The organism is Streptomyces sp. MS06 (assembly GCF_047200655.1).
Classification (GTDB): Bacteria; Actinomycetota; Actinomycetes; order Streptomycetales; family Streptomycetaceae; genus Streptomyces.
In genome coordinates, this window is sequence record NZ_JBJZOJ010000038.1 from 1 (window position 1) to 56,556 (window position 56,556).

At 73.5% G+C, this 56,556-nt stretch carries 45 protein-coding genes and 3 pseudogenes (1 of these 48 only partly in view); 24 read left to right on the forward strand and 24 right to left on the reverse strand.

All coding sequences use genetic code 11. The annotated features are described in order from the left end of the window. Positions 1–43 precede the first annotated feature (43 nt). Positions 44–1,339, reverse strand: a complete 1,296-nt coding sequence (locus tag ACL02U_RS20650) for a glycoside hydrolase family 26 protein (RefSeq protein ID WP_412792347.1) — start codon at positions 1,337–1,339, stop codon at positions 44–46. A 210-nt stretch (positions 1,340–1,549) separates the two neighbouring features. Between ACL02U_RS20650 and ACL02U_RS20655 the strand changes: the two genes are divergently transcribed. Then, positions 1,550–2,881, forward strand: a complete 1,332-nt coding sequence (locus ACL02U_RS20655; protein WP_412792348.1) for an ATP-grasp domain-containing protein — start codon at positions 1,550–1,552, stop codon at positions 2,879–2,881. 195 nt (positions 2,882–3,076) lie between these two features. Here ACL02U_RS20655 and ACL02U_RS20660 read toward each other — a convergent pair whose 3' ends face one another. The 3 genes from ACL02U_RS20660 to ACL02U_RS20670 all read right to left on the reverse strand — a co-directional run bounded on the left by ACL02U_RS20660 (position 3,077) and on the right by ACL02U_RS20670 (position 5,505). Continuing rightward, positions 3,077–4,387, reverse strand: coding sequence for a chaplin family protein (locus ACL02U_RS20660; RefSeq protein ID WP_412792349.1), 1,311 nt, complete (start codon positions 4,385–4,387; stop codon positions 3,077–3,079). 106 nt (positions 4,388–4,493) lie between these two features. Continuing rightward, positions 4,494–4,721: a chaplin gene (locus ACL02U_RS20665; RefSeq protein ID WP_412792350.1), complete on the reverse strand. Its 228-nt coding sequence runs from the start codon at positions 4,719–4,721 to the stop codon at positions 4,494–4,496. Between the two features lie 373 nt (positions 4,722–5,094). Continuing rightward, on the reverse strand, positions 5,095–5,505 hold the full coding sequence (locus ACL02U_RS20670) for a rodlin (protein ID WP_412792351.1): 411 nt from the start codon (positions 5,503–5,505) through the stop codon (positions 5,095–5,097). A gap of 254 nt (positions 5,506–5,759) precedes the next feature. Between ACL02U_RS20670 and ACL02U_RS20675 the strand changes: the two genes are divergently transcribed. After that, entirely contained in the window at positions 5,760–6,170 is a 411-nt protein-coding gene (locus ACL02U_RS20675) for a rodlin (RefSeq protein ID WP_412792352.1), read from the forward strand. A gap of 378 nt (positions 6,171–6,548) precedes the next feature. Beyond that, positions 6,549–6,956, forward strand: coding sequence for a rodlin (locus tag ACL02U_RS20680; RefSeq protein ID WP_412792353.1), 408 nt, complete (start codon positions 6,549–6,551; stop codon positions 6,954–6,956). A gap of 73 nt (positions 6,957–7,029) precedes the next feature. Here the strand turns inward: ACL02U_RS20680 and ACL02U_RS20685 are convergent, their stop codons facing one another. The 3 genes from ACL02U_RS20685 to ACL02U_RS20695 form a co-directional block, all read right to left on the reverse strand. Further along, positions 7,030–8,580, reverse strand: a complete 1,551-nt coding sequence (locus ACL02U_RS20685; protein WP_412792354.1) for a YfbK domain-containing protein — start codon at positions 8,578–8,580, stop codon at positions 7,030–7,032. Positions 8,581–8,913: 333 nt separating this feature from the next. Continuing rightward, positions 8,914–9,774, reverse strand: a complete 861-nt coding sequence (locus ACL02U_RS20690; protein WP_412792355.1) for an ABC transporter permease — start codon at positions 9,772–9,774, stop codon at positions 8,914–8,916. Then, positions 9,771–12,419, reverse strand: coding sequence for a CocE/NonD family hydrolase (locus ACL02U_RS20695; RefSeq protein WP_412792356.1), 2,649 nt, complete (start codon positions 12,417–12,419; stop codon positions 9,771–9,773). Before ACL02U_RS20695 ends, ACL02U_RS20690 begins: the two co-directional genes overlap by 4 nt. Here ACL02U_RS20695 and ACL02U_RS20700 point away from each other — a divergent pair. Continuing rightward, entirely contained in the window at positions 12,414–12,722 is a 309-nt protein-coding gene (locus tag ACL02U_RS20700) for a hypothetical protein (RefSeq protein ID WP_412792357.1), read from the forward strand. The two genes, ACL02U_RS20695 and ACL02U_RS20700, sit on opposite strands and share 6 nt — an antisense overlap. A 90-nt stretch (positions 12,723–12,812) precedes the next feature. On the opposite strand, the gene mmsA is transcribed toward ACL02U_RS20700, so the two are convergent. From mmsA to ACL02U_RS20715, 3 genes and pseudogenes are all read right to left on the reverse strand, one after another. Further along, positions 12,813–14,315, reverse strand: coding sequence for a CoA-acylating methylmalonate-semialdehyde dehydrogenase (mmsA, locus tag ACL02U_RS20705; RefSeq protein WP_412792358.1), 1,503 nt, complete (start codon positions 14,313–14,315; stop codon positions 12,813–12,815). A gap of 14 nt (positions 14,316–14,329) precedes the next feature. Next, the gene (iolD, locus tag ACL02U_RS20710) at positions 14,330–16,213 is read right to left on the reverse strand and encodes a 3D-(3,5/4)-trihydroxycyclohexane-1,2-dione acylhydrolase (decyclizing) (protein ID WP_412792359.1); all 1,884 of its coding nucleotides are present in this window, start codon (positions 16,211–16,213) and stop codon (positions 14,330–14,332) included. Positions 16,214–16,337: 124 nt separating this feature from the next. After that, positions 16,338–16,559: pseudogene (locus ACL02U_RS20715) on the reverse strand (5-deoxy-glucuronate isomerase); the annotation flags it as partial. A gap of 503 nt (positions 16,560–17,062) precedes the next feature. Between ACL02U_RS20715 and ACL02U_RS20720 the strand changes: the two are divergent. The 4 genes from ACL02U_RS20720 (at position 17,063) to ACL02U_RS20735 (ending at position 19,025) form a co-directional block, all read left to right on the forward strand. Beyond that, positions 17,063–17,263: a helix-turn-helix transcriptional regulator gene (locus ACL02U_RS20720; RefSeq protein WP_412792360.1), complete on the forward strand. Its 201-nt coding sequence runs from the start codon at positions 17,063–17,065 to the stop codon at positions 17,261–17,263. Positions 17,264–17,371: 108 nt separating this feature from the next. Beyond that, positions 17,372–18,028, forward strand: coding sequence for a GNAT family N-acetyltransferase (locus tag ACL02U_RS20725; RefSeq protein WP_412792361.1), 657 nt, complete (start codon positions 17,372–17,374; stop codon positions 18,026–18,028). Positions 18,029–18,538: 510 nt separating this feature from the next. Further along, positions 18,539–18,670: a hypothetical protein gene (locus tag ACL02U_RS20730; RefSeq protein ID WP_412792362.1), complete on the forward strand. Its 132-nt coding sequence runs from the start codon at positions 18,539–18,541 to the stop codon at positions 18,668–18,670. Positions 18,671–18,785: 115 nt separating this feature from the next. Further along, positions 18,786–19,025, forward strand: coding sequence for a heavy-metal-associated domain-containing protein (locus ACL02U_RS20735; RefSeq protein ID WP_412792363.1), 240 nt, complete (start codon positions 18,786–18,788; stop codon positions 19,023–19,025). 691 nt (positions 19,026–19,716) lie between these two features. Here ACL02U_RS20735 and ACL02U_RS20740 read toward each other — a convergent pair. The 4 genes from ACL02U_RS20740 to ACL02U_RS20755 form a co-directional block, all read right to left on the reverse strand. Next, positions 19,717–21,006 carry a citrate synthase gene (locus ACL02U_RS20740; RefSeq protein WP_412792364.1) on the reverse strand — a complete coding sequence of 430 codons (1,290 nt, stop codon included), beginning with the start codon at positions 21,004–21,006 and terminating at the stop codon, positions 19,717–19,719. Between the two features lie 273 nt (positions 21,007–21,279). Beyond that, positions 21,280–23,544, reverse strand: a complete 2,265-nt coding sequence (locus ACL02U_RS20745) for an ATP-dependent RecD-like DNA helicase (protein WP_412792365.1) — start codon at positions 23,542–23,544, stop codon at positions 21,280–21,282. A gap of 106 nt (positions 23,545–23,650) precedes the next feature. Further along, positions 23,651–23,857, reverse strand: coding sequence for a DUF397 domain-containing protein (locus ACL02U_RS20750; protein ID WP_412792366.1), 207 nt, complete (start codon positions 23,855–23,857; stop codon positions 23,651–23,653). Positions 23,858–23,864: 7 nt separating this feature from the next. Then, complete coding sequence (locus tag ACL02U_RS20755; protein ID WP_412792367.1) at positions 23,865–24,716, reverse strand: helix-turn-helix domain-containing protein; 852 nt, start codon at positions 24,714–24,716, stop codon at positions 23,865–23,867. Positions 24,717–24,948: 232 nt separating this feature from the next. On the opposite strand from ACL02U_RS20755, the gene ACL02U_RS20760 reads away from it, so the two are divergent. The 5 genes from ACL02U_RS20760 to ACL02U_RS20780 all read left to right on the forward strand — a co-directional run bounded on the left by ACL02U_RS20760 (position 24,949) and on the right by ACL02U_RS20780 (position 29,822). After that, positions 24,949–25,356, forward strand: a complete 408-nt coding sequence (locus ACL02U_RS20760; RefSeq protein WP_412792368.1) for an ATP-binding protein — start codon at positions 24,949–24,951, stop codon at positions 25,354–25,356. A 33-nt stretch (positions 25,357–25,389) separates the two neighbouring features. Further along, positions 25,390–26,286, forward strand: a complete 897-nt coding sequence (locus ACL02U_RS20765; RefSeq protein WP_412792369.1) for a hypothetical protein — start codon at positions 25,390–25,392, stop codon at positions 26,284–26,286. Between the two features lie 50 nt (positions 26,287–26,336). Continuing rightward, the gene (locus ACL02U_RS20770; RefSeq protein ID WP_412792370.1) at positions 26,337–27,239 is read left to right on the forward strand and encodes a ribokinase; all 903 of its coding nucleotides are present in this window, start codon (positions 26,337–26,339) and stop codon (positions 27,237–27,239) included. Positions 27,240–27,734: 495 nt separating this feature from the next. After that, positions 27,735–28,781: a LacI family DNA-binding transcriptional regulator gene (locus ACL02U_RS20775; protein WP_412792371.1), complete on the forward strand. Its 1,047-nt coding sequence runs from the start codon at positions 27,735–27,737 to the stop codon at positions 28,779–28,781. Between the two features lie 240 nt (positions 28,782–29,021). After that, complete coding sequence (locus ACL02U_RS20780; protein WP_412792372.1) at positions 29,022–29,822, forward strand: sugar phosphate isomerase/epimerase family protein; 801 nt, start codon at positions 29,022–29,024, stop codon at positions 29,820–29,822. Between the two features lie 44 nt (positions 29,823–29,866). Here the strand turns inward: ACL02U_RS20780 and ACL02U_RS20785 are convergent, their stop codons facing one another. Beyond that, positions 29,867–30,259, reverse strand: coding sequence for a hypothetical protein (locus tag ACL02U_RS20785; protein ID WP_412792373.1), 393 nt, complete (start codon positions 30,257–30,259; stop codon positions 29,867–29,869). Positions 30,260–30,477: 218 nt separating this feature from the next. Here ACL02U_RS20785 and ACL02U_RS20790 point away from each other — a divergent pair, with 218 nt between their 5' ends. Then, a complete protein-coding gene (locus tag ACL02U_RS20790; RefSeq protein ID WP_412792374.1) occupies positions 30,478–31,539 on the forward strand; it encodes a MerR family transcriptional regulator in 1,062 nt (353 codons plus the stop codon). Between the two features lie 92 nt (positions 31,540–31,631). On the opposite strand, the gene ACL02U_RS20795 is transcribed toward ACL02U_RS20790, so the two are convergent. Then, positions 31,632–35,351: an ABC transporter ATP-binding protein gene (locus ACL02U_RS20795; RefSeq protein ID WP_412792375.1), complete on the reverse strand. Its 3,720-nt coding sequence runs from the start codon at positions 35,349–35,351 to the stop codon at positions 31,632–31,634. Positions 35,352–35,552: 201 nt separating this feature from the next. On the opposite strand from ACL02U_RS20795, the gene ACL02U_RS20800 reads away from it, so the two are divergent. Continuing rightward, positions 35,553–37,970, forward strand: coding sequence for a glycosyltransferase family 39 protein (locus ACL02U_RS20800; protein WP_412792376.1), 2,418 nt, complete (start codon positions 35,553–35,555; stop codon positions 37,968–37,970). On the opposite strand, the gene ACL02U_RS20805 is transcribed toward ACL02U_RS20800, so the two are convergent. After that, the gene (locus ACL02U_RS20805; RefSeq protein ID WP_412792377.1) at positions 37,940–39,691 is read right to left on the reverse strand and encodes a thiamine pyrophosphate-binding protein; all 1,752 of its coding nucleotides are present in this window, start codon (positions 39,689–39,691) and stop codon (positions 37,940–37,942) included. The genes ACL02U_RS20800 and ACL02U_RS20805 overlap by 31 nt on opposite strands. Before the next feature lie 5 nt (positions 39,692–39,696). Further along, a complete protein-coding gene (gene speB, locus ACL02U_RS20810; protein ID WP_412792378.1) occupies positions 39,697–40,668 on the reverse strand; it encodes an agmatinase in 972 nt (323 codons plus the stop codon). Between the two features lie 258 nt (positions 40,669–40,926). Between speB and ACL02U_RS20815 the strand changes: the two genes are divergently transcribed. Together ACL02U_RS20815 and ACL02U_RS20820 are read left to right on the forward strand one after the other, a co-directional pair. Then, a complete protein-coding gene (locus ACL02U_RS20815) occupies positions 40,927–42,573 on the forward strand; it encodes a PucR family transcriptional regulator ligand-binding domain-containing protein (protein WP_412792379.1) in 1,647 nt (548 codons plus the stop codon). A gap of 91 nt (positions 42,574–42,664) precedes the next feature. Further along, complete coding sequence (locus tag ACL02U_RS20820) at positions 42,665–43,459, forward strand: phosphatase (RefSeq protein WP_412792380.1); 795 nt, start codon at positions 42,665–42,667, stop codon at positions 43,457–43,459. Between the two features lie 217 nt (positions 43,460–43,676). On the opposite strand, the gene ACL02U_RS20825 is transcribed toward ACL02U_RS20820, so the two are convergent. The 3 genes from ACL02U_RS20825 to ACL02U_RS20835 form a co-directional block, all read right to left on the reverse strand. Continuing rightward, complete coding sequence (locus ACL02U_RS20825) at positions 43,677–44,552, reverse strand: acyl-CoA thioesterase (RefSeq protein WP_412792381.1); 876 nt, start codon at positions 44,550–44,552, stop codon at positions 43,677–43,679. A 35-nt stretch (positions 44,553–44,587) separates the two neighbouring features. Next, positions 44,588–45,745, reverse strand: a complete 1,158-nt coding sequence (locus ACL02U_RS20830) for an acyl-CoA dehydrogenase family protein (protein WP_412792382.1) — start codon at positions 45,743–45,745, stop codon at positions 44,588–44,590. Between the two features lie 196 nt (positions 45,746–45,941). Next, entirely contained in the window at positions 45,942–46,556 is a 615-nt protein-coding gene (locus tag ACL02U_RS20835) for a TetR/AcrR family transcriptional regulator (RefSeq protein ID WP_412792383.1), read from the reverse strand. A gap of 97 nt (positions 46,557–46,653) precedes the next feature. Here ACL02U_RS20835 and ACL02U_RS20840 point away from each other — a divergent pair, with 97 nt between their 5' ends. From ACL02U_RS20840 to ACL02U_RS20855, 4 genes are read left to right on the forward strand one after another with little or no spacing between them, the layout of a single operon-like run. Then, the gene (locus ACL02U_RS20840; protein WP_412792384.1) at positions 46,654–48,285 is read left to right on the forward strand and encodes a carboxyl transferase domain-containing protein; all 1,632 of its coding nucleotides are present in this window, start codon (positions 46,654–46,656) and stop codon (positions 48,283–48,285) included. Between the two features lie 11 nt (positions 48,286–48,296). Next, positions 48,297–50,321 (forward strand): acetyl/propionyl/methylcrotonyl-CoA carboxylase subunit alpha, encoded by a 2,025-nt coding sequence (locus ACL02U_RS20845; protein WP_412792385.1) that lies wholly within the window; start codon positions 48,297–48,299, stop codon positions 50,319–50,321. Continuing rightward, positions 50,318–51,259, forward strand: a complete 942-nt coding sequence (locus tag ACL02U_RS20850; RefSeq protein WP_412792386.1) for a hydroxymethylglutaryl-CoA lyase — start codon at positions 50,318–50,320, stop codon at positions 51,257–51,259. Before ACL02U_RS20845 ends, ACL02U_RS20850 begins: the two co-directional genes overlap by 4 nt. Positions 51,260–51,264: 5 nt before the next feature. After that, entirely contained in the window at positions 51,265–52,425 is a 1,161-nt protein-coding gene (locus ACL02U_RS20855) for an acyl-CoA dehydrogenase family protein (RefSeq protein ID WP_412792387.1), read from the forward strand. 99 nt (positions 52,426–52,524) lie between these two features. Here the strand turns inward: ACL02U_RS20855 and ACL02U_RS20860 are convergent. Next, positions 52,525–52,741 (reverse strand): annotated as a pseudogene (locus tag ACL02U_RS20860) (ABC transporter substrate-binding protein); the annotation flags it as partial. Between the two features lie 112 nt (positions 52,742–52,853). On the opposite strand from ACL02U_RS20860, the pseudogene ACL02U_RS20865 reads away from it, so the two are divergent. Next, a pseudogene (locus ACL02U_RS20865) lies at positions 52,854–53,003 on the forward strand (SIP domain-containing protein); the annotation flags it as partial. Between the two features lie 113 nt (positions 53,004–53,116). On the opposite strand, the gene ACL02U_RS20870 reads toward ACL02U_RS20865, so the two are convergent. After that, positions 53,117–53,695 carry a TetR/AcrR family transcriptional regulator gene (locus ACL02U_RS20870; protein WP_412792388.1) on the reverse strand — a complete coding sequence of 193 codons (579 nt, stop codon included), beginning with the start codon at positions 53,693–53,695 and terminating at the stop codon, positions 53,117–53,119. An 87-nt stretch (positions 53,696–53,782) separates the two neighbouring features. Between ACL02U_RS20870 and ACL02U_RS20875 the strand changes: the two genes are divergently transcribed. Together ACL02U_RS20875 and ACL02U_RS20880 are read left to right on the forward strand one after the other, a co-directional pair. Further along, a complete protein-coding gene (locus ACL02U_RS20875) occupies positions 53,783–54,229 on the forward strand; it encodes an anthrone oxygenase family protein (protein WP_412792389.1) in 447 nt (148 codons plus the stop codon). 237 nt (positions 54,230–54,466) lie between these two features. Then, a complete protein-coding gene (locus ACL02U_RS20880) occupies positions 54,467–54,892 on the forward strand; it encodes a DUF4267 domain-containing protein (RefSeq protein WP_412792390.1) in 426 nt (141 codons plus the stop codon). A gap of 180 nt (positions 54,893–55,072) precedes the next feature. Here ACL02U_RS20880 and ACL02U_RS20885 read toward each other — a convergent pair whose 3' ends face one another. Next, positions 55,073–56,556: the 3' portion of a beta-N-acetylhexosaminidase gene (locus tag ACL02U_RS20885; RefSeq protein ID WP_412792400.1), read on the reverse strand. It continues 58 nt past the right edge of the window; only the last 1,484 of its 1,542 coding nucleotides appear in the window; its start codon lies beyond the right edge, outside the window; its stop codon occupies positions 55,073–55,075.

Here is a 56,556-nt window from a genome sequence, read left to right on the forward strand (position 1 = left end):
CCCCCCCCCCCCCCCCCCCCCCCCCCCCCCCCACCGGGGGGCGCTACCGGCTGCGCGACCACCAGTCGAAGCGGACGCACAGTCTGCCGCCGAGCCAGTACTCGACCCAGTCGCCGAGGTTCAACGGCGAGCAGTCGGCGGGGGGCTCGGTCGGTACCGGCTGCGGGGTGGGCTGTTCCGGGGCGGTGGGCTGCGGGGTCGGCACGGGCGCCGGCTCCTCGCCGCGTCCGAAGAGCACCGACCGGTACACCTGCGAGGCGCGGGGGTTGCTGTGGCACTGCCAGACGCCGTGCGGGCAGTAGTCGGTCAGCGTGTTGTAGACCGGCCGGTGCTCGTCCATCCAGGCGAGCATGCGGCGCATGTACTCGGGGTTGTCGCCGTTGCGGAACAGGCCCCATTCCGGGTACGAGACGGCCTTGCCGTGGCTCTTGGCGAAGTCGACGTGGGCCTGCAGCCCGTAGGGTTCCCGCACCTGCTCGTCGAACGACATGCCGGACGGCTGGTCGTAGGAGTCCATGCCGATGATGTCGACGGTGTCGTCGCCCGGGTAGCACCGGGTCCAGGGGACCGCGTCACGGCCGCGGCTGGGGGCGAAGTCGAAACGGAACCTCTGGCCCGGCACCGCGCGCATGGCGGTGACGATGCGGTTCCAGTAAGCCTTCCACGCCTCGGGATCGGGCCCGCACCGGTGGGTGTAGGTGGTGCCGTTCATCTCCCAGCCGAGCACGATCACCGTGTCCGGCACCCCGAGCGACACCAGTCGTTCCGCGAGCCGGCGGAAGTGGTGGTCGAACCGTCCGTCGGCACCCTGCCGCAGCAGCCGCCGCACCTCGGTGTCGGGCACGCCCTCCTCGTTGCGCTCCAGCATGGGCACGTTGAGGACGAGCATCCGGTCGGCCCGCTGCCGGCGCCAGTTCGCCCACACGTCCAGGAAGCCGGGAGGGCCCTCGATGTTGTGCCAGCGGTCGCCGGGCAGGTAGGTGTGGCCCACGCGGATCTCCGCGCCGCCCAGCCAGCGGCTGAGCTCGGCCATCCGGGCCACCCCGCGGGGGCCGTAGTCGAGGTAGGCCCCGAAGGCCGGGGAGGCCTCACTCTGCTCACCGGGCGTCGGCGTGGCCGGCTGCGGACCGGCGTCCGCGGTGGGCGGGGCGTTGGGAACGGGCGGAGCCGTCGGGAGTCCGGTCGCCGGGGCGGGGGCGGGGGGATCGGCGGACCGGCCCCCCTCCGCTCCCACGCCCGCGGCGAACCCGGGTCCGGAGGCCAGGGCCGCCGACGCGGCGACCGTGACCGCGACGAACGCCAGTCGCCGGGACCGGGCGCGTCGCTGCTGTGGGGCCATGACTTCTCCTCTCTCCACTCTCGAGTGCCGTTTCCGCGCTCGCGCGCCGACACCGCTGCATGACTGACGTTCAGTCACTCAGCCACTCAGTCATACGAAAAGGAAATACGCCACCGACGACCGCCGCCGCCGTGGCTTTCGAGTGGCCCGCTCGCCCGCACAGGTGACGCCCCGCCGGGGAACCGTCACCGAGGAACCGACCGAGGAATCATGCCCGTGCCGCCACTCGACACCCGCGTCCCCGCCGTGCTGCTGCGCGTGGACCGCAACCCCTTCCACCACGGGACGCTGGGGGCCGTGCGCTCGCTCGGCCGGGCCGGAGTGGAGGTGCATCTGGTCGCCGACTGCGCCGGGAGCCCCGTGGGCGCCTCCCGCTTCCTGCACCGGACGCATCCGGCGCCACGGCCCGGCGCGGCCCCCGCCGAGATGGCCCCCGCTCTGCTGCGGATCGCCCGCCGGATCAGCCACCCGCCGGTCCTGGTGCCGCTGGACGACGCGAGCGCCGTCGCCGTCGGCCGCCTGCACTCCGAACTGGCGCCCGCCTTCCTGCTCCCGGACCAGCCACATGCACTCCCCGAACGCTGCGCGGACAAAGCGGAGTTGGCGGAGATCTGCGCGGCCGCCGGGGTGCCGCACCCGGTCACCCTGGTCCCGGACAGCGCCGAGCAGGCCGAACGGGCCGCCGGACGGCTGGGCCTGCCGGTGGTCGCCAAGTGGAGCCGACCCTGGCTGCTACCCGCCGGATCGGGCCTGCGCAGCACGGCGCTGCTGCGCTCCCCGCAGCAGGCCCGAGCCCTGTACCTGCGCGGCGCGGAGGCCGGAAGTGCGCTGCTGCTCCAGGAGTTCCTGCCGCCGGGTCCCGACCGGGACTGGTTCTGCCACGGCTACGTCGACCGCTCGGGCACGGTGCGCGCCGGCGGACAGGGCCGCAAGCTGGCGGCGTGGCCGCGCGGCGCGGGCCTCACCACGGTCGGCGAGTGGGCGCCCCAATCGCAGGTGCAGGTGCTCGCCGAGCGGGTCACCGGACGCCTGGGCTACCGGGGCGTGTTCGACCTGGACTTCCGACGCTGCGGCAGGACGGGGCACTACCGGCTGCTCGACTTCAATCCCCGCCCCGGCGCCCAGTTCCGCCTGTTCTCCGACACGGCGGGGCTGGACGTCGTACGTGCTCTGCACCTGGACCTGACCCACCGGCCGGTGCCCGAGGGGGCGCCGCGGCCCGGTCTGCGGTTCGTGGTGGAGAACTACGCGCCCCTGGCCGCGCTGCGGCCGGGACGCGGGGAGCGCGAGGCTGCCTGGCGGGCGGCGGACGACCCGGCGCCCGGGCGTGCCCTGCGGTGGTTGTGGGCCCGGCACGTGACGGGCCGGTTGCTGCGGCGCCTGCACCTGGCGGGTACGGGGCCGGCGCCGCTGCCGGAGGTGCGTGCGCACGTGGTACGCCAGGCCTCCGGGCCTCCGGCCGAGTCCGGTCCCGGTCAGGCGGAGGCGGTGCGCCGCAGCGGCGGCGGTCCGGGCGGCGAGGACCGAGCGGGCCACCACTGAACGCGGCGGCCACCGAGGTGCGGGGCCGCCATGGTGTGGGGGTCGGCCTGCCGGCGCGGGGTCGGTCTCGAGTCCCGGCCGGCGGCGGTGCGGGATGCCCACCCGCACCGCTCGCGCGGCCCGGGGAGCCCCGGACTCGGAACACGGAGATTCCGGGGGTCCGGGGCCGCGGGCCGGGTGTTCGGCGCCGTCGTACTACCGGCGGGACGCGGCTCGGCCTCGCCGGTACAGGAAGACGCCGCCGACGATCATCGCGGCGCTGGCGCCCGAGGCGGCCAGCATGGCCTCGCTACCGGTCTTCGGCAGCGAGGGCGGCTGCTCCGAGGGAGGCGTGGTGTGCCCACCACCACCCGGAGGCGGCGTGTGCCCACCACCACCCGGAGGCGGCGTGTGCCCACCACCACCACCACCCGGAGGCGGCGTGTGCCCACCACCGTGACCACCACCATGGCCACCACCGTGACCACCACCATGGCCACCACCATGGCCACCGCCATGGCCACCACCGTGACCACCACCGTGACCACCACCATGGCCACCACCGTGACCACCACCATGGCCACCACCATGGCCACCACCATGGCCACCACCATGGCCACCACCGTGACCACCACCGTGACCACCACCGTGGTCGCAGGACTCGTCACCCCCGCCGGAACCGGAGCCGGAGTCGTCCTCCGAGCCGTAGCCCGAACCCTGGTCGGAGTCGTCGTCCGAGCCGTAGCCCGAACCCTGGTCGGAGCCGTGGTCGGAGTCGCCGTCCGAGCCGTAACCCGAACCATGGCCGGAACCGGAACCAGAACCGGAGTCGTCCTCCGATCCGTAGCCCGAACCGTGGTCGGAGCCATGGTCGGAGTCGCCGTCCGAGCCGTAACCCGAACCATGGCCGGAGCCGGAGCCGGAGTGGTCCTCCGAGCCGTAACCGGAGTCGTCCTCGGAGCCGTAGCCCGAACCGTGGTCGGAGCCGTGGTCGGAGTCGCCGTCCGAGCCGTAACCCGAACCATGGCCGGAACCGGAACCGGAACCGGAACCAGAACCGGAGTCGTCCTCCGAGCCGTAGCCCGAACCGTGGTCGGAGCCGTAGCCCGAACCGTGGTCGGAGCCGGAGCCGTAGCCGGAGCCGTAACCGGAGTCGTCGTCCGAGCCGTAACCGGAGTCGTCCTCGGAGCCGTAGCCCGAGTCCTGGCCCGAGCCATGGCGGGCGTGGAACCAGCCGTACATGTCGGTCCGGTGCGTGTCGTACGTGCCGTGACTGCCGGGCATGCCGGCGCACGCGGTGCCGAAGGCCGGGTCGAGCGCGGCGACGGCCTGGATCGCCTGGGCGCAGACGTCGGCCGGTGTCTCGGCGGGCATCTGGGCCCTGTCACCCGACAGGGCGCCGGGTGATCCGTTCGCCGAGCCGGTTGCGAGCGTGTCGGCGACGGCGGAACTTCCGTAAAGGGACAGAATGCTCGTCGCGGCGGCTGCCGCGGCCACGACCATTCCCCTGCTCAGGGTCTGTCGCATATCTCGTGGTCTTCCTGCTTGGAGAAGTGGGAAAGGCCGGCCTTGGCTCGGGAGAGCGGTTGTCCAAGGCCGGCCTCGAGACAGCCGTGAGGCTGGTGATGTCCCGTCAGTGGTTGACGCAGACGTTGCCGAACGCCGGGTTCAGGGCGCCGATCAGGTTGGCGCTGTTGCCGCAGACGTTGATCGGGATGTCCACGGGCACCTGGATGAGGTTTCCGGACAGCACACCGGGCGAGCCGACGGCGGCGCCCTCGGCACCGGCGTCGGCGAAGGCGGGAGCAGCACCGCCGAGGGCCAGGACCAGGCCCGCGACGACAGCAGCGCTCTTCTTCATGGAATTTCCCTTCTCCGCGGTCATGCCCCTATGTCGGTCGGAACCGAGCGAGCGCAGTCGGAGCGGCTCGCACCATGACCTGCAGGCTGCAAAACGAGAGATAGACAGCGAAGGAAACTCCGGAACGCGAGTCGCGGGGGAATTCACTCGAACGCCCTCAGCGTATTCACGCAGGAAGCCCAGAGGAGAGGAAACACTTCGCCTGGGCGGCGGGAAAATCTGGGAACCGGGGTCACCGGACTTTTTCTCCGAGGCACCTTCTCCGGGGTGCACCGGAGGAGTCCGGAGTCATTGCGGACCTGCCGCGCGCGCCCGGGCGCCCCGCCCGACGGAAGGCGGGAAGGCACCCGGGCGCGTGGGGCGGTGCGGCGGCTCAGCCGTTGCGCACTCCGTTGCCCGACAGGGCCGAGATGTCGTCCAGGATGTGCGACGCCGGCTCGTCACCCTTGGCCTGGGTGGAGTTCTCGGCGCACTGCTGGTTCTGCGGGGCCGACAGGACCGGGACGTCCTGGACCGCGATCGGGACGAGACCGGCGAGCGAACTCACGTTCGCCTTGGCCGGGATGCCGGCGCAGAGCTTGTTGGCCGTGCCCTGGACCAGGGTGGCCTGCGGGCTCATGTCGCCCGTGGTCATCGAGTTGCCGAACTCCTGCGAGGCGCCGTTGCCGCTCGCGGACGTGGTCTCTTGGTCGTCACCGATGGCAAGCGCCTGCGGCGCGGCCGCCGTCGCGACACCGACGACGGAAGCGGCGACCGCCGCCGCGGCCATTGCCTTCTTCAGCATTTCGCTTTCCTTTCCGGGCCCTCGGGCCAAGACGCGTGTTCCTGCCTCGCATCAACCCGCTGCGCCCGGATTGGTTGCGGGGCTTCACCCGATCGGATCGTGTGCGCACGCGTGATTCACGGAAAGGACGGCGGTGGGGAGCACGCGTCCCTCTGCGGTGTGCGCCATCGGAGTGAATGGCAGCAACCAAGCCCGCGCGGCGCAGTTGTCCAGAGTGCTCCGGTGGACGGGGTTTCTCCAGAAGGGACAAGCAAGTGATCAAGAAGGTACTGGCTTCCGCCGCGGTCGCCGCTTCCGTCGTGGGCGCCTCTGCCGCCATCGCGCCGCAGGCCCTGGCCATCGGCAACGACAACGGCACCACGTCCGCCAGTGGCAACGGCGCTTCGCAGTCGTTCGGCAACTCGGCCACGTACGGCAACATGAGCCCGCAGATGGCGCTCATCCAGGGCTCGCTCAACAAGCCCTGCATCGGCCTGCCGGCCAAGGCGAACGTCGCTTCCCTCGTCGGCGCGACGCCGATCGCCGTCCAGGACATCCCGATCCTGTCGGCCCCGCAGAACCAGCAGTGCGTCGAGAACTCCACCCAGGCCAAGGGCGACGAGCCGCTGTCGCACATCCTGGACGACATCTCGGCCCTGTCGGGCAACGGCGCCGCCAACCGCTGAGGTTCCGTCGGTCGTCCCGGTTGACGCCGGGACGCCGGTGGTGAGCCCCGCGCCCCTGCGGCCCGGGGCTCGTCCTCCGCGCCCCCCCCACGAGCGGGCGGCCGATGATTCGGCGGCCCGCTCGTGCGTGGTGCGGCGGCCGCGCCCGTTCGGGTACCGGACGGCAGCCGCGGCCCGGACCGGACAGCGCGCCGGCAGGAACCGCTCCCGGACGGGACCCTGCTCCGGGGAGCGTGCCGGAGTGCCGCGCAGGCTCGCGATCCGGAGTGGAATGCGCTGCTCCGAACGGGTCAAAGGCCGCAACCACGGCCAGGGCCCACGCGTTGACGATCACGCAGGTCCTCCCCCCGGGAGCCCGCCTTTCGAAAGGGAATGAACATGAAGAAGCTGTGGGCCACCGCGGCCGTCGCCGCCTCCGTCGCCGGTATCGCCGGCACCGCCGCCCCGCAGGCCCTTGCCATCGGTGACGACACCGGCACCACGTCCGCCAGCGGCAACGGTGCTTCGCAGGAGTTCGGCAACTCGATGACCATGGGCGACATGAGCCCCCAGCTCTCGCTGGTCCAGGGCTCGCTGAACAAGCCCTGCATCGGCCTGCCGGCCAAGCTGAACACCGCTTCCCTCGTCGGCGCGACGCCGATCGGCGTCCAGGACGTCCCGATCCTGTCGGCCCCGCAGAACCAGCAGTGCGTCGAGAACTCCACCCAGGCCAAGGGCGACGAGCCGCTGTCGCACATCCTGGACGACATCTCGGCCCTGTCGGGCAACGGCGCCGCCAACCGCTGAGTCTCGCTCCGCCACACGGCGGGCCGCCGGATCCTTCCGGTGGCCCGCCGTTGCCGTTGAGGCACGGAGGCCGTCAGTCGGTCGCAGGCGCGTGCATCCCGGCTGCCTCCCGGACGGCCCTCCACAGGTTCCGCACGTCCTTGTCCTCGGTCTGCTCGGCGAGTCGGGCGGCCTGATCGGCGAGGGTGGCGAGACCGGGGGCGTCGGGGAGGCGGCGGTAGCGGAGGGCGTCGGCGAAGTAGGCGGCCGTCGCGGTGACCTGGAAGCGGGGGCTCGCGCGCCACACGCTCGCGGTCAGCGCGCCGGCCTCCAGCTCGCCGGACTGCTCGTGCGGGGCGCGGGTGGCGGGGTCGAGCCAGCGCACGGTGGCGGTGGCCAGGTGGCCCTCGGCGCCGGGCCGGGTACGGACGGCGTAGAGGGCGGTGACGGTGTGCCCTGGGCCGACTTCGCCGCCGTCCACCCGGTCGTCGCGGAAGTCCTGGTCGGCGACCCTGCGGTCGTCGTAGCCGATCAGCCGGAACTCGGCGACCGTCGCGGGGTCGAAGGCGACCTGCGCCTTGGCGTCGCGGGCGGTGAGGTCGACGTTCCGCGGGAGCTGGTCGACGAAGACCTCGCGGGCCCCGGCCGGGTCGGAGACGTAGGCGGTGTGGCCGTCGCCCCGGTCGGCGAGGCGTTCCATCAGGGCGTCCCCGTAGTCGCTGCCGACGCCGACGCCGAACAGGGTGATGCCGTGCTCGCGGCGGGCGGTGGAGACGCGTTCGAGGATGGAGTCCGGGTCGGTGTCCCCGGTGTTGGCGAGGGCGTCGGAGATGAGCACGACACGGTTGGTGGCGTTCTTGCGCAGACCGTCGACGGCGGTGGCGTAGCCGGTCTCGACACCGGCGCCGAGGTTGGTCGACTGCTGGGCCTGAAGGCTGTCGATCGCGTCGTGGACGCGTCCGCGGTGGCCGCCGAGGCGGGTCATCGGCAGGACGCGCTCGGCCCGGTCGCTGAAGGCGACCAGGGCGACGGAGTCGTCGTCGCGCAGCCGGTCCGTCATGGCGTTCAGCGACTGCCGGGCGAGGTCCAGCCGGCCGGGTTCCTCCATGGATCCGGACACGTCGACGACGAAGGTCAGCGCGGCGGGCGGCCGTTCGTCGTCGGAGCGGGCGGGCCGGGTGGCGAGGCCCACCCGGACCAGGGACCAGTGCCCGGCGCCGGTGCGGGCGCCGTCGACGGTGACGGTGAAGCCGTTGCCGTCGGGGCGCGGGTAGTCCTGGCGGAAGCTGTTGACGAACTCCTCGGGGCGGACCGCGGACGGGTCGGGGCGGCGGCCCTCGTCGAGGAGGCGGCGGGTGTAGCCGTAGGAGGCGGTGTCGACGTCGAGGGCGAAGGTGGACAGGTAGTCGGGGGACGGGGCGGGGTCGCCGTCGGCGCCGTCCCGCCGCTGGCCGCTGCCCCGGGTCGGTGCGGCGGGCGCGGGAGCGGGGAAACCGCCGTCCGCCTTCGATCCGTTCGCGGAGCCGCGGCTGCCGTGGTCGGCCGCACCGCAGCCGGTGAGCAGCAGTCCTCCGGCGGCGGCGAGCGCGAGTGCGGTGCCCGCGAGTCGCCGGGTCACCGGCCGGTGTCTGCGGTTCTGTTCCATGTGCGGTGCCCCCTGTGCCGTGAGGTGTCCCCTTCTGACAGGTGTGACGGTCCGGGGGGTGCGAGGGTGCGCCGGGACGCGTTGCGGATGGGTCTCGATGCGGGCACGGAACGTGTTCGTCGTGTGCGGTCACCACGTCCCGGATCCCGGCGGGCCCCGCCGGCCGGGGCCTGCGGGGCCTGCGGGGTTGGCCTGCGCGAAGCGGCGCACGGTCCGATTGCCGGTGCATCCCTCACGGACCGATCGCGGGACCTGCCGTCGCCTGAGCGGTGATCGGGCGGCGAGGTCCGGCTAGCGGGCGGCGAGGTCCGGCTAGCGGGCGGCGAGGTCCGGCTAGCTGACCACGTCCTTGCGGGCGAAACCCCGGTAGGCGAAGGCGAGGAGCACCAGCGCGTAGGTGACCGACAGGGCGCTGCCCTGGATCATGCCGGACCACTCGGGGCGGGGCTGGACGGCGTCGATCCAGGCGAACTGCCAGTGTGCGGGCAGGAAGTCGCGCCAGTGGCCGAGGGCGGTGACGGCGTCGAGGACGTTGCCGACGATGGTCAGTCCGACCGCGCCGCCGACCGCGCCGAGCGGCGCGTCGGTGCGGGTGGACAGCCAGAACGCGAGCCCTGCGGTGACCAGTTGGGAGACGAACAGGTACGCCACGACGACCAGCAGCCGCTGGGCGGCGAGTCCGGGGGCGAGCGCGCCGCCGGTGGGCAGCTCCAGCGGGCCCCAGCCGTAGGCGGCCGTGCCGGCGGCGAGCGCGATCAGGGGCAGCAGCACCATGGCGGCCAGGCTGAGGCCGAGTCCGACGAGCAGTTTGGACGTGAGCAGCCGGGCCCGCGGTACCGGCGCGGCCAGCAGGTAGCGCAGCGAGGACCAGCCGGCCTCGGAGGCGACGGTGTCCCCGCAGAACAGGGCCACCGGGATGACCAGCAGGAAGCCCGCGGAGACGAACAGGTTGACCGCGGCGAAGTTGGCGCCGGACGCGGTGGCGGTGTCCATCAGGGTGACCCGGCCGTCGCGGCCGTCGGGGGTGCCGCCGATGGCGAACGCGGCGAGCAGCACGAACGGCAGGACGGCCAGCACGGCGCCCATGACGAGCGTGCGGCGCCGGCCGAGCTGCCGTACCAGCTCGACGCGGAGCGGCAGGGTGCGGCCGGGCCGGTAGCCGGGGACGGCGGTGGTCTCGCCGAGCGTGCTCACGCGGAGCCTCCGATCAGGGTGAGGAAGGCGTCTTCGAGGCGGCGGTGCGGGCCGACCGCCGTGACCGGCACGTCCAGGCGCACGAGTTCGGCGACGAGCCGCTGCGGGGTGCCGCCCGCGGCCAGCCCGACCAGGAGGCCGTCGTCGGTGCGCACCGCCGAGTCGACGCCGTCCAGTGCGGCGACCTTCTCCACGACCGGTTCCGGCAGCGGCCGGGCGGTGGCGACGAGGAGGGTGTCGCCGGCGCCGACGATCTCCCCGACCGGGCCGGCCTGGACGAGCCGGCCGCGGTCCATCACCACCAGGTGGGTGCAGGACTGCTCGACCTCCGCCAGCAGGTGGCTGGAGACGATGACCGTGCGGCCGCCGGCCGCGTAGCGGATCAGCACCTGGCGCATCTCGCGGATCTGGGGCGGGTCGAGGCCGTTGGTCGGCTCGTCGAGGATGAGCAGTTCGGGCAGGCCGAGCATGGCCTGGGCGATGGCCAGGCGCTGGCGCATGCCCTGGGAGTAGGTGCGGACCGGGCGGCTCAGCGCGTCGCCGAGGTCGGCGATGCGCAGTGCCTCGTCCAGGTGGGCGTCCTCGGCCGGGCGGCCGGTGGCCTGCCAGTACAGTTCCAGGTTCTGCCGGCCGGACAGGTGCGGGAGGAACCCGGAGCCCTCGACGAAGGCGCCGACCCGGGACAGCACCGGGGCGCCGGGGCGGACGGCGTGGCCGAAGACGCGGATCTCTCCGCCGTCGGGGGTGATCAGGCCCATCAGCATGCGCAGGGTGGTGGTCTTGCCGGCGCCGTTCGGGCCGAGCAGGCCGAGTACCTGCCCCTTCTCCACGCGGAAGGTCAGCCCCTGGACGGCGTACCGGTCGGCGGAGCGGGCGTAGCGCTTGCTCAGGTCGCTGATCTGCAGCGGCACCTCTGCCAGTTCGGGGTCGGGGGCGGGGGCGGCGGTGCGGCGGCGGGCGGTGAGCAGCAGGGCGAGCGCGGTGCCCGCGCCGAGCAGCGGCAGCCACCACACCCAGGACGGCAGCGGGGCCGGGGCGGTGACGGCGCCGGGCACGGTCGGCACCCCGAGGCCGCCTTCGAGGGAGACGGTGTACGTCGCGGGGGTGGCCGGGGAGGCGTAGCCGAGGTCGGTGGAGGCGAGGACCAGGCGGATCCGGTGGCCCCGCTGGATCTCGTGGTCGATGGCGGGGAGGCCGACGGTGACGTCCTTGCCGTGCTCGGCGCCGGTCACCCGGAGCGGGGCGACGAGTTGGGCGGGCAGCACGGGGCGGGCGGAGCCCGGGCCGACGTCGTAGACCTTGGCGAACAGTACGGCGTCGCCGCGGGTGGAGGTGACGTGCAGGGTCGCCGTGGGGGAGCCGGTGATGCGCAGGTCCCGGGCCATCGGCGCGGACTCGAAGGAGGCGTACTGGCCGGGCACGTCGAGGGAGATGCCGACGCCCAGCGAGGAAAGCCGGGCCAGGCCGTCGCCGGTGCCGAGCCCGGGCAGTGAGGAGACGGCGGGCGGGCTGCCGCCGGGCGGGTCGGTGAAGCTCTGGGCGTGTCCGGTGAGAGGGACGCGGACGGGTGTGTGGTGCAGTCCCGGGTAGCCGTCCGCGCTCGCGCCCCGCAGCCGGGCGGTCCCGTCGGTGGAGTCGACGCCTCCGGTACGGGTGACGCGGAAGGCCGGGCCGGTGCCGACGCCGGTGTCGCCCTTGAGGTAGCGGTCGAACCAGGCGGTCACCCGGCTGCGGACGCGGTCCGTCTCCAGGTCGCCGCCGTCGTGCCCGCCCGCGATCCAGTCGACGGCCACGGGGGCGCCGTTGGCGCGGATCGCCCGGGCGGCGGCGTCGGCCTGGCCGAGCGGGAAGAGGGAGTCGGTCTGGCCCTGCACGAGCAGCGTGGGCACCGCGATGCGGTCGGCGACGGCGGACGGCGAGCGGCGGGCGAGCAGTTCGCGGGCCTGCGCGTCCGGTGTGCCGGACTCGGCGACCCGCTCGTACATCCGGCACAGAGCGGGTTCGAAGCGCCGGCAGCCGCCGCCGCTGCCGAAGAAGTATCCGGTCCACAGCTTCTTGAACACGCCGCCGGGGAACAGGGCGTCGGCCAGGTTCCAGTAGGTGATCGCGGGGGCGATGGCGTCGACGCGGGGGTCGTACCCGGCGGCCAGCAGGGCGATCGCGCCGCCGTAGGAGGCGCCGGCCACGCCCACGCGAGGGTCGCCCGGGTGGTCGAGCCGCACCTCGGGCCGGCGTGCCAGCCAGTCGATCAGCTTGCTGACGTCGGCGACCTCGCCCCGGGGGTCGTTGAGTCCGATGCGGCCGGTGGAGCGGCCGAAGCCGCGCGCCGACCAGGTCAGCACCGCGTAGCCGTGGCGGGCCAGGTCCTCGGCCTGCTGCCGGACGTCGGCCTTGCTGCCGCCGAAACCGTGTCCGAGCAGCACGGCCGGGTGGCGGCCCGGACTGTCCGGGGTGAAGTAGGAGGTGTCCAGTCTGACGCCGTCGACGGCCATGATCCGGTCGGCGCGGTGCACCGGGGCGGGGTCGTCGGAAGCGGCGGCCGTCCACGTGCCGGCGCCGGCGAGCACGGCGAGGGCGGCCGCGGCAGCCGCCGCCCGCCGCCGTCCCCGCAGCAGTGCCCGCGGACCGGGCAGGCGAAGATGCATGCGTCAACGGTACGGGCCTGCCGCGGCGTGCGGAGCGGCCCGCAGGGCGAGGCCGTACCCCTCCTCACGGCGTACGGCGCGGTGCCGCATACCGCAGCGGTGGTACGGACGCCCGGTGGACTCACGGGGATCGACGGCAAGGACCTGCCGGTGCGGGTGCAGCAGACCGGCGGGGGCATGTCCGTCACCATGGACTTCCTGAAGTTCGGCGCCACCAAGCCGATCGAGGCGCCGCCCGCCGGTGACGTCGGCGACCTCACCCAGCAGGTCCGCAAGCAGCGCGACAAGGCACTCGGCCGGTGACGCGCCGGTGCCCCGGACCGCCGTGCGGCGGTCCGGGGCACCGAGGCGGCGGCACCGGGGGGCCGGGCGGGGTCCCGGGCGGGGTCCCGATCAGTGGGTGCGCGGGAAGCCCAGGTCCACGCCCTCCGGCGCGTCGGCCGGGTCGGGCCAGCGCGTGGTGACGACCTTGCCGCGGGTGTAGAAGTGGGTGCCGTCGTTGCCGTAGACGTGGTGGTCGCCGAAGAGGGAGTCCTTCCACCCGCCGAAGGAGTGGTAGCCGACGGGGACCGGGATCGGTACGTTCACGCCGACCATGCCGGCCTCCACCTCCAGTTGGAAGCGGCGGGCCGCGCCCCCGTCCCGGGTGAAGACGGCGGTGCCGTTGCCGTACGGGGAGGCGTTGATCAGGGCGACACCCTCCTCGTAGGTGTCGACGCGCAGCACGCACAGCACCGGTCCGAAGATCTCGTCCCGGTAGGCCTTCGCGCCGGTCGGCACCCGGTCGAGCAGGGAGATGCCGATCCAGTGCCCGTCCTCGTGGCCCTCGACGGTGTAGCCGGTGCCGTCGAGCACCACCTCGGCGCCCTCCGCGGCGGCGCCCGCCACGTAGGAGGCGACCTTGTCCCGGTGGGCGGCGGTGATCAGCGGGCCCATCTCGGACTCGGGGTCGCTGCCCGGCCCGATCCTGATCTTCTCGGCGCGCTCGCGGATCTTCTCCACCAGGGTGTCGCCGATCGCGCCGACGGCCACCACGGCGGAGATCGCCATGCAGCGCTCGCCCGCCGAGCCGTAGGCCGCCGACACGGCGGCGTCCGCGGCGGCGTCCAGGTCGGCGTCCGGCAGGACCAGCATGTGGTTCTTGGCACCGCCCAGGGCCTGGACGCGCTTGCCGTGCGCGGAGGCGGTGGTGTGGATGTGGCGGGCGATCGGCGTGGACCCGACGAACGACACGGCCTTGACGTCCGGGTGCTCCAGCAGCCGGTCCACGGCGATCCGGTCGCCGTGCACCACGTTGAAGACACCGTCCGGCAGTCCCGCCTCGGCCAGCAGTTCGGCGATCCGGACGGAGGCCGAGGGGTCCTTCTCGCTCGGCTTCAGGACGAAGGTGTTGCCGCAGGCGATGGCGATCGGGAACATCCACATCGGCACCATCGCCGGGAAGTTGAACGGGGTGATGCCGACGACGACGCCCAGCGGCTGGCGGATCGCGGCCACGTCGACGCGACTGGCGACCTCGGTGGACAGCTCGCCCTTGAGCTGCACGTTGATACCGCAGGCCAGGTCGACGATCTCCAGGCCGCGGGCGACCTCGCCGAGCGCGTCGGAGTGCACCTTGCCGTGCTCGGCGGTGATCAGCTCGGCGATCTCGTCGCGGTGGGCGTCCAGCAGCGCCCGGAACCGGAAGAGGATCGAGGTGCGCTGGGCCAGGGAGGACCGCCCCCAGCCCGCGAAGGCGTCCTTGGCCGCCGCGACCGCCGCGTCCACCTCGCCGGCCGAGGCGAAGGCGACCTTGGTGGTGATCCGTCCGGTCGCCGGGTCGGTCACCGGCCCGTGGTCGCCCGACGTGCCCTCGACGGCCTTGCCGCCGATCCAGTGGTTGACGATCTTCGTCATGCCCGTTTGCTCCTTCACAGATGGCGGCGCCGGGTGGAGACGTGCCGTTCGTACAGCTCGCGCGCCTCGATCGCGGACGGCCTGGTCGCGGTCTCGGCCACGGGTACATCCCACCAGGCCTGTGCGGACGGTGCGCCCGACACTGTGTCTGCCGTTTCGGTCTCCACGTAGACACATGTGGGTGCGTCCGCCGCCCGCGCCTCGGCGAGCGCCGTGCGCAGGTCGCGGACGGTCCTCGCGCGCAGCACCCGCATGCCGAGGGCGGCCGCGGCGGCGGCCAGGTCCACGGGGAGCGGGGCACCGGTGAAGGTGCCGTCGCCGGCGCGGTAGCGGTATGCGGTGGCGAACCCCTCCCCGCCCACCGACTCCGACAGTCCGCCGATGGACGCGTAGCCGTGGTTCTGCAGCAGCACGACCTTGATCGGGACGCTCTCCTGCACGGCCGTCACGATCTCCGTCGGCATCATCAGGAAGGTGCCGTCGCCGACCAGCGCCCACACCGGCCGGTCGGGGGCGGCCAGCGCCACACCGAGGGCGGCGGGGATCTCGTAGCCCATGCAGGAGTAGCCGTACTCGACGTGGTACTGGTCGCGGGACCGGGCCCGCCACAGCCGGTGCAGGTCGCCGGGGAGCGAACCGGCCGCGTTGACGAGGATGTCGGACTCGTCCACGACGGCGTCCAGCGCGCCGAGCACCTGCGGCTGGGAGGGCCGCGCGTCTGGGTCCCGGGCTGCGAAGCAGGCGTCGACGCGCTCCTCCCAGCGCGCCTTGTCCCCGGTGTACCGGGCCGCGTAGGCGTCGTCGACCCGGTAGGCGTGCATCACCAGCGCCTCGGTGAGTTCCTCCAGTCCGCTGCGGGCGTCCGCGATCAGCGGCATCCCGCCGAGCCGGTGGCCGTGGTGGGGGGCGATGTTGAGGTTGAGGAAGCGGACCCCCGGGCGTGCGAAGAGGGTGCCGGAAGCGGTGGTGAAGTCGGTCCAGCGGGTGCCGACGCCGATCACCAGGTCGGCGGTGCGGGCGAGTTCGTCGGCGGTGGCGGTTCCGGTGTGGCCGATGCCGCCGACGTCCTGGGGGTGGTCGAAGGGAAGCGAGCCCTTCCCGGACTGGGTGGAGGCGACCGGGATGCCGGTGGCGGCGGCGAACTCGGCGAGGACCTCCTCGGCGCCGCTGTGGCGGACCCCGCCGCCCGCGACGAGCAGCGGCCGGCGGGAGGCGCGGACCGCGTCGACCGCCTCGGCGAGTTCGGTGGGGTCGGCGCCCGGTCGGCGCACCACCCAGGTGCGCTCGGTGAAGAAGCCGTCCGGCCAGTCGTACGCCTCGGCCTGCACGTCCTGCGGGAGGGCGAGGGTGACCGCGCCGGTCTGCACCGGATCGGTGAGGACGCGCATCGCGTTCAACGCCGACGGAATCAGGGCTTCCGGCCGGGTGATGCGGTCGAACCAGCGCGAGACCGGCCGCAGGCAGTCGTTGACCGACACGTCACCGGCGTACGGCACCTGGAGCTGCTGGAGCACCGGGTCGGCGGGCCGGGTGGCGAAGACGTCTCCGGGCAGGAGCAGGACCGGGAGGTGGTTCACGGTCGCGAGGGCGGCACCGGTGACCAGATTGGTCGCGCCGGGGCCGATGGAGGTGGTCACCGCGTGCGCGGAGAGGCGGTTGGACTGCCGGGCGTAGCCGACCGCGGCGTGCACCATGGCCTGCTCGTTGCGGCCCTGGTGGAACGGCATCGCGTCGGCGTACTCCAGGAGCGCCTGGCCGACCCCGGCGACGTTCCCGTGGCCGAAGATGCCCCAGGTGGCGCCGATGAGCCGCTGCCGGTAACCGTCCCGCTCGGTGTACTGCGCGGCCAGGAAGCGCACCAGCGCCTGCGCGACGGTCAGCCTCGTCGTCGAGTTCATCTCCGTCCTTCCCTCGGGTCGGTCAGAGGTGCGCGCCGCAGGAGCGGCCGGGGCGGCGCGGCCTCCGGTGCGGATGTGCGGGTACGCCGGGAAGGCGCGGCCCTCGGCGCGGGTGTGCCGGGACGCCGGGAAGGCGCGGGTGCGCGGGGACCTCCGGCGCGGGGCCGTAGCGGGCGGGGAGTCGGCGCTCGCACTTCGCTCCTGCCAGGGCGAAGCGGCCTCCCGCGCCGGAGGCGATCGGGGCCCGGGCGGGGCGGGGTGCGTGCGCGCCGTCCTCGACGCCCGCGAACATGTTCCCGCGGCCCGGGAGTTGGAACTCTTCACCGTTCTGCTGCACGGTACAGCCGGCACGGGGGCAGCACAGTTCATCGGCCGTCCTTCCGGCCGTCACGCCAAGGCCCGCTCCGATCGCCACGCTCGGCGGGTCGCACGCCATCGGACTCCCTCGCATCGGTCCTCCCGGCTTTCTAGTCCCGGACCCGAAGCCCTGTCAATCCTTTGTCCGGACATTCTGACCAGTCAGAGTGCGTGTGCACCTCACCCCTTCCCCTTCCCCTTCCCCGGCCACGAGGGCATCCCGCCTCGCCCGAACGGGGGACCGTGCGGAGGCCACGGCGAGCGCGACCGCCACACCGCGCACCTTTGCGTCATCAGCGTCACAAAAATCTCCGTCGTGTCACACATGTCCCGGATACGCGGGTCCTGCGTCACACCCGGTCCACAGACCCTGCCCCGCGCTCACTCCGCGTCGTTGACCGGGCACTGGCTCGATGATCGCCAGCGCAGTGCCCGGCCCCCAGACGGCCGCCCCCCGGCCGCCGCCGCGGCATGCGCAGGGAGGTGCATTTCATGACCGACCGAAGGCTCTGGTCCTACAAGGAGATCGCGGCGCACATCCGGGTGCAGCCGGACACCGTGCGGTCCTACCGCAAGCACGGTCTGCTGCCCCCACCGGACCACGTCGAGGGCGGCAAGCCCTACTGGTACGCCGACACCGTCCGCACCTGGGTGGCCTCCCGGCCGGGCAACCGGGGCCGACGCCGGGACTGAGCCGAACGCCGGACCCCCTTGGCCGCCCGCGGCCCCGGTTGCCCCGGCATCCCGGGCAACCGAAAAACCGTTCTGTGCCCCACCGCCGCGTGGGGCACAGTGCTCTCCATGGCCGAACCCCCCTCCTCTCGACCCGCCGCCCGGACCGAGCCGTCGCCCGTCGGGGACGGCGGCTTCCCGGTGAAACCCGTCCTCACCGGCGAGCGGACCCTGCTGCGCCCCTTCACCGCGGAGGACGCGGACCCGATGTGGCGGATCATCGGCGATCCCGAGGTCGTCCGGTTCACCTTCGAGCCGACCACCCGTCTCACCCTGCAGTCGCTGCGCTCCTGGTACGGCGTCCGGACAGCCGATCCCGACCGGCTCGACCTGGCCGTCACCGACCGCGCCACCGGCGAACTCGTCGGCGAGGTGGTGCTGTACGACTGGGATCCGCACCCGCGCACCTGCACCTTCCGCACCCTGCTCGGCCCGCGCGGCCGGGACCGGGGCCTGGGCACCGAGGCGATCCGGCTCGTCCTCGGGTACGCCTTCGAGCAGGTGGGCCTGCACCGGGTCCAGCTGGAGGCCTACGGCAACAACCACCGGGCCCTGCGGGTGTACCGCAAGGCGGGTTTCACCGTGGAGGGCGTGCGGCGGGAGGTCCGACTGCGGGACGGCGAGTGGACGGACGAGGTACTGATGGCAGTGCTGGACCGCGAGTGGGCGGACCACCGCGGGCACCCGGACACCGAGGCGGTCGACTCCACGGCTCGACGACCGTGACGCCCGCGCCCGGAGCCGACCCCGTCGCGGCGAGCACGCCGGGCACCGCGTCCAGGCCGACCTGAACGTGTCGGCCGCGCCGGCGCAGGCCGCCCGACCCCCGTTCCTGGCTCCGGACCCCCGCTCGCGGCTCCGGACCCCGGTTCCTGGCTCCGGGCTCCGCTGCTCCCGGCCCTGACTCCCGGTCCGGGCCCCGGTTACGGGCCCCGGTTGCGGGCTCCGGGCTCCGGGCTCCGGGCTCCGGGCTCCGGGCTCCGGGCTCCGGGCCCACCCGAACCGACGGCGCCGGACTGCACCTCGGTGCACGCCCGCATAGGGTTCGGACAAATCACCCGCATCCACCGCCGAGAGGCCGAGCCACCGCCGAGGGGATCTGACGTGACCCACTCTCCGCCGCCCGGTGCACCGCGAGCCCGCATACCCGGACCTCGGCGACCCCAGCCGGCACGCCCTCCGCTGCGGAGGGAGCCGCGGAGACGCCGCCTGCGGAGGGGGCTGCTGCTCTGGGCGGTGCTCGCGACGGTGGTGTGCGCGACGGGCAACGCCGCCTTCCTGCCCGCGCTGGCCCTGCTGGGCTGCTCCCTGGCCCCGGTCGCGCTCGCGGTGCGGATGTACGGGCGGCGCAGCGGCGACACACGCTGAGGAAGGCGGTCGAAACGCATCCGCCTATACCCCCGGGGGGTATAGTGGCCGGCGGCGGCCGCCCGCTCCGGGTTCCGCCCGACCGACGCGCATCACCCGCGACAAGGAGAACGACATGACCCCCCAGAGCGACACGCGGACTCCCGTCACCACCGTCTACCGGGTGACGGGCATGAGCTGCGGCCACTGCGAGGGCGCCGTCTCCGGTGAGCTCTCCCGGATCCCGGGCGTCACCTCCACCGAGGCCGTCGCCGCCTCCGGCGAGGTCACCGTGGTCTCCGACGGGCCGCTGGCGGAGGACACCGTGCGGGCCGCGGTGGACGAGGCCGGCTTCGAACTGACCGGCACCGCCTGACACCGGAGGAGGCCGCGGCGGGCCCGTACCGCTACGCCGCAGGACGGCACACCCCGACCCGCCCCCGGCAGACGGGCACACCGAAAGTGCAGATGCACCGATGCACCGATGCGCCGGCCGGAGCTGCCGGTGCGGGATCGATTTTGCTGAACCAGGGCCATTGGACCCTCTGGAGTCCGGCGCGCACCTCACATAAGGTCTTCACAAGGCTCGCGCATCTTCCTTACGCTTGGGCTCCGATCGCCGTATCGGGGCTCTTGCGCATCTAACGGACATATGCAAGAGACTCAGATCACAGTGATGTGAAGGTAACCATCGAAGGGGTTCGAAGGTCTAAGTTGGCGATGTCAGGAAGCGTCTTGGGGGGCGCGTACTGGCGTCTGGAGTTGTCTTGGGGGACTTCTCCGGAGATGCGTTGCCGGGGCACGTACACCGGGAAGCTTTGAGCGGCCCTCCCTGCGTGCGTTGTCCCGGCAGACCGCAACCAGAGCGGTGCGAGCGCTTCTGCTCGCCTCGCTCGACAGCGATTCAGGCGCTGTCCTCGAGCGCCCGGCCGGATCCCGTGGGGGGAATCCGCACCGGGACACGGGAAGGCGCCCTGGTCGTCGGCCCGTGGGGGGACCGGCGTACCAGGGCGCCTTCTTCAGGTCTGCTGGGTGCTCTGCTGGGTGCAGGGCGGCGGTTCGCCCGCTCAGCGCTCCTCGACGGGAACGAAGTCGCGCTCGACGACGCCCGTGTAGATCTGGCGCGGACGGCCGATGCGGGAGCCCGGCTCCTTGATCATCTCGTGCCACTGGGCGATCCAGCCCGGCAGCCGGCCCAGGGCGAACAGGACCGTGAACATCTCGGTCGGGAAGCCCATGGCGCGGTAGATCAGGCCGGTGTAGAAGTCGACGTTCGGGTAGAGGCTGCGCGAGACGAAGTAGTCGTCGGAGAGCGCGTGCTCCTCCAGCTTCAGCGCGATGTCCAGGAGCTCGTCGGACTTGCCGAGGGCGGACAGCACGTCGTGCGCGGCGGCCTTGATGATCTGGGCGCGCGGGTCGAAGTTCTTGTACACCCGGTGGCCGAAGCCCATCAGGCGGACGCCGTCCTCCTTGTTCTTCACCTTGCGGATGAAGGAGTCCACGTCGCCGCCGGAGTCGCGGATGCCCTCCAGCATCTCCAGCACCGACTGGTTGGCGCCGCCGTGCAGCGGGCCCCACAGGGCGTTGATGCCGGCGGAGACCGAGGCGAACATGTTCGCCTGCGAGGAGCCCACCAGGCGGACCGTCGAGGTCGAGCAGTTCTGCTCGTGGTCGGCGTGCAGGATGAGCAGCTTGTCGAGGGCCGAGACGACGACCGGGTCGAGGTCGAACTCCTGCGCCGGCACCGAGAAGGTCATCCGCAGGAAGTTCTCGACGTAGCCGAGGTCGTTGCGCGGATACACGAAGGGGTGGCCGACCGACTTCTTGTACGCGTAGGCCGCGATCGTCGGGAGCTTCGCGAGCAGGCGCGTGGTGGAGAGGTTGCGCTGCTGCTCGTCGAACGGGTTGTGGCTGTCCTGGTAGAAGGTGGACAGCGCGGAGACGACCGAGGACAGCATGGCCATCGGGTGGGCGTCGCGCGGGAAGCCCTTGTAGAAGTTCTTGACGTCCTCGTGCAGCAGCGTGTGCCGGGTGATCTCGTCCTTGAACTCGGTGAGCTCGTCGACGGTCGGCAGCTCGCCGTTGATCAGCAGGTAGGCGACCTCCAGGAAGGTGGAGCGCTCGGCCAGCTGCTCGATCGGGTAGCCGCGGTACCGGAGGATGCCCGCCTCGCCGTCGAGGTAGGTGACGGCGGATTTATACGCGGCTGTGTTGCCGTATCCGCTGTCCAGGGTCACCAGACCGGTCTGGGCGCGGAGCTTCCCGATGTCGAAGCCCTTGTCGCCGACGGTACTGTCGACCACCGGGTAGGTGTACTCGTTGCCGTCGTACCGCAGTACTACAGAGTTGTCGCTCACGTCTTCCCTCACCGACGTTGTGCCTCATCTTCGAGGTTGCCCTGACTGTCTCTACCATCCCCCATTTGGCTCAGGAGAGTGCACTCGGGGTCGACCATTGGGCGTACTGGCGGCACTCAGTGCCGCCAACTTGCTCATCCTGCCGCCTCAGCCCCACATCCGGAAGGGCTGTGTGACCTTCCTGACTCATTTGATCGATCATTTTTTGCGATGCCTCAGCATCCGCCGGATCTCACCGGCCGCAGCGTGCTCCGTGAGGCCGCTCGCCGCGGCTCAGGCCCCGGCGAGGCGGAAGTCGAGCGCCGTGCAGCGGCGGCCCGCCGACACCGAGCGCACCGCCTGTCCTATCGCCCGGCGGGAGCCCACCAGCACCACCAGCTGCTTGGCGCGCGTCACCGCCGTGTAGAGCAGGTTCCGCTGGAGCATCATCCAGGCTCCGGTGGTGACGGGTACCACCACGGCCGGGTACTCACTCCCCTGGGAGCGGTGGATCGTCACCGCGTACGCGTGTGCCAGCTCGTCCAGTTCGTCGAACTCGTAGGGGACCTCCTCGTCCTCGTCGGTCAGCACCGTCAGGCGCTGGTCGACCGGGTCGAGCGCGGTGACCACGCCGACGGTGCCGTTGAAGACACCGTTCTCCCCCTTCTCGTAATTGTTGCGGATCTGGGTGACCTTGTCGCCGACACGGAAGACCCGCCCACCGAACCGCTTCTCCGGCAGGTCGGGCCGGCCGGGGGTGATGGCCTGCTGGAGCAGGCCGTTGAGCGTGCCGGCACCGGCAGGCCCGCGGTGCATGGGCGCGAGCACCTGCACGTCCCGCCGCGGATCGAGCCCGAATCTGGCCGGAACACGCCGGGCCGCCACGTCGACGGTGAGCCGGCCGGCCTCCTCGGTGTCGTCCTCGACGAAGAGGAAGAAGTCCTTCAGCCCGTCGGTGACGGGCGGCTTGCCCGCGTTGATCCGGTGCGCGTTGGTCACCACTCCCGACTGCTGCGCCTGCCGGAACACCCGGGTGAGCCGGACCGCGGGCACCGGGCTGCCGTCCGCCAGCAGATCCCGCAGCACCTCCCCCGCGCCGACGCTGGGCAACTGGTCGACGTCCCCGACGAACAGCAGGTGGGCACCCGGCGGCACCGCCTTGACCAGCTTGTTCGCCAGCAGCAGGTCCAGCATGGACGCCTCGTCCACGACGACCAGGTCGGCGTCGAGCGGCCGGTCCCGGTCGTACGCCGCGTCACCGCCGGGCTTGAGCTCCAGCAGGCGGTGGACGGTGGAGGCCTCCGCGCCGGTCAGCTCCGCCAGCCGCTTGGCGGCACGCCCGGTGGGCGCGGCCAGCAGCACCTTCGCCTTCTTGGCGCGGGCCAGCTCCACCACCGAACGCACGGTGAACGACTTACCGCAGCCGGGCCCCCCGGTGAGCACGGCGACCTTCTCGGTCAGCGCCAGCCGCACGGCGGCCTCCTGCTCCGGCGCGAGCTCCGCGCCGGTACGCCCCTTTAGCCAGCCGAGCGCCTTGCCCCAGTCGACGTCGCCGAAGGACGGCATCCGGTCCTCGCCGGTGCGCAGCAGGCGCAGCACCTGCCCGGACAGGGACAGCTCGGCGCGATGGAAGGGGACGAGGTAGACGGCGGTGACCGGCTCGTCGCCGCCGTCCGGGCCGGGCACCTTCTCCCGTACGACCCCCGGGTCGCCGCCGTCCTCCGGTTCCTGCGCCAGCTCGCCCAGGCATTCGATGACGAGCCCGGTGTCGACACCGAGCAGTTTGACCGCGTCCGCGATCAGGCGCTCCTCGGGGAGGTAGCAGTTGCCCTGGTCGGCGGACTGGGAGAGCGCGTACTGCAGGCCCGCCTTCACCCGCTCCGGACTGTCGTGCGGAATGCCGACCGACTGCGCGATCCGGTCGGCGGTGAGGAAGCCGATGCCCCAGACGTCGGAGGCGAGCCGGTACGGCTGGTTCTTCACCACCGAGATGGAGGCGTCGCCGTACTTCTTGTAGATCCGTACCGCGATCGACGTCGACACCTCGACGGTCTGGAGGAAGAGCATGACCTCCTTGATCGCCTTCTGCTCCTCCCAGGCGTCGGCGATCTTCCGGGTGCGCTTCGGTCCGAGACCGGGCACCTCGATCAGCCGCTTCGGCTCCTCCTCGATGACCGTCAGGGTGTCGACGCCGAAGTGCTGGGTGATGCGGTCGGCGAAGACCGGCCCGATGCCCTTGACCAGACCGGAGCCCAGGTAGCGGCGGATGCCCTGCACGGTGGCGGGCAGCACGGTCGTGTAGTTGTCCACGAGGAACTGCTTGCCGTACTGCGGGTGCGAGCCCCAGCGCCCCTCCATCCGCAGCGACTCCCCCACCTGCGCGCCGAGCAGTGCGCCGACCACCGTGAGCAGGTCCCCGGCGCCCCTGCCGGTGTCGACGCGGGCGACCGTGTAGCCGTTCTCCTCGTTGGCGTAGGTGATGCGTTCGAGGACGCCTTCGAGCACGGCCGCGCGCCGTTCGCCGCCGGCGTTCGTGGAGTTCCCCGCCTGGTTGGACATGCCCCGACGTTACCGCCGCGGTGTGACAGCACGGTGCGGGTGGGAGATGCGGCAGCGCGGTGCGGCGGCGCAGTGCGGCTCAGGGGCGAGGGCTCGGGGTCGGGGGTCAGAGGCGGGGCTCAGGGGCGGGGCCGGCCTTGAGCGCGTCGAGGAAGGACGCGAGGGCGGCGGCCGAGAGGGCGAGCGGAGCCCTGGCCCGGTCCTTCGAGTCGCGCACGGCCGCGCGGGCGGGGGTGGTGGCTATCTCGACGCAGGCGTTGCCGTCGCCCTCACCGGAGTAGGAGGACTTCCGCCAGTCGCCGGGGACGATCATGAGAACCTCACAGCTCCTTCGCCAGCCGGTTGATGAAGTCACGCGACCGCGCTGGGCCGAGCGACACGGCCTCCACTCTACGGAAACGCGTTCGATATGCGTTCAACTGGGCTTCCGAGTCCAGGAAGACCGATCCGTGAGGCGTGTCGCGTACCACGGTGTCCAACTTGGGCAACGAACCGCCCGCCCACGTCATGGCGCTCGACGCCCTGGCGAACCCGTCCAGGTCGAAGGGGATGACCCGCAGCATGATGTGCTCTACGTCCGACACCTCCAGAAGTCGGACGAGTTGAAGTCGGGCGGCCCCTCGGTCACTGACCCTGATGCGCAACGCCGCCTCGTGAATGACCACTTCGTACGGAGTGGCGGAGGCGCCTTCGAAGATCGTGCGCCGATCCGCCCGGTGGCGGATGCGCGTTTCCTGCTCCTCCTCGGCCAGTTCGGGCACCCGGGCCGCGAAGAGTGCACGCGCGTACTCCTCCGTCTGGAGCAGACCCGGCACGAACAGGAGCGTGACCTCGCGCAGGAACGTCGCATGGTGTTCCAGTTCGGCAAGGTCCAGGAACGGCGTGGGCAGGGCCCCGCGATACCCCTCCCACCAACCGCGCGTCCGATCGGTCGCCATTGCCACCAGCGCTCCGATCAAATCCTCGTCGGCACAGGAGTAGTGGGCCGCCATCCGACGCAGCCGATTCTCGCTCACGCCCGCGAGCGCGGACTCGATGTGAGTGATCTGCGGAGCCCCCACACCGAGCAGAGCTGCGGCCTGGCGGGCGTTCAGGCCGGCCGCTTCCCGGAGTCTGCGCAACTCGACCGCCAAGCGCATCTGACGTGCAGTCGGTTCACGCCTCAGCGCCATACCTCGCCCCTCGTCACCAACAGGCCCGCGAAAGAACCACGTTCGGGGAGACATTACGCGATCGACTTGCGCGACATAAATAATTAGACCTACCTTCAGTGACGGGGCGCACACATTGCGCACATGTCGGGTGCCTTCGGAAGCGCACCGCTCCGTCCTGCCCGGACGAGCGCGGCAATGACACCGGACGCCCGCCCCGCACGACTTCCCACCGACCTCTCGGAGTTGCCCCGTGCCCGAAACCGAACCCTGGGAGTACTCCCTCTCCGTCCCCAACGACGTCCGCGCCGTGACCGTCAGCCGGCGCACCCTGCGCCTGATCCTCACGATGCACGGCCTGATCGGCCTCGTCGACGTCGCCGAGTTGCTCGCGACGGAGTTGGTCACCAACGCGGTACGGCACACCGGGGGACCCGCCGCGCTCCGGGTGTGCTGGTCGGCGGGCGTGCTGAGGATCGGGGCCTGGGACGCCGACCCGGGTCCCCCGCAGCCTCCGCGCCCCCTGGAGCCTGCCGTCGACCTGGAGGAGGGGCGCGGGATGGCCCTGGTGCGGGCCTGTGCCGACGTGTGGGGCTGGCAGCCGTCGGCCAGGTTCGGCAGCCGGGGCAAGTACGTGTGGTGCGAACTTGCGGCCGCCTAGCTCGTTGATCACACCGGACGGAAAGGAGAGCTGATGGTCGGCTCGTCGCACGAGGCGCTGCACCGCGTCTTCCAGAAGGACCCGGCACTGCTCACCCGGGCGTTACAGCAGGTCTTGCACGTCCCCTTCCCCGAACCCCGCCAGATCGCCGCCATGAACGTGGACCTCACGGAGATCGAGCCGGTGGAACGGCGCGTGGACACGCTGCTGAGGGCGGAGACCGACGAGGGCACCTACCTCCTCGTTGTGGAGTCCCAGGGGAAGAAGGACGAACGCAAACGGGGCAGCTGGCCCTACTACCTGTCATACCTGTATGAAAAGTATCGGTGCGAGCCGGTGCTCATCGTGATCACCCAGAACAGTTCCACCGCGGAGTGGGCCTCGCGCCCGATCCGTTTCGGCTTCTCCGACTGGCACTCCCTGACGGTGCGGCCGCTCGTGCTGGGCCCGGACAACGTGCCGGTGATCACGGACGAGGAGGAGGCCGAACAGGACGTCCCGCTGGCCGTTCTCTCGGCGATGACACATGGCCGCGGCCCCCGGTCCGCAGCCATACTGGAGTCACTGGCCACCGCCCTGCGGACCATCGAGCCCGACAGCGCCGCAGTCTTCGTGCAGTTCGTCGACTCCTGCCTGACCGACCCCCAGGCCAAACAGATGTGGAGGGACCTCATGACGGCGATCCAGTACTTCTGGCGGCACCCGCTCGCCGAGCAGGTACGCGAGGAAGGCCGGGAGGAAGGCCGGGAGGAAGGCCGGGCAGCCGAAGCCGCCGGGATGGTGCTCCGCATCCTCCAGTGGCGCGGCATCCCCGTCACCGACACCGTCCGCCAACGCGTCGACGCCTGCACCGACCTCGACCGACTGGAAACCTGGGCCCAACGCGCCGTCCACGCCACCCAGGCGACAGACCTGTTCACCGAGGAGTGAGCGAGCCGCGGCCGACCTGGGTCGGTCGCGGCTCCGGCGGGAGGCATCGTATGTACGACTACGACCTGCTGGTCGTGGGATCCGCCAACGCCGATCTGGTGATCGGCGTGGAGCGGCGGCCGGAGCCCGGCGAGACGGTGCTCGGTTCCGACCTGGCCGTGCACCCGGGCGGCAAGGGCGCCAACCAGGCGGTCGCGGCAGCCCGGCTCGGCGCCCGCACGGCACTGCTGGCCCGGGTCGGCGACGACGTCTACGGGCGGCTGCTGCTGGACTCGCAGCGGGCTGCCGGGGTCGACACGGTGGGCGTGCTGGTGGGAAAGGCGCCCACCGGGGTCGCGCTGATCACGGTGGACCCGTCCGGGGACAACAGCATCGTGGTGTCGCCGGGCGCGAACGGTCACCTGGCACCGGAGGACGTGCGGGCGGCAGGCAGCCTGTTCCACGCCTCCCGGGTGGTGTCAGCCCAGTTGGAGATCCCGCTGGAGACGGTCGTGGAGGTGGTGCGCAGTCTCGCGCCGGACAGCCGCTTCGTCCTCAACCCCTCCCCGCCGCGCCCGCTGCCGCGCGAGGTGCTGGCGGCCTGCGACCCGCTGATCGTCAACGAGCACGAGGCGAAGGTGCTGCTCGGTGACGCCGGGGCGGGCGGCGAACCCGCGCACCGGGCGCGGCTGCTGCTGGCCAAGGGGCCCCGGTCGGTGGTGGTGACGCTGGGCGCGCAGGGGGCGCTGGTGGCCGACGGCCGGGGTGTCGGGCGCATCGACCCGGTGACGGTGGACGCCGTCGACACCACCGGTGCCGGTGACGCGTTCACGGCGGCGCTGTGCTGGGGGCTGGGCCGCGGTGTCCCGCTGCAGGAGGCGGCGGCGTACGCGGCGCGGGTCGGTGCGGTGGCGGTGACCCGGCGGGGCGCGCAGGAGTCGTTCCCGACGGCGGCCGAGGTGGACGCCCGGTGAGCACGCGTTGAGAAGGGCGGCACCCCCGGGTGCGTGGGGTGCCTGAGGTGCGAGGGGTGCCTGAGAAGGGCCGGCCCGTCGACCGGCCCCCCTTCGGCTTCCCTCCCCGTCAGAGCCTCCCGATCCCCCCGGATCCCCTCCCCCGGAGGTTCTGACGCCCTGTACGACACCGTGGGCGGCGGAACGGTTGCACGGCCCGCGGGGATTTCTCACCCGCCCGAGGCGGCGGGTTCGCCCTGTGTGCGGCGCGGTCTGCGCCGCCGCCCCGCTCCCGCGCGCGCAACGGCCGGTCCCTGCCCGGCGTTCCGGACAAGGCCCCGTGACGCCCGGAGTTGTTCGAGGGGGCGAACAACTCGGGCCGGTGGCCGTAGGGTCGGCTCGGAACCGGGCTGCGGGCCCGGCATCGGCACGAGGGCGGCGGACCTGCGGGCTCGCGGGTCTCGGCGCCCGGCTGAACGACGGCGTAGGCGAGTTGCGGGACCGGAGGACGACGAGATGACGGTGACCCTGGCGGACGTGGCGGCCCGCGCCCAGGTCTCCCCCGCGACGGTGTCGCGCGTGCTGAACGGGAACTACCCCGTGGCCCCCTCCACCCGCGACCGGGTGCTGCGGGCGGTGGACGAGCTGGACTACGTGCTGAACGGGCCCGCGAGCGCGCTCGCCGCCGCCACGTCCGACCTGGTGGGCATCCTCGTCAACGACATCGCCGACCCGTTCTTCGGGATCACGGCGAGTGCGATCCAGTCCGAGATCGGCGGTCCGGGCGGCCGGGCGGGCGGCGAGCGCCTGGCGGTCGTCTGCAACACCGGCGGTTCCCCCGAGCGCGAACTGACCTACCTGACCCTGCTGCAGCGGCAGCGCGCGGCGGCCGTCGTGCTGACCGGCGGTGCCGTGGACAGCCCGGAGCACGAGGGCGCCGTCGCGGCGAAACTGCGGAAACTCGCCGACGCCGGTACCCGGGTGGTGCTCTGCGGACGGCCGCCGTTGCCGGAGTCCGGGGCGGTCGCACTGACCTTCGACAACCGCGGGGGCGGGCGGGAGCTGACCGAGCACCTGATCGGGCTCGGTCACCGTCGGCTCGGCTACATCGCCGGCCCCGAGGAGCACACCACGACCCGGCACCGCCTGGACGGCCACCGGAAGGCGCTGGCCGGGGCCGGTATCGCGGAGGAACCGGGCTGGACGGTGCACGGGCGGTACGACCGCCGTTCCGGTTACGAGGCCACCGTGGAACTGCTGCGCCGGGACCCGTCGCTGACCGCCTTCGTCGCCGCCAACGACACCGCCGCGCTCGGCGTGTGCGCCGCGCTGCGGGAGTCCGGGCGGCGCGTCCCGGAGGACGTGTCGGTGGCCGGCTTCGACGACCTGCCGTTCAGCATCGACGCGGTGCCCTCGCTCACCACGGTGCGGCTGCCGCTGGCCGAGGCGGGCGCGCGGGCCGGGCGCATCGCGATGGGCCGCGAGGAGCCGCCGCCCGGGGGGATCGCGACGGTGCGCGGGGAGCTGATGGTGCGGGGGTCCTCCGGAGTGCCGCACGGCTGAGCGGGCGGCGAGGCCGAGGGCACGGCACGGCCGATCGCAGGGCGGAACGGCACGGCGAGTGTGACCGGCACGGCGTTCGGTCGCGGCTGAACGGCGTGCCGGTCGCCCGGTCCCACCCGGGCTACCCGGTCCCACCCGTGGCCCGCTGCCCGGCAGCGGCCGCGGCCGCTGCGGCCCGCCCCGACCCGGGCGGCGGGCGCACCCGCGCGCGAGGTCGCGGCGGCGAGTAGGGTCCTGAGCATGAAGCTCGCCTTCTCCACCCTCGGGGTCCCGGGCCTGCCTCTCTCCGACGTGCTGCGGCTCGCGGCCGACCACGGGTACCACGGCGTCGAGTTCCGCGCGCAGCCGGAGGAGCCCGTGCACGCCGGGCTGACGCCGGCCGAGCGGGCCGACGCGGCTGCCGCGCTGGAGGCGTCGGGAGTGGAGCCGCTCGGCCTCGCCGGTTACCCGCAGGTCGCCGCGCCGGGCGAGGACGGTCCGGTCGTCGAGGAGATCCGCGCGCTGTGCGGTCTCGCCCGCGACCTGGGCGCCCCGTACGTCCGCGTGTTCGCCGGCGCCTCCCCCGACCTGCCCGCCGAGGAGAGCGACGCGATCGCCGCCCGCCGGCTGGCGACGGCCGCGGAGTACGCCGCCGACCTCGGGGTCCGGATCCTGCTGGAGACGCACGACTCGCACCGCACCGGCGCCGACGCGATGCGCGTGCTCGGCCGCGTCGGGCACCGGCAGGTCGGCGCGCTGTGGGACGTGATGCACACCTGGCTGGGCGGGGAGCAGCCCACCGACAGCTACCTGGCGCTCGCCCCGCACCTGGGATACGTGCAGGTCAAGGACATCGCCTCGGCCGAGGACACCACCCCGCTGCCGCTGGGTGCGGGGGTGCTGCCGCTGGCCGAGTGCGTGGAGGTGCTGTCCCGGAACGGCTGGGACGGCTGGCTGTGCTGGGAGTACGAGAAGCGCTGGTACGAGAGCGCCGCACCGCTGCCGGACCTGCTGGGCGCCGGGCGCGAGCACCTGGCCCGGCTGCTGAACGACTCGGCCTGACGCGGGGTCCGTCGGCTGCGATCAGGACTGCGGCAGCGAAGAGGTCAGCAGAGGATCCAGCCGCTGGCGTAGGAGTGGCCGGCCACCGAGCCGCGTACCCGGACGCAGCGGTGGCCGGCGTGCACGGTGACCGGGCCGGCGCGGTAGCGGAAGCGGCCCCGGTCGACGACCGGTCGCCCGCCGCGCGGCTGGACGCTGACCGACATCGTCCGGCGCGTGCCGGGCCGCCGGGGCACGGTGACGGCGCAGACGTAGCCGTCGTGCCGGTGGACGCGGATCGCGCCGCCGGCGAAGGCCAGCGTCGCCACCCGGTGTCCCGCGCACCGGGTGGGCGCGGCGGCCTGCGCGCCGGCGGGAGCCGCCAGGGCGAGCAGGACGGCGCCGGCGAGGACGGCCGCCCCGGTCGCCGACCGCCGCCGCATCGCACCCCTGTCCACTGTGGCCCCTCCTCCGTTCCGCGCGACGAAGCGTACGGGTGTACGGACGCGGCACACCCGTCGGACGGTTGCGCGACCGGGACCGGGGGCACCGCACCGCGGACGGACCCGGTGCCGGACGGCCCGGCCGCTGAGCCCGCGGTGGCTGCGGAAGGGGCGGGTGGCGGGTTGACCCTCGACCTTGTTCAGGGGCCAGAGTGCCGGATGTGGAGAACGACATGCGCAGCATCGGCGAGACGGCCCGGGACAGCGGGCTGGGGGTGAGCGCCCTGCGGTTCTACGACCGCGCCGGTGTGCTGGTCCCGGCCCGGGTGGACCCGGTGAGCGGATACCGCTGGTACGCACCCGGGCAGTTGGAGGAGGCCCGGCTGCTGGCCCGGCTGCGCCGGGCCGGGATGCCGTTGGCGGACGTCCGGCTGGTGCTGGCGGGCTGGTCCGGCGCGGACACCGTACTGGTCCGGGAACTGCTCGACGCGCACCTGCGCCGCCTCGAACGGGGACTGTCCGACGCCCGCGGCGAGTTCTCCGCGCTCCGAGCACTACTCGATCGACGGGAGAACGCCATGACCTCGTTCCGTAGCGGCACCGCCCGCGTGTCAGTCGCCGCGTCCGAGTTGGCGGCCGCGCTGGACGCGGTGCGTTTCGCGGCGGGCACCGACCCGGAGTTGCCGATGCTCTGCGGAGTCCTGTTCGACATCGAGGGCGAGAGCCTCCGTACGGTGGCCACCGACCGGTACCGCATGGCCGTCGCGGAGGCCGGTATCACCGGTCACGGCGGGAGCCGGGTACAGGTCATCGTGCCCACCCCGCTCGTCGACGCGATGCGGGCGCTGTCGGACGGCCGGGGAACCGTACGGCTCCGCGTCGACGGCGAGCGGGTGGCACTGGAGGCCGAGGACGGGCAGGCGGCCGGTCGACGCGTCGACCACGACTTCCCCGACTACCGCCGGCTGCTTCCCCGACCCGCGGAACGCCGCGCCGTCGTCGAGGTCGCGCCCTTCCTCGAGGACCTGAGGAACGGTCCCGTCCGTCGCGGGGAAGCGGCAGAGCTGAGCGTGCTCAGGGTGGACGACGGCGGCGCGGTGGTCCTCTGCGCCGACGACGCCGACGCCCCGGACCGTGTCGCCGTCAACCGCGCGTTCCTGCGGGACGCGCTGACCGCCGGGGCCCGGGACCGGCTGGTTCTGGAGCTGGGCGCCCCCACGGCACCGCTCGCGATCCGCCGGCCGGAGGACGAGGGCACCTTCTCGATCCTGATGCCGGTCCGCATGGACGACTGACGGCGGCTCCGCCCGTTCACGGCACCGCAGCGCGGTGCGCGGCCCCGGCCGGGCGGACTTCTTCGCCGGCAGCCCGCTCCGGGTCCGCGGCCTCAGACCAGGGAGCCCACCGGCTCCCCCGGCTCCGCCTCGCCGGCGAAGGTCCGCCACAGCCGGGCGTACCGCCCGTCGAGGGCCAGCAGTTCCTCGTGGGTGCCGTCCTCCACGACCCGCCCGTGGTCCATGACGACGACCCGGTCGGCGCGCGCCGCGGTGGTCAGCCGGTGGGCGACGACCAGGGTGGTGCGGCGTCCGGCGAGGCGGTCGGTGGCCCTGTTGACCTGGGCCTCGGTGGCCAGGTCCAGTGCGGCCGTCGCCTCGTCGAGCAGCAGGACGTCCGGGTCGACGAGTTCGGCGCGGGCCAGGGCGATGAGCTGCCGCTGCCCGGCCGACAGGTTGCGGCCGCGCTCGGCGACCTCGTGCAGGTAGCCGCCCTCCAGGGTGGCGATCATCTCGTGCGCGCCGACCGCCCTGGCGGCCGCCTCCACCTCGGCGTCGCCGGCGTCGGGGCGGCCGTAGGCGATGGCGTCGCGGACGGTGCCGGGGAACAGGTACGCCTCCTGCGGGACGACGCCGAGGCGGTGCCGGTAGGTCGTGAGGTCCAGCTCCCGCACGTCGGTGCCGTCGGCGGTGACCCGGCCGGCCGTGGGGTCGTAGAACCGGGCCACCAGCTTCACCAGGGTCGACTTGCCGGCGCCGGTCTCTCCGACGAAGGCGACGGTCTGCCCGGCGGGAACGGTGAGCCGGATGCCGCTGAGCGCCTCCTCGCCGTCGCCGTAGGAGAAGTGCACGTCCTCGAAGGCGATCTCGCCGCGCAGCGCCGCGACGGACCGCGGATCGTCGGCGGAGCGGGTGGACGTCGGTTCCCGCAGCAGTTCCTGGATGCGGCCCAGCGACACGGTGGCCTGCTGGTAGCCGTCGAAGATCTGGGAAAGCTGCTGGACCGGCGCGAAGAACAGGTCGATGTAGAGCAGGTAGGCGACCAGCGCACCCGTGGTGAGGGTCCCGGCGTCGACCCGGCCCGCGCCGGCGATCAGCACGGCGGCCGCGGCGGCCGCCGACAGGAACTGCACGAACGGGAAGTAGATGCTGATCAGCCACTGGCCGCGGACGCGGGCGCGGCGGTAGCCGTCGCTGCGCTCGGCGAACCGGCGGCCGCCGTCCTGCTCGCGGCGGAACGCCTGCAGGATCCGCAGACCGGCCACCGACTCCTGGAGCTCGGCGTTGACCACCGACACCCGCTCGCGGGCCAGCTCGTACGCCTTCACGCTCGCCCGGCGGAAGAAGAACGTGGCGAGGGCCAGCGGCGGCAGCGTCGCGAAGACCACCAGGGCCAGCTGCACGTCGATGACGAGGAGCGCGGCCATGATGCCGAGGAAGGTGACGACCGAGACGCAGGCGGTGACCAGGCCGGTCTGCAGGAACGTGGACAGGGCGTCGACGTCGGTGGTCATCCGGGTCATGATCCGCCCGGTGAGCTCCCGCTCGTAGTAGTCCAGGCCGAGCCGCTGGAGCTGCGCGAAGATCTTCAGGCGGAGCGAGTACAGCACGCGTTCGCCGGTCCGGCCGGTCATGCGGATCTCGCCGGACTGCGCCGCCCACTGGACGAGTACGGCGATCAGGGCGAGCAGCGAGGCCGACCAGACGGCGCCGAGGGCCGCCCGGGACACGCCCTGGTCGATGCCGTGCCGGACCAGGATCGGCAGCAGCAGGCCCGCGCCGGCGTCGACGGCGACCAGGCCGAGGCTGAGCAGCAGCGGCAGCCGGAAGCCGCTGAGCAGCCGCCGCAGTCCGTAGGAGTGCTCGGGGCGGACCGCGCGCGCCTCGTCGACGTCGGGGGTGTCGGTGGCCGGGGGCAGCGCCTCGACCCGGGCGAGGAGTTCCGGGGTGGCGGGCGTCCCGTCCAGGGCGGCGTCCCGGGGGCCGCGCTCGCCCGCCCACAGCCGGGGCGTGATGCCCCGCTCGGCGTCGTACTCGGCGTCCAGTTCCTCGCGGACCGAGGTGTCCTCGGCCGGTGCCGCCGCCGGGTGGTGGCCCGGGGAGACGCCGCCGAGCTCGTCGGGGTCGGTGAGCAGGCGGCGGTAGAGCGGGCAGCGCCGCTGGAGCTCCGTGTGGGTGCCGATGTCGGCGAGGCGGCCGCCGTCGAGGACGGCGATCCGGTCGGCGAGGTTGAGGGTGGAGCGCCGGTGCGCGATCAGCAGGGTGGTGCGGCCCTGCATGACCTGGGCGAGGGCCTGGTGGATCTCGTGCTCGACGCGGGCGTCGACGGCGGAGGTCGCGTCGTCCAGGACGAGCAGGCGGGGGTCGGTGAGGAGGGCGCGGGCCAGTGCGACGCGCTGGCGCTGGCCCCCGGAGAGGGTGAGGCCGTGCTCGCCGACCGTGGTGCCGTAGCCGTCGGGCAGTTCGGCGATGAAGCCGTCGGCGCGGGCGGCGCGGGCGGCGGCCTCGACCTCCTCGTCGGTGGCGTCGGGGCGGCCGTAGGCGATGTTGTTGCGGACGGTGTCGGAGAACAGGAAGGAGTCCTCCGGGACCAGCCCGATCGCCGCGCGCAGCGACGGCAGCGTCAGCTCGCGCACGTCGCGGCCGCCGACCAGGACGGCGCCGTGGGTGACGTCGTAGAACCGCGGCAGCAGCAGGGACACGGTGGACTTGCCGGAGCCGGAGGAGCCGACCACGGCGAGGGTCTCACCGGGGTCGATCCGGAAGCTCAGCCCGTCGAGCACGGGGCGGCCGGTGTCGTAGCCGAAGGACACGTCGTCGAACTCGACGGTCGCGGGCGCGTCCGCGGGCAGTTCCCCGGTGCCGTCCCGCAGCGTCGGCTCGGTGTCGATCAGCTCCAGCACCCGCTCGGTGCCGGCGCGGGCCTGCTGGCCGACGGTGAGGACCATGGCGAGCATCCGGACCGGTCCGACGAGCTGGGCGAGGTACGTGGAGAAGGCGACGAAGGTGCCGAGCGTGATGTGGCCGCGGACGGCGAGCCAGCCGCCGAGCGCGAGCATCGCGACCTGCCCGAGCGCGGGCACGGCCTGGAGGGCCGGGGTGTAGGCGGCGTTCAGGCGGATGGTGCGCAGCCGGCCCGCGAACAGCCGACGGCTCACCTCGCGGATCTTCCCGGTCTCCTGGTCCTCCTGGCCGAAGCCCTTGACCACGCGCACCCCGCTGACGGCGCCGTCGACCACGCCCGCGACCGCGCCGGCCTGGGCCTGGGCGTACCAGGTGGCCGGGTGCAGCCGGGTGCGGCTGCGCCGGGCGATCCAGCCGAGGGCGGGCGCGACGGCCAGCGCGACCAGGGTCAGCGGCAGGGAGAGCCAGGCCATGATCACCAGGGAGATCACGAAGAGCAGCACGTTCCCGACGGTCATCGGGAGCATGAACAGCAGGCCCTGGATGAGTTGGAGGTCGCTGGTGGCGCGGCCGACGACCTGCCCGGTGGACAGCTCGTCCTGGCGGCGCCCGTCCAGCCGGGTGATCGAGCCGTACATGTCGGTGCGCAGGTCGTGCTGGACGTCGAGGGCGAGCCGGCCGCCGTAGTAGCGGCGGACGTAGGTGGCGGCGTAGACCAGCAGGGCCGCCGCGACGAGGGCGCCGGCCCAGGGTGCCATGGAGCGGGTGTGGCCGCCGATGACGTCGTCGATGATCACCTTGGTGAGGAGCGGCACCAGCGCCATCACGCCCATCCCGGCGAGCGAGGCGCCGAGGGCGAGGACGACGTTCCTGGGGTAGCGCCAGGCGTAGCCCGCCAGCCGTCGTGCCCAGCCCTGCTGCGTGCTCACTCGGGTGCCTCCCGTTTCGGTCCCCGCCGTTCGCCGCGGGAGCGCTCGACCTGATCTGCCGCAAGGCACCAACACCGGCGGAGGCGGATTTCATCCCGCGCCCCGCCTGCAGGGGGACCCGGGGGAGGCGGCGCGGAGGTTCACAGCGGGCGGCCAGGTACGGCACAGCGCGCGCCCACGCCGGCCGTACACGATGCGCGGGTGACCTCAGCCACCGATTCCCCTCCGCCCGCGGACCGCGCGTCCACCGACGGGACCGGGTCCGCCGGATCCCCCCTGTCGCCCGACCGGCCGCCGGGCACGCCCGCCGGGGCCGCGGGCCGGGCCCCGCGCTGGTCCCTGCCCGCGCTGCTCGCGATCCTGGCCCTGGCGGCCGTGCTGTACTCCTGGAACCTGTCCGATACCGGGCTGAACAGCTTCTACAGCTCCGCGGTGTTCAGCGGCACCCAGAGCTGGAAGGCGTGGTTCTTCGGCTCGCTGGACGCGGGCAACTTCCTCACCGTCGACAAACCGCCGCTGGCGCTGATGGTCATGGGACTGTCCTGCCGGGTCCTCGGCTTCGGCACCTGGCAGATGATGCTGCCGACGGTCCTGGCGGCACTGGCCACGATCTGGATCCTGCACGCCTCGGTGAAGCGGGTGTGGGGGCACGGCGCCGCGGCCGTCGCGGCGCTGGTACTGGCGCTGACGCCGATCACGGTGGCCATCGACCGGGACAACAACCCCGACACGCTGCTGTTGCTGCTGATGGTGGGCGGGGCGGCGCTCGCGCTGCGGGCCGCCCGCAACGGCGGGCTGCTGCCGCTGGTGGGCTCGGCGGTCTGCTTCGGGCTGGCCTTCAACACGAAGATGCTCCAGGCGTGGATCGCGCTGCCGGCCGTCTTCGCGGTGTACCTGTGCACGGCGCGGCCGGCGCTCGCCAGGCGGCTCGTGAACCTGCTGGTCGCGGGAGCGGCCCTGGCGGTGTCCAGCTTCTGGTGGGCCGCGGCGGTGTCCCTGGTCCCGGCCTCCGAGCGGCCGTACATCGGCGGCTCCACGGACGGCACCGCCTGGGACCTCATCCTGGGCTACAACGGGCTGGGCCGGGTCCTCGGCGGTGAGGGCAACGGCGGCGGGGGCGGCGGAGGCGGCGGAGGCTTCTCGGGGAGCGCGGGCCTGGGCCGGCTGTTCAACGACATCCTCGGCGGACAGATCTCCTGGCTGATCCCCTTCGCGGCCCTCGCCTGCGTCGGCGGGCTGGTGCTGCGCGGCCGGGCGCCGCGCACCGACCCGGCCCGTGCCGCGCTGCTGCTGTGGGGCGGCTGGACCGTCCTGCACTACCTGGTGTTCAGCCTGGCCGAGGGCGTCATGCACCCGTACTACACCACCGCGCTCGCCCCCGGGATCGCGGCGCTGTGCGCGGGCGGCGGGACGATGCTGCTGCGGGCGTTCCGCACGGACCGGCGGTGGGCGTGGGTGCTGCCGGCCGGGCTGGCGGTGACGGCGCTGTGGTCGATCGTGCTGCTGCGCCGGGCCTCCGGCTGGAACGCCTGGCTGTGGCCGGCGATCGGGGTGGCCATGGCGCTGGCGATCACCGGGCTGCTGGTGTTCCGCTCGGGTCGCCGGGTGCGGCTGCTGGCGGCCTCGGTCGCGGCGGCGGTCGTCGCGGCGCTGGCCGGTCCGGCCGCGTACGCCTGGTCGGTGCCCTCGGGCACGGCCGGCGGCGGCATGGGCGGCGCCAACCCGACGGCGGGTCCCTCCACGGGCGGCGGCTTCGGCGGCCCGGGGGGCGGCCGGGGCGGCTTCCCGGGCGGCGGACCGGGCGGGGCCGAGGGCGGCCGGTACGCGGGGGCGGGCGGCTTCCCGGGCGGCGCCGCGGGGGGCGACGGGGGTGGATTCCCCGGCGGCGGTGAACTGCCGGGCGGTGGTGAACTGCCGGGCGGTGGTGAACTGCCGGGCGGTGGCGAACTGCCGGGCGGTGGTGCGGGCGGGGGCATGTCTCCCGGTGGCGGCATGTCTCCCGGCGGCGGCACGGCTCCCGGTGGCGGCACGGGCACCGCGGGCGCGCCTCCCGGGGAGGCCGGCGGTAGCGGCGGCACGGCTCCCGGCGGCGCCGAAGGCGCGGGCAACGGCCGGGGCGCCGGGCAGCCGGGCGGCGCCGGCGGACGCGGCGCCGGCGGGACGGGAGGCGCGAGCAGCGAGCTGATCGCCTACCTGGAGAAGCACCAGGACGGCGCCGAGTGGCTGCTGGCCGTGCCGAACTCGCAGCAGGCCGCCCAGATCATCCTGAGCACCCGCCGGCCCGTCATCTCCATGTACGGCTTCACCGGCAGCGACAAGGGCATGACGGTCGACCGGCTCAAGGCGCTGGTGAAGCAGGGCTCACTGCACTACGTCCAGGTCGGCGGCGGGATGGGCGGTGGCCCCGGACGCGGCGGGAACAGCGTCAGCGCCGAGGTGACCGCCTGGGTGCAGGAGCACGGCACCCTGGTGGAGGCGAGCGCGTACGCGTCCGGCTCCTCCGGCTCCGGATCCGAGGCGGAGGGCGCCGGTTCGGCCGCCGAGGACGCCGCGACCGGCGGGTCCGGGCAGTCCGGGCAGTCCGCGCTCTACCGGCTGGACCCGTCGGACGTCGGCTGAGGGCCCGGCCGGCCCGCACGGTCCGCACGGCCAGCCCGGTCGAGGTGGGTCGGCGCGAACATCCGCAGCACCGCCGGGAGGACGACCACCGAGGGGCCGGGCGCCGCCAGCGCCCCGGCCAGGTCGTCCTCCAGGGCCTGCGGGGTCGTGCGCACCGCGGGCACCCCGAACGACCCGGCCAGGGCCACGAAGTCCGGCCGCATCAGATCGGTGGCCGTCGCCTGCCCGAACGTGTCGGTCATGTACTCGCGCAGGATGCCGTACCCGCCGTCGTCGACGATCAGCCAGGTGACGTCCAGGTCGTGCTGGCGGGCGGTGGCCAGTTCGGCCACCGAGTACAGCGCGCCTCCGTCGCCGGACACCGCGAGCACCGGGCGGCCCGGCTCCGCGACCGCGGCTCCCAGGGCCGCCGGGAAGGCGTAGCCGAGGCCGCCGGCGCCCTGGGCGGAGTGCATGGTGTTGGCGCCCCGCGGGTCGAAGGCGGACCACGCCCAGTACGACAGGATGGTCATGTCCCAGAAGGAGGGGCAGCCGTCGGGGAGCGCGCCGCGCACGGACGCGAGCAGCCGCTGCTCCAGGGCGAGGTCCTGGGCGCCGATGCGCTCGGCGACCCGCCCCAGCAGGTCCCGGACCCGCTGCGGGGCAGTGGCGTCCGAGCGGTCCGCCACCGTCTCCAGCAGCGCCTGGAGGGCGAGCCGGGCGTCCGCGTGGATACCGAGGGCCGGGTGGTTGGACTCCAGCTTGCCGAGGTCCGCCTCGATCTGGACGATCCGGCCGCGCGGCGCGAACGTGTGGTAGTTGGAGGACAGTTCGCCGAGGCCGGAGCCGACCACCAGCAGGACGTCGGCGTCCTCGAGGAAGTCCGTGGTGTGCCCGTCCTCAAGCCAGGACCGGAGCGACAGCGGGTGCGTCCAGGGGAAGGCGCCCTTGCCGCCGAAGGTGGTGGCGACGGGGGCGTCGAGCTTCTCCGCCAGTCGCCGCAACTTGCCGGAGGCGTCCGCCCGTACCACTCCCCCGCCCGCGATGATCGCCGGCCGCTCGGCGCGCGACAGCAGGTCGGCGGCGACCGCGGTGAGTTCGGGGCGCGGGGCGGGCGTCTCCGGGGTGGCGTCCACGGCCGTCACCACCGGCAGCGAGGTCTCCGCCAGCAGCACGTCCTGCGGGATCTCCACCCACACCGGCCCGTGCGGGGCGGTCAGCGCCGACTGCCAGGCCGCCGTGATCGCCGACGGGATCTGGGACTGACTGCGGACGGTGTGGACCGACTTCACGACGCTCCGGAACGAGGCCGCCTGATCGGCGAGTTCGTGCAGGTAGCCGTGGCGGCCGCCGCCCAGCCCGGCCGTGGGCACCTGGCTGCTGACCGCCAGGACGGGGGCGGAGGCCGCGGCGGCCTCCTGGAGCGCCGCCAGCGAGGTCAGCGCGCCCGGACCGGTGGACAGCAGCAGCGGGGCCGCCTCGCCGGTGATCCTGCCGTAGGCGTCCGCCGCGAATCCCGCGTTGTTCTCCATCCGCAGGCCCACGTACCTGAGGTCCGAGCGGCGCAGCGCGTCGAACAGGCCCAGGGCGTGCTGGCCGGGCAGGCCGAAGACGGTCGTCGCGCCCAGCCCGGCCAGGGTCTCCACGACCAGGTCCCCGCCGTTGCGGCCGGGAGGGGGGTTCAGCGCGGCCGCCGCCTGCCGCTCGGTCGGGCGCAGCACCGGGTCGTGCTCGTGGGTCACTTGGCTTACGCGTCCTTCCGGTCCGCCGCGATCCGGCGGCTCATCAGGGTGGTCAGTTCGTACGCGGTGTGGGACGCCGCCACCGAGGTGATCTCCGCGTGGTCGTAGGCGGGAGCCACCTCGACGACGTCCGCCGAGACGAGGTTGCAGGACGCCAGGCCGCGCAGGATCTCCAGCAGCTCGCGCGAGGTCATGCCGCCGGCCTCGGGAGTGCCGGTGCCGGGCGCGTGCGCCGGGTCCAGGCAGTCGATGTCGATGGAGACGTAGAGCGGGCGGTCGCCGATGCGCTGGCGGAGCTGGTCGGCCACCTCGTCGGCGCCGCGGCGGTAGACGTCCGCCGAGGTGACGATGCCGAAGCCCATCTTCTCGTCGTCGGTGAGGTCCTGCTTGCCGTACAGCGGGCCGCGGATGCCGACGTGGGAGAGCGCCGAGGTGTCGAGGACGCCCTCCTCCACGGCCCGGCGGAACGGGGTGCCGTGGGTGTACTCGGCGCCGAAGTAGGTGTCCCAGGTGTCGAGGTGGGCGTCGAAGTGGAGCAGGGCGACCGGGCCGTGCCGCTTGGCGACGGACCGCAGCAGCGGCAGCGCGATGGTGTGGTCGCCGCCGAGGGTCATCAGCCGGGCGCCGGTGCCGAGCAGGTCGTCCGCGGCCGCCTCGACGGTCTCGACCGCCTCGTTGATGTGGAAGGGGTTGACCGCGATGTCGCCGGCGTCCGCGACCTGGGCGAGGGCGAAGGGCGAGGCGTCCTGGGCGGGGTTGTAGGGGCGCAGCAGCCGGGACGCCTCGCGGATCGCGTTGCCGCCGAAGCGGGCGCCCGGCCGGTACGAGACGCCCGAGTCGAACGGCACACCGACGACGGCGACGTCGGCGCGGCCGACCTCGTCGAGTCGGGGCAGCCGGGCGAAGGTCGCGGGTCCGGCGTACCGCGGGACGCGGGAGGAGTCGACGGGGCCGCGGGGCGTCTCGTTGCCGGTCATGGTCGGATGCCTTCTTTCCTGCGTTCTGTCTCTCGTGCAGCGTCATGCAGCGACGGGGGCGGCGCTACCGCTGGGCCGGGAACACTCCGGACGCAGAATCGAACGCCGATCCGAATACTTCTCTCGGGCGCCTGCGCACGGGGGCGCCCGCACATGTCCGGGGGCCGCCGGCCGGCACCGACAGTAGGTGGCCGGAGAGCAGGTGAGAAGTGTACGTTTCCTCCATTCGAGCAGAACCTCCCGGAGGAAATGCACACCATGCCGGATCCCGCCGTCCCCCCGGCTCCCTCGGTCCCCCTCGCCGCGCTGCTGGCCCGCGAGGAACTGGGCCTGCGGCAGATCGCCGGGCCGTCCGGCGCGGACCGGGTCGTCCACTGGGTGCACACCTCGGAGATGGCGGACCCGTATCCGTACCTGCTGGGCGGCGAGCTGCTGCTGACGGCGGGCGTGCACGTCCCGGAGGCCACCGGCACCGCCGGGGAAGCCGGTACCACCGGGCACGCGGGCGGCTCCGGGGACGCTGGCCATGCGGGCGGCTCCGGGGACGCAGGCCATGCGGGCGGCTCCGGGGACGCAGGCCATGCGGGCGGCTCCGGGGACGCAGGCGGCTCCGGGGACGCAGGTGACTCCGGGGCCCCCGACAGCCGCGAGCCCGGCGGGGACTACTTCGACGGCTACGTCTCCCGGATCGTCGCCGCGGGCGGTGCGGCCCTCGGATTCGGTCTGGCACCCCTCCACGACACCGTGCCGGCCGCGCTCGTCGAGGCCTGCGAGGCCCACCGCCTGCCGCTGGTCGAGGTGCCGCCGCGGACCACCTTCTCCGGGGTGGCACGGGCGGTCTGGGGGCTGATGGCGCAGGCCCGCCTCGCCGAGCTGCGCCGGGTCACCGAGGCCCAGCAGAGCCTGGCCGCCGCGGCCTCCCGGCCCGACCCGGTGGCCTCGGTGCTGCGGCAGCTCGCGCACCGGGTCGGCGGCCTGGCGGTGCTGTACGGCCCGGAGGGCACCGTGCTCGCCCGTGCCGGTCGGGAGCAGCCCGAGCGGGTGCGGTCGGCGCTGGCGGCGCTGGCCGGGGAGGTCGCGCGGCGCGCCTCCGCCACCGCCGCCGACAGCTCCGACGGCGGCCGTCTGACCGCCTACGCGCTCGGCGCGGACGAGGGGTTCGTGCTGGGGGTTGCCGCTCCGGGGCGCGAGCCCGGCGACCGCACCATCGCCTCGGTCGCCGCCGTCCTGCTCACCCTCCTCACCGGCGAGCACCACGGCGGCTCCGGAGCGGCCCGTGCCTCCGCCCTGGTCAGGCTGCTGCTGGGGGCGGCACCCGAGGAGGTGGCGCCGCTGCTCGGCGGGGGTGCGTGGGCCGTGGTGCACGCCGCCCGGCCGGAAGCGGACGGCGCGGGCGTGCCCGACGCGACGGCCGCCGCCTCGCTCGGCGCGGCGCTCGGCTCCGCGCTGGTGGACGTCGCCGGGCAGGTGGTGCGGGTGCTGGTGCCCGGGGGCCGGGAGCCGGCCGCGCTGCCCGGCTGGACGCTCGGCGTCGGCGCCGCCGCGACGCCGGCCGACCTGCCGGCCGCGGACGCCCGGGCGGCACGCGCCCTGGCCCGTGCCCGGGCCGTGCGTTCCACGCTGGTGCGGGACGACGGCAGGCCCGGCCCGCTCGCCGACCTGCTGCCGCCGGAGGAGGCCGCCGCGCACGCCCGCGCCCTGCTGGCGCCGCTCCCGGCCGTGCTGGCGGAGACCCTGCGCGCCTGGCTGTCGCTGCACGGGAGCTGGGACCGGACCTCGGTGGCGCTGTCCGTGCACCGCAACACCGTGCGGCAGCGCATCGGCCGCTGCGCGGCGCTGCTGGAGGCGGATCTGGACGATCCGGACGTCCGGATGGAGTTGTGGTTCGCGCTGCGGCGGCTGTGATGCGCAAGGGGGCGCGGCCGGCCGAGTGAGCCGCGTCCCAGCGGCCGGGACACCGGGTGGCGGCGCCTGCCGCTGCCTCACAATGGGACGCATGCCGATACCCGGGACACCCAGCCGCGCCGAGCTCCTCGACCACCTCGTCAGCACCCGCATCGCGGGGGACGTGGCCACCCCGCGGGAGAACAACCTCTCCCACTACCGCAAGCTCTCCAACGGAGACCGCAATTTCTGGCTCGGCCTGGAACTCGGCGACCGCTGGAACGACGAGCAGGACGTGCTGGCGGTGATGGCGGAGCGGGTCGGCGTCAGCGACGACCCCGAGCACCGGTACGGCCAGGACACCATCGACCCGGAGCTGACGGTGGCCGCACTGGACCGGCTGGCGGCGCGGCTGCGCAAGGCCGCCGACGGGCGGCAGCGGGTGCTGTTCGCCACCGGGCATCCCGGCGGGCTGCTCGACGTGCACCGGGCGACCGCCGCCGGCCTGCGCGCGGCCGGCTGCGAGATCGTGGTCATCCCGGAGGGGCTGGCCACGGACGAGGGCTACGTGATGCAGTTCGCGGACGTGGCGATGCTGGAGCACGGCGCCTCGCTGTGGCACACCCACTCCGGTGAGCCGATGCGGGCGATCCTCACCGCCCTGGAGCAGGCCGGCCGCCCGCTGCCCGACCTCGTCGTCGCCGACCACGGCTGGGCGGGGTACGCGGCACAGCACGGCGTCGACTCCGCGGGCTACGCCGACTGCAACGACCCGGCGCTGTTCCTCGCCGAGTCGGAGGGCACCCTCCAGGTGGCGGTGCCGCTGGACGACCACGTGACCAGCCCCCGCCACTACGACCCGATGACCGCCTACCTGCTGTCCGAGGCGGGCCTGGCGCAGGCGTAGCGCGACACCGCCCCGGGCGGTCGGGCCGGAGCCCCGGGCGGTGTCCGGGGCGTACCGGAGGCCGCACCGGGGCGCGGCCCACCGCGGGAAGCGGAGTGGTCCCGCGGCGGGGGCGCGACCGCTCGCAGGACGCGGACGGCCCCGCAGCGCGGGCGCGGCCCACCCCCGGGCGGGCAGTCCCGCACCGGGCGGGCAGTCCCGCACCGGGGGCGCGGGTTCAGCGCGGGACGCGGACCAGGCCCTCCTGGATGACCGAGATGGCCAGGCGCCCGTCCTGGGTGTAGATGCGGGCCTGGCCGAGGCCGCGGCCGCCGTGCGCCGAGGGGGACTCCTGGTCGTACAGCAGCCACTCGTCGGCGCGGAACGGCCGGTGGAACCACATGGCGTGGTCGAGGGAGGCGCCGACCACGTCGCCGACGGCCCAGCCGCCCCGGCCGTGCGCGAGCAGCACGGAGTCCAGCAGCGTCATGTCGGAGACGTAGGTGGCCAGCACGACGTGCAGCAGCGGCTCGTCGACCGCCGCGTCGAGCTTGCCGTTGGTGCGGAACCACACCTGGGAGTGCGGCTCGCGGGGCTCGCCGAAGCGGCCGAACGGCGGCTCGTCGACGTAGCGCAGATCGACCGCGGCGCGGGCCTCCACGAACCGCTCCACGACCTCGGAGGGCAGGTGGGGGTAGCCGCGCAGCCGCTCCTCGGAGGTCGGCAGGGTGGCCGGGTCGGGCGCGGGCGGCATCGGGGCCTGGTGGTCGAGCCCCTCCTCGGGCGTCTGGAAGGACGCCGACAGGTGGAAGATCGACTGCCCGTGCTGGACGGCGACCACGCGGCGGGTGGTGAAGGAGCGGCCGTCGCGGATGCGGTCCACGTTGTAGACGATGGGCGCGCCCGGATCGCCCGGCCGCAGGAAGTAGGCGTGCAGGGAGTGGGCGTGCCGGTCCGCGGGGACCGTCCGCCCGGCGGCGACCAGCGCCTGCGCCGCGACCTGCCCGCCGAAGACGCGGGGGACGACGGCGGAGCGGGACCGGCCGCGGAAGATGTCCTGCTCGATCCGCTCCAGGTCGAGCAGATCGAGCAGGGACTGGAGTGCCTGACTCATACGTCAGTTGTACCGTGCAGGCTTTTCCGGGGCCCTCACAGCCCCATGTCCTTGGCGATGATCGTCTTCATGATCTCGCTGGTGCCGCCGTAGATGCGGTTGACGCGGTTGTCGGCGTACAGGCGGGCGATCGGGTACTCGTTCATGTACCCGTAGCCGCCGTGGAGCTGGAGGCACCGGTCGATGACCCGGTGCGCGACCTCGGTGCAGAACAGCTTGGCGGAGGCGGCCTCGGCGGGGGTCAGCTCCCCGGCGTCCAGTGCCTCCGTCGCACGGTCGGCGACGGCCTCGGCGGCGTCCACCTCGGCCTGGCAGGCGGCCAGTTCGAACTTGGTGTTCTGGAAGTGGGCGACCGGCTTGCCGAAGACGGTGCGCTCCTGCACGTACTGCTTGGCGAACCGGACGGCGGCCTTGGCCTGCGCGTAGGCGCCGAAGGCGATGCCCCAGCGCTCGGAGGCCAGGTTGTGGCCGAGGTAGGAGAAGCCCTTGTTCTCCTCGCCGAGCAGGTCCTCGGCGGGCACCTTGACGTCGACGAAGGCCAGCTCCGCGGTGTCGGAGGTGCGCAGGCCCAGCTTGTCCAGCTTGCGGCCGACCGAGTAGCCCTCGGACTCGGTGTCCACCGCGAACAGCGAGATGCCGTGGCGGCGGTCCTCGGCGGTCGGGGCGGCGGTGCGGGCGCAGACGATGACCCGGTCGGCGTGGACGCCGCCGGTGATGAAGGTCTTGGCGCCGTTGAGGACGTAGTGCGAGCCGTCCTCGGAGAGCTTGGCGGTGGTCTTCATGCCGGCGAGGTCGGATCCGGTGCCCGGCTCCGTCATCGCGATGGCCCACATCTCCTCGCCGGTGACGAACTTCGGCAGGTAGCGCTTCTTCTGCTCGTCGGTGGCCAGCATCCTGATGTACGGCAGGGCGAGCAGCACGTGCACGCCGGAGCCGCCGAACTGGACGCCCGCGCGTGCGGTCTCCTCGTACAGGACGGCCTCGAACTTGTGGCTGTCCATGCCCGCGCCGCCGAACTCCTCGGGCACGTTGATGCCGAAGAGGCCCAGCTCGCCGAGCTTGTAGTAGAAGTCGCGCGGCGCCTGGCCGGCTGCGAACCACTCGTCGTAGACCGGGACGACCTCGGCCTCGATGAAGGCGCGAAGGGTCTCCCGGAACGCCTCGTGATCCTCGTTGAACACCGTACGGCGCACGGCGGCACCTCCACGTCTTCGGTCGGCCTGTCTAAGCGCTTGCTCAGACTCGAAGATACCGGCGAGTACGCTCACCCGTCCAGGGTGAGTTGCACCACCCGCCCGGACCGACCGCCGGCCCGGACCGACCGCGGGCCCACGCCGCCCCGCGCCGCCGCAGGTCCGCACCGCCGGTGACGGCCCCGGACGCCCCGCCTCACCCCTCGGCCGGCTCTCCGGCCGACCCCGCCGCCGCGAACGCCCCCCGCGCCATCCGGTGCAGCAGCTCCGCCGTGGCCCCGCGCCCCGGCAGCGTCCCGCCCCGGCCGAGGTGCGGGGTGGAGTTCAGCAGGCCGAAGACCGAGTGGACCGCCGACCGGGCGGCCGCCTCGGCCAGCGCCGGGTACAGCTCGCGGACGACACCCACCCACAGCTCGACGTACTGCCGCTGGAGCTGCCGCACCAGCTTGCGGTCGGTGTCCCGCAACCGGTCCAGCTCGCGGTCGTGCAGGGTGATGAGCGGGCGGTCGTCGAGGGCGAAGTCGATGTGCCCCTCGATGAGCGCGTCCAGCACCTGCCCGGCGGACCGCCCGTCGGCCTCCGCCAGCCGCCGCCTGGCGCCGGTCAGGAGCTGCCCGCTGATGCCGACCAGCAGCTCGGCGAGCATCGCGTCCTTGCCGGCGAAGTGCCGGTACAGCCCCGGTCCGCTGATCCCGACGGCGGCGCCTATCTCGTCGACGCCCACACCGTGGAAGCCGCGCGCGGCGAAGAGCCGGGCGGCCTCCTTGAGGATCTGCTCGCGGCGGGTGGGGGCGTCGGTTCTGGTGGCCATGCAAGTGATTCTAGACAATGAGGTTAGCGGTCGTTAACCTGACGGAAACGGTTAACGCTCATTAACAGACACGATCGCTGGGTGAGGGGACCTCAGGATGCACGAGGCACCGGAGCTGACGAGCGCGGCGGATCCCGCGTCGGCGGCCTGGCAGGCCAACGAGGAGGCGCACCGCGCCCTCGTCGGGGAACTGCACGCCAGGCTGGGGCGGGCGCGCCTCGGCGGGGGCGAGAAGGCGCGGGCGCGGCACACCGCGCGGGGCAAGCTGCTGCCGCGGGAGCGGGTGGACATGCTGCTCGACCCCGGTTCGCCGTTCCTGGAGCTCGCCCCGCTCGCCGCCGAGGAGATGTACGACGGGCAGGCCCCGGCGGCCGGCGTGATCGCCGGGATCGGCCGGGTCAGCGGACGCGAGTGCGTGATCGTCGCCAACGACGCCACCGTCAAGGGCGGCACGTACTACCCGATGACGGTGAAGAAGCACCTGCGCGCGCAGGAGGTGGCGCTGGAGAACCGGCTGCCCTGCCTGTACCTGGTGGACTCCGGCGGCGCCTTCCTGCCGATGCAGGACGAGGTCTTCCCCGACCGCGAGCACTTCGGCCGGATCTTCTACAACCAGGCCAGGATGTCCGGCGCGGGGATCCCGCAGATCGCCGCGGTGCTCGGTTCGTGCACGGCCGGCGGGGCGTACGTCCCGGCCATGAGCGACGAGGCGGTCATCGTCCGCAACCAGGGCACCATCTTCCTCGGCGGTCCGCCGCTGGTGAAGGCCGCCACCGGCGAGGTCGTCACCGCGGAGGAGCTGGGCGGCGGCGAGGTGCACTCCCGGGTCTCCGGGGTGACCGACCACCTCGCCGAGGACGACGCGCACGCCCTGCGCATCGTGCGCACCATCGTCTCCACGCTCCCCGCCCGCGGCCCGCTGCCCTGGAAGGTGGAGCCGGCCGTGGAGCCGAAGGCCGACCCCCTGGGCCTGTACGGCGCCGTGCCGGTCGACTCCCGCACCCCCTACGACGTGCGCGAGATCATCGCCCGCGTCGTCGACGGATCCCGCTTCGCGGAGTTCAAGTCGGAGTACGGCCAGACCCTGGTCACCGGCTTCGCCCGGATCATGGGCCACCCGGTCGGGATCGTCGCCAACAACGGCATCCTGTTCTCCGAGTCCGCCCAGAAGGGCGCCCACTTCATCGAGCTGTGCGACCAGCGCGGCATCCCGCTGGTGTTCCTGCAGAACATCTCCGGATTCATGGTCGGCCGGGACTACGAGGCGGGCGGCATCGCCAAGCACGGCGCCAAGATGGTCACGGCGGTCGCCTGCACCCGCGTGCCGAAGCTGACCGTGGTGGTCGGCGGATCGTACGGCGCGGGCAACTACTCCATGTGCGGGCGGGCCTACTCGCCCCGCTTCCTGTGGATGTGGCCGGGCGCCAAGATCTCCGTGATGGGCGGTGAGCAGGCCGCCTCCGTCCTCGCCACCGTCAAGCGGGACCAGCTCCAGGCGCGCGGGGAGTCCTGGCCGGCCGAGGAGGAGGAGGCGTTCAAGGCGCCGATCCGCGCCCAGTACGAGCACCAGGGCAACGCCTACTACGCCACCGCCCGCCTGTGGGACGACGGGGTCATCGACCCGTTGGAGACCCGCCGGGTGCTGGGGCTGGCGCTGACCGCCTGCGCCAACGCGCCGCTTGCCCAGAAGGACTACACGGCGCCCCAGTTCGGCGTCTTCCGGATGTGAGGGGAGTGTCCATGTTCGACACGGTCCTGGTGGCCAACCGGGGCGAGATCGCCGTCCGCGTCATCCGCACGCTGCGGTCGATGGGCGTCCGCTCGGTGGCCGTCTTCTCCGACGCGGACGCCGGCGCCCGGCACGTCCGGGAGGCCGACACCGCGGTTCGGATCGGCCCGCCGCCGGCGGCGGACAGCTATCTCTCCGTCGAGCGCCTGCTGGACGCCGCCGCCCGCGGCGGCGCGCAGGCCGTCCACCCGGGGTACGGCTTCCTCGCCGAGAACGCCGGCTTCGCCCGCGCCTGCGAGGAGGCCGGGCTGGTCTTCGTCGGGCCGCCCGCCGACGCGATCGCGCTGATGGGCGACAAGATCCGCGCCAAGGAGACGGTGCGCGCCGCCGGTGTCCCCGTCGTGCCCGGCGGACGCGACCCGGAACTCGCCGAGGCGGCCCGCGACCTGGGGGCGCCCGTGCTGCTCAAGCCCTCGGCGGGCGGCGGCGGCAAGGGCATGCGCCTGGTGCGGGACATGAGCACCCTCGAGGACGAGATCGCCGCCGCGCGACGCGAGGCGCGTGCCTCCTTCGGCGACGACACGCTGCTCGTCGAGCGGTGGATCGACCGGCCCCGGCACATCGAGATCCAGGTCCTCGCCGACGGCCACGGCAAGGTCGTGCACCTGGGCGAGCGCGAGTGCTCCCTGCAGCGGCGGCACCAGAAGATCGTCGAGGAGGCGCCCAGCGTGCTGCTGGACGAGGCGACGCGCGCGGCGATGGGCGAGGCGGCCGTGCAGGCGGCCCGCTCCTGCGGCTACCGGGGCGCGGGCACGGTGGAGTTCATCGTGCCGGGCACCGACCCCTCCCAGTACTACTTCATGGAGATGAACACCCGGCTCCAGGTCGAGCACCCGGTGACCGAACTGGCCGTCTCCGTCGACCCGGCCGGCGGCGCCCTGGACCTGGTGGAGTGGCAGCTGCGGGTGGCGGCCGGCGAGCGGCTGGGGTTCGGGCAGGACGACGTGCGGATCACCGGGCACGCCGTGGAGGCCCGCCTCTGCGCCGAGGACCCGGCCCGCGGCTTCCTGCCGTCCGGCGGCACGGCCCTGAAGCTGCGCGAACCGGCCGGCGAGGGCGTGCGCACCGACTCCGGCCTCACCGAGGGCGGCGAGGTGGGCAGCCTGTACGACCCGATGCTGGCGAAGGTCATCGGCTACGGCCCGGACCGGGCGACGGCGCTGCGCCGGCTGCGGTCGGCCCTCGCGGACACCGTGACGCTGGGCGTGCAGACCAACGCCGGGTTCCTGCGCCGGCTGCTGGCCCATCCGGCCGTCGTCCGGGGGGAGTTGGACACCGGACTGGTCGAGCGGGAGGTGGACGGCCTGGTCGCGGGGCAGGTGCCACCGGAGGTGTACGCGGCGGCGGCGCTGCTGCGCCACGCGGCCCTCGCCGGCGGTGCGGCCGACGGCTGGGCCGACCCGTTCTCCGCCGCGGACGGCTGGCGGCTGGGCGGCGAGCCCGCCTGGACCCCGTACCACCTGCGGGTGCCCGGCCACGACCCGGTGACCGTGCGGGTGCGCTCCACGGCCGGCGGGGGCACCGAACTCCTCCCGGACGGCGCGGACACCGCCCTTCCGGTGGCGGGGACGGTACTGCCCGGACCGGGTGCCGGGGACCGGTTCGCGTTCCAGCTCGACGGCGTCCGCCACGCCTTCGCCGTCCTGCCGGACGGCACCTGGCTCGGCCGGGACGGCGACGCCTGGCAGGTGCGCGACCACGACCCGGTCGCGGCCTCCCTCACCCGCGCCGCGCACGCCGGCGCCGACTCGCTGACCGCGCCGATGCCGGGCACGGTGACGGTGGTGAAGGTCGCCGTCGGCGACGAGGTGGCCGCCGGGCAGAGCCTGCTGGTCGTGGAGGCGATGAAGATGGAGCACGTCATCGCCGCCCCGCACGCCGGCACCGTCACCGGGCTGGACGTCTCGCCCGGCACCGCGGTCGCCATGGACCAGGTGCTCGCCGTGATCGCACCGCACGAGGAGGCGACCGCATGACCGTCCCCGGACTGCCGATGAAGGTGCCCGCCGAGGGCCTGCCCGCACGGGTCCGGATCCACGAGGTGGGCGCACGCGACGGCCTGCAGAACGAGCAGGCGACGGTACCGACGGCGGTGAAGGCGGAGTTCGTCCGCCGCCTCGCCGGCGCGGGACTGACCACGATCGAGGCGACCAGCTTCGTGCACCCCCGCTGGGTTCCCCAGCTCGCCGACGCCGAGGAGCTGTTCCCGCTCATCGCCGACCTGCCCGCCGACCTTCCGGTACTGGTCCCCAACGAACGCGGCCTGGACCGCGCGCTCGCACTGGGCGCCCGGCGCGTCGCCGTCTTCGCCAGCGCCACCGAGTCCTTCGCCAAGGCCAACCTGAACCGCACGGTCGACGAGGCGCTCGCCATGTTCGAGCCGGTGGTGGCCCGGGCGAAGGCCGAGGGGGGCCATGTGCGCGGCTACCTGTCGATGTGCTTCGGCGACCCCTGGGAGGGCGCCGTCCCCCTCGCGCAGGTCGTCCGGGTCTGCCGGGCGCTGCTGGACATGGGGTGCGACGAGCTGAGCCTCGGAGACACCATCGGGGTGGCCACCCCCGGCCATGTGGCCGCGCTGCTCTCGGAGCTGGCCGGGCGGGGCGTGCCCACCGGTGCGCTCGGCGTGCACTTCCACGACACCTACGGTCAGGCGCTCGCCAACACCCTGGCCGCACTCCAGCACGGCGTCACCACCGTCGACGCCTCGGCGGGCGGCCTGGGGGGCTGCCCGTACGCCCGGTCCGCCACCGGCAACCTCGCCACCGAGGACCTCGTGTGGATGCTGCACGGCCTCGGCATCGAGACCGGTGTCGACCTCGGCCGCCTCGTCGCCACCAGCGAGTGGATGGCCGCACATCTGGGCCGCCCCAGCCCGTCCCGTACCGTCCGCGCCCTCTCCCACAAGGACCAGTGATCAGCATGGACTACCGTCTCCCCTCCGAGCTGGAGGAACTCCGCCGCACCGTGGAGGAGTTCGCGCACGACGTGGTGGCCCCGAAGATCGGCGACTTCTACGAGCGGCACGAGTTCCCCTACGAGATCGTGCGCGAGATGGGCCGCATGGGCCTGTTCGGGCTGCCGTTCCCCGAGGAGTACGGCGGCATGGGCGGCGACTACCTGGCACTCGGCGTGGCACTGGAGGAGCTGGCCCGGGTGGACTCCTCGGTGGCGATCACGCTGGAGGCGGGGGTGTCGCTCGGTGCGATGCCGATCCACCTGTTCGGCACCGAGGAGCAGAAGCGCACCTGGCTGCCGCGGCTGTGCGCGGGCGAGATGCTGGGCGCCTTCGGCCTGACCGAGCCGGACGGGGGCTCCGACGCGGGCGCGACCCGCACGACGGCCCGGCTGGACGAGTCGACGAACGAATGGGTGATCAACGGCAGCAAGTGCTTCATCACCAATTCCGGCACCGACATCACGGGCCTGGTGACGGTCACCGCGGTGACCGGGCGCAAGCCCGACGGCCGGCCGCTGATCTCGTCGATCATCGTCCCGTCCGGCACTCCCGGCTTCCAGGTGGCGGCGCCGTACTCGAAGGTCGGGTGGAACGCCTCCGACACCCGCGAGCTGTCCTTCTCCGACGTGCGGGTCCCGGCGGAGAACCTGCTGGGCGAGAAGGGCCGGGGCTACGCCCAGTTCCTGCGCATCCTGGACGAGGGCCGCATCGCCATCGCCGCGCTGGCCACCGGTCTGGCGCAGGGCTGCGTGGACGAGTCGGTGAAGTACGCCCGGGAGCGCCACGCCTTCGGCCGGCCGATCGGCGCCAACCAGGCCATCCAGTTCAAGATCGCCGACATGGAGATGCGCGCGCACACGGCCCGCCTCGCCTGGCGGGACGCGGCGGCCCGACTGGTGGCTGGGGATCCGTTCAAGAAGGAGGCGGCGCTGGCCAAGCTGCACTCCTCGACCGTCGCGGTGGACAACGCCCGCGAGGCCACCCAGATCCACGGCGGCTACGGCTTCATGAACGAGTACCCGGTGGCCCGGATGTGGCGGGACTCCAAGATCCTGGAGATCGGCGAGGGCACCAGCGAGGTCCAGCGGATGCTGATCGCGCGGGAGTTGGGCCTGGCGGGCTGAGCGCGACGGGCGGCGGAGCGCCCCACCCTCTGGACAGTTAGCAAGGTCAGGCTAACCTGACTTCGACTTGTCCGGCGGGCGCTCCGCCCCGTTCGAAAGCAGGTCCTGGCCGGCGGAGCCGGCCATCACCCTGATGCCGGGCCTCGCGCGGGCGGCGGCGCGGAGCGCCGGGCCGCCGCGTCCTCGAAGCGCTTCCCGGCAGGTCCAGCATCCGCTGCAGCGGACCGGTGAGCTGCCGGTCGTAGACGGAGATCCCGACGCTCGGCGCGCCCACGGCCCCGATCCTCTTCCTCGACTCCTCCGGCACGTACCAGAGGGGGCTGGTCCGGCAGCCCGACCGGGACCGCGCCCCTGAGGACGGCCCCGCACCCCTGACCCTCGACGCCCTCGACGCCCTCGGCGCCACCGCGCGGGGAGCGGGCACGAAGCCGTACGTGTGACTGGCCGGCGAGGCCTCCCACGTGAGGTCGCCGCGTCGGCACCTGGTCGGCGAGGCCGGCATCGACCGGCGCCGGATCACGTTCGTCGGCTACTGGCGGCGGGGCCTGACGGAGAAGCAGCCTCGCGCACGGCACTGAGGGCCGCCCGCAACCGCGAGAGCGGACGGCCCTCGGGCGGAGGGCAGCGGGGGCCCGGGCGGCGGGCAGCGGGGGCCCGGGCGGGCGCCCTCCGGCCCCCGCCGGACGGGGGGTCAGACCACGGCGAGCCGGTCGACCAGCAGCGCCAGCCTCCGCTCGGTGTCCTGCGGCGGCAGCCGTCCCGCCCGGGTGAGGGTGGCCAGCCCGTGCAGGCACGCCCAGACCGTCTCGGTGAACAGCCCCGGTTCCACACCGCTCCCGGCAACCTCACCGAGGCTCTCCAGCAGGGCACCGAAGGCGTCCTTGAGAGGTTCCGGGGTGTCCTCCCGGGCGTAGGGAAGACCGCCGTCGAGCTGGAAGATGGCGTCGTAGACCGCCGGATGGCGTTCGGCGAAGTCGAGGTAGGCGCGCGCGAGGGCGTGCACCCGGGCGCGCGGGCCGTCCGCGGTGGCGGTCGCGGCCCGCACCGCCGCGGCCAGTTCGCCGGCGCCCTGGAGGGCGACGGCGCCGATGATCTCCCGTTTGCCGCGGAAGTGGCTGTAGAGGACGGGCTGGCTGTATTCGATGCGCTCAGCGAGCCGGCGGGTGGTGACCGCGTCCCAGCCCTGCTGCTCGGCGAGTTCGCGGGCCGTGGCGACGATGAGGCGCTCCCGGCTCGCCCGCTCGCGCTCCTTGCGTTCCTGTACCGACATAAGGCGATTCTAGCACCGCTAGACATTCGAGCGGCAGCAGCCTAGCGTTGCTTCATCACCTATCACTGCTAGGTCCAGGGGGTCAGCATGCTCACCGCACTCGAGGTCTTCACCACCGTGGTCGTCGGTCTGATGGTGGGGGTGGAGTTCTCCGTCGCCTTCGTCATGAACCCGGTCCTCAACGCCCTCCCCGAGGACAGCAGCCAGCTCGGCCACGCCCACGGGGGCCGGATGCTCGGCGCCGCCATGCCGGTCTGGTACGTCGGCTCCCTCGCCCTCGTCGTGGTCTGGGCCGTCGCCGGCCGGCACCACCACGGCACCGGACTGGTCGTCACCGCCGCCGCACTGCTGGTGCTCAGCGTGATCATGTCGGTCCTGCTGCTCGTCCCGATCAACAACCGGAACAGGACGTGGACCCCCGAGAACCGGCCCGCCGACTGGAAGGAGCAGACGAACCGCTGGGGCCGCTACCACCACGTCCGCGTCGCCGTCATCATCGCCGCCTTCACCCTGCTCGTCGCCGCCCTCGCCTGAGCCGGCGGGCCGACCGGCCGCAACCGCACCGGTGCCACGATCCCCGCCCGGGGATGGCGCAGGTCAACGTACTCCCGGCCTTTCGGAGCACGGCCGCTGCGCACACCCCCGCCACCGCGGGTGCGACACACCACGCCCCTCGATCAGCCGCATCCGCGCCGTCCGTTCGCACGCCGGACGACTCATCACGCTCCGCGAAGCCCACCAGGGTGACCAAGACTCGCAAGGAGAAGAACCATGCCGCTGAAGAAGATCAACACCTTCCTGGCCGCCGCCTTCATCCTCTTCATCCTCTGGTTCGGGACGGAGTACATCCTGAGCCCGGAGACGACGGCACCGGGCTACGGCCTGCCGGGCCGGCCGTCCGGCGACGGCGACGGCTTTCTGATCGTCAAGGGAGTCCGCGACGTCGTCCTGGCCCTGGTCCTGGGCGTCCTGCTGGTGACCGGCCACCGCCGGGCGCTGGGCTGGGCACTGCTGGTGGAGTCCCTCGCCGCATACGGTGACATGGCCAACGTCCTGGCCCACCACGGCTCCATGGCCACCGCGCTCGGCGTCCACTGCCTGACCGCCACACTGATGGCGGTCAACGGGCTGCTGATCATGCACGAGACCCGCGACGTCCCGGCCACCCCGGAGACACGCGCCCCGCAGCCCGCATGACCCTGTCGGTCCGGGCCGGCCCCCTGGCCGGGCGCAATCATCCGACTTCCGCACCCCGTGCCGGTCCCGGGACCGGCACCGCACCGGTGAGTGCGCGGCACCGCACCGGTCCGGGTTCGCGAACCGGTCCTGCGGTGGGCCCGCTCCCGGACCGGCTGCCCTCGCCGGCCCGGCCCGGCGCTACCAGGGCACCTGGGGGGACCGGTGGTAGTGGATGCCCATGGCTGTCCAGCGGGGCCCCTGGGCCGCGAGCCGGGACCGGTAGGAGTCCCAGTCGTGCGTGGCCGCCGGCGACCAGCCCAGCTCGGCCGCTCCGGCCAGCCGCGGGAAGGCCATGTACTCCAGGTCGGCGGAGTCGGCGAGCGTCTCGGTCCACAGGGGGGCCTCGACCCCCCGGATCGCCGAGGCGGGAGCGCCCGGCAGGTAGGTGCCCGGGTCCCAGTCGTAGGACCGCTTCACGTCGACGTATCCCGCCCAGGACAGGCCGAGGGGGGTGGAGCGGTCGTACTTCATGTCGAGGTAGAGCCGGTCGGCGGGCGAGAGGACGATCCCGGTGCCCTGCCGGGCCGCCCGCGCCACCTGCGCCTTCTCCTCGGCCGAGGTGGAGCCCAGGCCCCAGTACTGGACGAGGGCGCCCGGCGCCGGGTCGGCGGCGGTCAACTGGTGCCAGCCGACGACCGTCTTCCCGTAGCGGGCGACGATCGGCTGCACCCGGTCCATGAACGCCACGTAGTCCGCACGGCTGGTCGAGTGCGCCTCGTCGCCGCCGATGTGCAGGTAACGGCCCGGGGTGAGCGCGGCGAGTTCCCGGACCACGTCGTTCACGAAGTCGTAGGTGACCGGGTTGGCCACGCACAGCGAGCTGAAGCCGACCTTGGTGCCGGTGTAGAGCGGGGGTGCCATGCCGTCGCAGTTCAGCCGGGCGTAGGAGGAGAGGGCCGCGTTGGAGTGGCCGGGCATGTCGATCTCCGGGACGACCTCCAGGTAGCGGTCGGCCGCGTAGCGGACGATCTCCCGGTAGTCGTCCTTGGTGTAGAAGCCGCCGGGGCCGCCGCCGACCTGGGTGGAACCGCCGTGAGTCGCCAGGCGGGGCCAGGAGTCGACGGCGATGCGCCAGCCCTGATCGTCGCTGAGGTGCAGGTGCAGTTCGTTGATCTTGTAGAGGGCGAGCTGGTCGATGTAGCGCTCGACCTGCTCGACGGTGAGGAAGTGGCGGGCCACGTCCAGCATCGCGCCGCGGTAGGAGTAGCGCGGCGCGTCGGTGATGGTGCCGCCGGCCACCGTCCAGGGGCCGGGCTGCACGGTGTCCTTCTCGACGGCCGCGGGCAGCAGCTGGCGCAGGGTCTGCACACCGTGGAAGAGGCCTGCCGGGGTGTGCGCGGTGACGGTGACCCCGTCGGCGCCACTGCTGAGGCGGTAGCCCTCGGCACCGGCCGAGGCGTCCGCCAGCCGCAGCCGGATGCCCGGGCCGTCCTCGGTGGTGACCGGCAGCGGGTAGCCCGTCGACGGCCGCAGCAGCCCGGCGAGGTAGTCGGCCGCCCGCCGGGCGCCGGGGCTGCCGTCCACGCGGATGCGGGTGGCCCGGGTGAGGCGGTACGGGCTCCCGCCCGGGACGGCCGAGACCGGGGCCGGGACCACCCGGTCGAGCGGGGTGGCGGCGGAGC

What these genes read in the sequence shown, in the direction of transcription:
- ACL02U_RS20850 (WP_412792386.1), top strand. Translation starts at nt 50,318, where the DNA reads ATGACCGTCCCCGGACTGCCGATGAAGGTGCCCGCCGAGGGCCTGCCC.
- ACL02U_RS20820 (WP_412792380.1), top strand. Translation starts at nt 42,665, where the DNA reads ATGCCGATACCCGGGACACCCAGCCGCGCCGAGCTCCTCGACCACCTC.
- ACL02U_RS20735 (WP_412792363.1), top strand. Translation starts at nt 18,786, where the DNA reads ATGACCCCCCAGAGCGACACGCGGACTCCCGTCACCACCGTCTACCGG.
- ACL02U_RS20755 (WP_412792367.1), bottom strand. Translation starts at nt 24,716, where the DNA reads ATGGCGCTGAGGCGTGAACCGACTGCACGTCAGATGCGCTTGGCGGTC.
- ACL02U_RS20655 (WP_412792348.1), top strand. Translation starts at nt 1,550, where the DNA reads ATGCCCGTGCCGCCACTCGACACCCGCGTCCCCGCCGTGCTGCTGCGC.
- ACL02U_RS20790 (WP_412792374.1), top strand. Translation starts at nt 30,478, where the DNA reads ATGCGCAGCATCGGCGAGACGGCCCGGGACAGCGGGCTGGGGGTGAGC.
- ACL02U_RS20765 (WP_412792369.1), top strand. Translation starts at nt 25,390, where the DNA reads ATGGTCGGCTCGTCGCACGAGGCGCTGCACCGCGTCTTCCAGAAGGAC.
- ACL02U_RS20665 (WP_412792350.1), bottom strand. Translation starts at nt 4,721, where the DNA reads ATGAAGAAGAGCGCTGCTGTCGTCGCGGGCCTGGTCCTGGCCCTCGGC.
- ACL02U_RS20825 (WP_412792381.1), bottom strand. Translation starts at nt 44,552, where the DNA reads ATGAGTCAGGCACTCCAGTCCCTGCTCGATCTGCTCGACCTGGAGCGG.
- ACL02U_RS20835 (WP_412792383.1), bottom strand. Translation starts at nt 46,556, where the DNA reads ATGGCCACCAGAACCGACGCCCCCACCCGCCGCGAGCAGATCCTCAAG.
- ACL02U_RS20750 (WP_412792366.1), bottom strand. Translation starts at nt 23,857, where the DNA reads ATGATCGTCCCCGGCGACTGGCGGAAGTCCTCCTACTCCGGTGAGGGC.
- ACL02U_RS20880 (WP_412792390.1), top strand. Translation starts at nt 54,467, where the DNA reads ATGCCGCTGAAGAAGATCAACACCTTCCTGGCCGCCGCCTTCATCCTC.
- ACL02U_RS20875 (WP_412792389.1), top strand. Translation starts at nt 53,783, where the DNA reads ATGCTCACCGCACTCGAGGTCTTCACCACCGTGGTCGTCGGTCTGATG.
- ACL02U_RS20680 (WP_412792353.1), top strand. Translation starts at nt 6,549, where the DNA reads ATGAAGAAGCTGTGGGCCACCGCGGCCGTCGCCGCCTCCGTCGCCGGT.
- ACL02U_RS20775 (WP_412792371.1), top strand. Translation starts at nt 27,735, where the DNA reads ATGACGGTGACCCTGGCGGACGTGGCGGCCCGCGCCCAGGTCTCCCCC.
- iolD (WP_412792359.1), bottom strand. Translation starts at nt 16,213, where the DNA reads ATGAACTCGACGACGAGGCTGACCGTCGCGCAGGCGCTGGTGCGCTTC.
- ACL02U_RS20780 (WP_412792372.1), top strand. Translation starts at nt 29,022, where the DNA reads ATGAAGCTCGCCTTCTCCACCCTCGGGGTCCCGGGCCTGCCTCTCTCC.
- ACL02U_RS20855 (WP_412792387.1), top strand. Translation starts at nt 51,265, where the DNA reads ATGGACTACCGTCTCCCCTCCGAGCTGGAGGAACTCCGCCGCACCGTG.
- ACL02U_RS20650 (WP_412792347.1), bottom strand. Translation starts at nt 1,339, where the DNA reads ATGGCCCCACAGCAGCGACGCGCCCGGTCCCGGCGACTGGCGTTCGTC.
- mmsA (WP_412792358.1), bottom strand. Translation starts at nt 14,315, where the DNA reads ATGACGAAGATCGTCAACCACTGGATCGGCGGCAAGGCCGTCGAGGGC.
- ACL02U_RS20720 (WP_412792360.1), top strand. Translation starts at nt 17,063, where the DNA reads ATGACCGACCGAAGGCTCTGGTCCTACAAGGAGATCGCGGCGCACATC.
- ACL02U_RS20695 (WP_412792356.1), bottom strand. Translation starts at nt 12,419, where the DNA reads ATGCATCTTCGCCTGCCCGGTCCGCGGGCACTGCTGCGGGGACGGCGG.
- ACL02U_RS20660 (WP_412792349.1), bottom strand. Translation starts at nt 4,387, where the DNA reads ATGCGACAGACCCTGAGCAGGGGAATGGTCGTGGCCGCGGCAGCCGCC.
- ACL02U_RS20700 (WP_412792357.1), top strand. Translation starts at nt 12,414, where the DNA reads ATGCATGCGTCAACGGTACGGGCCTGCCGCGGCGTGCGGAGCGGCCCG.
- ACL02U_RS20685 (WP_412792354.1), bottom strand. Translation starts at nt 8,580, where the DNA reads ATGGAACAGAACCGCAGACACCGGCCGGTGACCCGGCGACTCGCGGGC.
- speB (WP_412792378.1), bottom strand. Translation starts at nt 40,668, where the DNA reads ATGACCGGCAACGAGACGCCCCGCGGCCCCGTCGACTCCTCCCGCGTC.
- ACL02U_RS20870 (WP_412792388.1), bottom strand. Translation starts at nt 53,695, where the DNA reads ATGTCGGTACAGGAACGCAAGGAGCGCGAGCGGGCGAGCCGGGAGCGC.
- ACL02U_RS20815 (WP_412792379.1), top strand. Translation starts at nt 40,927, where the DNA reads ATGCCGGATCCCGCCGTCCCCCCGGCTCCCTCGGTCCCCCTCGCCGCG.
- ACL02U_RS20770 (WP_412792370.1), top strand. Translation starts at nt 26,337, where the DNA reads ATGTACGACTACGACCTGCTGGTCGTGGGATCCGCCAACGCCGATCTG.
- ACL02U_RS20840 (WP_412792384.1), top strand. Translation starts at nt 46,654, where the DNA reads ATGCACGAGGCACCGGAGCTGACGAGCGCGGCGGATCCCGCGTCGGCG.
- ACL02U_RS20745 (WP_412792365.1), bottom strand. Translation starts at nt 23,544, where the DNA reads ATGTCCAACCAGGCGGGGAACTCCACGAACGCCGGCGGCGAACGGCGC.
- ACL02U_RS20725 (WP_412792361.1), top strand. Translation starts at nt 17,372, where the DNA reads ATGGCCGAACCCCCCTCCTCTCGACCCGCCGCCCGGACCGAGCCGTCG.
- ACL02U_RS20845 (WP_412792385.1), top strand. Translation starts at nt 48,297, where the DNA reads ATGTTCGACACGGTCCTGGTGGCCAACCGGGGCGAGATCGCCGTCCGC.
- ACL02U_RS20670 (WP_412792351.1), bottom strand. Translation starts at nt 5,505, where the DNA reads ATGCTGAAGAAGGCAATGGCCGCGGCGGCGGTCGCCGCTTCCGTCGTC.